This is a genomic window from Cupriavidus sp. BIS7 (assembly GCF_000292345.1).
Taxonomy (GTDB): domain Bacteria; phylum Pseudomonadota; class Gammaproteobacteria; order Burkholderiales; family Burkholderiaceae; genus Cupriavidus.
On record NZ_ALOU01000001.1, the window covers coordinates 1 to 57,483 of the forward strand.

At 64.8% G+C, this 57,483-nt stretch carries 51 protein-coding genes and 1 pseudogene (1 of these 52 only partly in view); 37 read left to right on the forward strand and 15 right to left on the reverse strand.

The features are described from left to right. From B552_RS0100005 to B552_RS0100025, 5 genes are all read left to right on the forward strand, one after another. Positions 1-808, forward strand: an 808-nt coding sequence (locus B552_RS0100005) for a phospholipase D-like domain-containing protein (RefSeq protein WP_019446925.1), incomplete at its 5' end; no start/stop codon positions are given. Positions 809-877: 69 nt separating this feature from the next. Continuing rightward, a complete protein-coding gene (locus tag B552_RS0100010) occupies positions 878-2,074 on the forward strand; it encodes a sel1 repeat family protein (RefSeq protein ID WP_019446926.1) in 1,197 nt (398 codons plus the stop codon). Between the two features lie 70 nt (positions 2,075-2,144). Beyond that, a complete protein-coding gene (locus tag B552_RS0100015; protein WP_035879194.1) occupies positions 2,145-3,350 on the forward strand; it encodes a sel1 repeat family protein in 1,206 nt (401 codons plus the stop codon). 70 nt (positions 3,351-3,420) lie between these two features. Continuing rightward, positions 3,421-4,614, forward strand: coding sequence for a sel1 repeat family protein (locus B552_RS0100020; RefSeq protein WP_019446928.1), 1,194 nt, complete (start codon positions 3,421-3,423; stop codon positions 4,612-4,614). Further along, positions 4,598-5,014 carry a hypothetical protein gene (locus tag B552_RS0100025; protein WP_019446929.1) on the forward strand — a complete coding sequence of 139 codons (417 nt, stop codon included), beginning with the start codon at positions 4,598-4,600 and terminating at the stop codon, positions 5,012-5,014. Before B552_RS0100020 ends, B552_RS0100025 begins: the two co-directional genes overlap by 17 nt. 40 nt (positions 5,015-5,054) lie before the next feature. Here the strand turns inward: B552_RS0100025 and B552_RS0100030 are convergent, their stop codons facing one another. Genes B552_RS0100030 through imuA form a run of 3 tightly spaced genes read right to left on the reverse strand, consistent with a single transcriptional unit; the run spans position 5,055 to position 10,892 of the window. Beyond that, on the reverse strand, positions 5,055-8,492 hold the full coding sequence (locus tag B552_RS0100030) for an error-prone DNA polymerase (RefSeq protein ID WP_019446930.1): 3,438 nt from the start codon (positions 8,490-8,492) through the stop codon (positions 5,055-5,057). An 11-nt stretch (positions 8,493-8,503) separates the two neighbouring features. Then, a complete protein-coding gene (locus B552_RS0100035; RefSeq protein ID WP_019446931.1) occupies positions 8,504-10,105 on the reverse strand; it encodes a DNA polymerase Y family protein in 1,602 nt (533 codons plus the stop codon). Then, positions 10,023-10,892 carry a translesion DNA synthesis-associated protein ImuA gene (gene imuA / locus B552_RS0100040; protein ID WP_019446932.1) on the reverse strand — a complete coding sequence of 290 codons (870 nt, stop codon included), beginning with the start codon at positions 10,890-10,892 and terminating at the stop codon, positions 10,023-10,025. Before imuA ends, B552_RS0100035 begins: the two co-directional genes overlap by 83 nt. Before the next feature lie 224 nt (positions 10,893-11,116). Between imuA and B552_RS0100045 the strand changes: the two genes are divergently transcribed. Next, positions 11,117-11,440 carry a hypothetical protein gene (locus B552_RS0100045; protein WP_019446933.1) on the forward strand — a complete coding sequence of 108 codons (324 nt, stop codon included), beginning with the start codon at positions 11,117-11,119 and terminating at the stop codon, positions 11,438-11,440. A gap of 65 nt (positions 11,441-11,505) precedes the next feature. Here B552_RS0100045 and B552_RS0100050 read toward each other — a convergent pair whose 3' ends face one another. The 6 genes from B552_RS0100050 to B552_RS0100075 form a co-directional block, all read right to left on the reverse strand. Continuing rightward, positions 11,506-11,880, reverse strand: a complete 375-nt coding sequence (locus B552_RS0100050; protein WP_026035138.1) for a DUF2880 domain-containing protein — start codon at positions 11,878-11,880, stop codon at positions 11,506-11,508. Between the two features lie 85 nt (positions 11,881-11,965). Beyond that, positions 11,966-15,082, reverse strand: coding sequence for an efflux RND transporter permease subunit (locus tag B552_RS0100055; RefSeq protein ID WP_019446935.1), 3,117 nt, complete (start codon positions 15,080-15,082; stop codon positions 11,966-11,968). A 6-nt stretch (positions 15,083-15,088) separates the two neighbouring features. Beyond that, positions 15,089-16,243, reverse strand: coding sequence for an efflux RND transporter periplasmic adaptor subunit (locus B552_RS0100060; protein WP_019446936.1), 1,155 nt, complete (start codon positions 16,241-16,243; stop codon positions 15,089-15,091). A gap of 2 nt (positions 16,244-16,245) precedes the next feature. Next, positions 16,246-17,667: a TolC family protein gene (locus tag B552_RS0100065; protein ID WP_035879202.1), complete on the reverse strand. Its 1,422-nt coding sequence runs from the start codon at positions 17,665-17,667 to the stop codon at positions 16,246-16,248. A 230-nt stretch (positions 17,668-17,897) separates the two neighbouring features. Next, complete coding sequence (locus B552_RS0100070; protein ID WP_237718134.1) at positions 17,898-18,371, reverse strand: auxiliary protein of the heavy metal cation-transporting efflux system HmyCBA; 474 nt, start codon at positions 18,369-18,371, stop codon at positions 17,898-17,900. A 169-nt stretch (positions 18,372-18,540) separates the two neighbouring features. Further along, a complete protein-coding gene (locus tag B552_RS0100075; protein ID WP_019446939.1) occupies positions 18,541-19,482 on the reverse strand; it encodes a hypothetical protein in 942 nt (313 codons plus the stop codon). A gap of 432 nt (positions 19,483-19,914) precedes the next feature. On the opposite strand from B552_RS0100075, the gene B552_RS0100085 reads away from it, so the two are divergent. From B552_RS0100085 to B552_RS0100095, 3 genes are read left to right on the forward strand one after another with little or no spacing between them, the layout of a single operon-like run. After that, complete coding sequence (locus B552_RS0100085) at positions 19,915-21,186, forward strand: paraquat-inducible protein A (RefSeq protein ID WP_019446941.1); 1,272 nt, start codon at positions 19,915-19,917, stop codon at positions 21,184-21,186. Then, positions 21,183-22,805, forward strand: coding sequence for an MlaD family protein (locus tag B552_RS0100090; protein WP_019446942.1), 1,623 nt, complete (start codon positions 21,183-21,185; stop codon positions 22,803-22,805). Before B552_RS0100085 ends, B552_RS0100090 begins: the two co-directional genes overlap by 4 nt. After that, a complete protein-coding gene (locus B552_RS0100095; protein ID WP_019446943.1) occupies positions 22,802-23,395 on the forward strand; it encodes a PqiC family protein in 594 nt (197 codons plus the stop codon). The genes B552_RS0100090 and B552_RS0100095 overlap by 4 nt, the downstream gene beginning before the upstream one ends. A gap of 43 nt (positions 23,396-23,438) precedes the next feature. Here B552_RS0100095 and B552_RS0100100 read toward each other — a convergent pair whose 3' ends face one another. The 3 genes from B552_RS0100100 to B552_RS0100110 all read right to left on the reverse strand — a co-directional run bounded on the left by B552_RS0100100 (position 23,439) and on the right by B552_RS0100110 (position 27,135). Then, the gene (locus B552_RS0100100; RefSeq protein ID WP_026035139.1) at positions 23,439-24,164 is read right to left on the reverse strand and encodes a hypothetical protein; all 726 of its coding nucleotides are present in this window, start codon (positions 24,162-24,164) and stop codon (positions 23,439-23,441) included. A gap of 80 nt (positions 24,165-24,244) precedes the next feature. Then, positions 24,245-25,621: an alkaline phosphatase gene (locus B552_RS0100105; protein WP_085958750.1), complete on the reverse strand. Its 1,377-nt coding sequence runs from the start codon at positions 25,619-25,621 to the stop codon at positions 24,245-24,247. A 59-nt stretch (positions 25,622-25,680) separates the two neighbouring features. Continuing rightward, positions 25,681-27,135, reverse strand: a complete 1,455-nt coding sequence (locus B552_RS0100110) for an alkaline phosphatase (protein WP_026035140.1) — start codon at positions 27,133-27,135, stop codon at positions 25,681-25,683. Between the two features lie 468 nt (positions 27,136-27,603). On the opposite strand from B552_RS0100110, the gene B552_RS0100115 reads away from it, so the two are divergent. The 28 genes and pseudogenes from B552_RS0100115 (at position 27,604) to B552_RS0100250 (ending at position 54,822) form a co-directional block, all read left to right on the forward strand. Beyond that, positions 27,604-27,897 (forward strand): GYD domain-containing protein, encoded by a 294-nt coding sequence (locus B552_RS0100115; protein ID WP_019446948.1) that lies wholly within the window; start codon positions 27,604-27,606, stop codon positions 27,895-27,897. Between the two features lie 203 nt (positions 27,898-28,100). Further along, positions 28,101-28,541 carry a hypothetical protein gene (locus tag B552_RS0100120; protein ID WP_019446949.1) on the forward strand — a complete coding sequence of 147 codons (441 nt, stop codon included), beginning with the start codon at positions 28,101-28,103 and terminating at the stop codon, positions 28,539-28,541. Positions 28,542-28,543: 2 nt separating this feature from the next. Further along, complete coding sequence (locus B552_RS28680) at positions 28,544-28,687, forward strand: hypothetical protein (protein ID WP_019446950.1); 144 nt, start codon at positions 28,544-28,546, stop codon at positions 28,685-28,687. A 277-nt stretch (positions 28,688-28,964) separates the two neighbouring features. Beyond that, positions 28,965-29,162 (forward strand): hypothetical protein, encoded by a 198-nt coding sequence (locus B552_RS0100130; protein ID WP_019446951.1) that lies wholly within the window; start codon positions 28,965-28,967, stop codon positions 29,160-29,162. Between the two features lie 171 nt (positions 29,163-29,333). Continuing rightward, positions 29,334-30,389, forward strand: coding sequence for a hypothetical protein (locus B552_RS0100135; protein WP_019446952.1), 1,056 nt, complete (start codon positions 29,334-29,336; stop codon positions 30,387-30,389). Between the two features lie 2 nt (positions 30,390-30,391). Continuing rightward, the gene (locus B552_RS0100140; protein ID WP_019446953.1) at positions 30,392-31,549 is read left to right on the forward strand and encodes a BamA/TamA family outer membrane protein; all 1,158 of its coding nucleotides are present in this window, start codon (positions 30,392-30,394) and stop codon (positions 31,547-31,549) included. Positions 31,550-32,273: 724 nt separating this feature from the next. After that, positions 32,274-33,698: an OFA family MFS transporter gene (locus B552_RS0100145; RefSeq protein ID WP_019446954.1), complete on the forward strand. Its 1,425-nt coding sequence runs from the start codon at positions 32,274-32,276 to the stop codon at positions 33,696-33,698. 21 nt (positions 33,699-33,719) lie between these two features. Continuing rightward, entirely contained in the window at positions 33,720-33,851 is a 132-nt protein-coding gene (locus B552_RS0100150; RefSeq protein WP_026035142.1) for a hypothetical protein, read from the forward strand. Between the two features lie 187 nt (positions 33,852-34,038). Beyond that, positions 34,039-34,833: an SDR family oxidoreductase gene (locus B552_RS0100155; protein ID WP_019446956.1), complete on the forward strand. Its 795-nt coding sequence runs from the start codon at positions 34,039-34,041 to the stop codon at positions 34,831-34,833. A 251-nt stretch (positions 34,834-35,084) separates the two neighbouring features. After that, the gene (locus tag B552_RS0100160; protein ID WP_019446957.1) at positions 35,085-38,387 is read left to right on the forward strand and encodes a carboxyl transferase domain-containing protein; all 3,303 of its coding nucleotides are present in this window, start codon (positions 35,085-35,087) and stop codon (positions 38,385-38,387) included. A 23-nt stretch (positions 38,388-38,410) separates the two neighbouring features. After that, positions 38,411-40,153 carry an AMP-binding protein gene (locus tag B552_RS0100165; RefSeq protein WP_019446958.1) on the forward strand — a complete coding sequence of 581 codons (1,743 nt, stop codon included), beginning with the start codon at positions 38,411-38,413 and terminating at the stop codon, positions 40,151-40,153. A 279-nt stretch (positions 40,154-40,432) separates the two neighbouring features. Continuing rightward, entirely contained in the window at positions 40,433-40,597 is a 165-nt protein-coding gene (gene napE / locus B552_RS0100170) for a periplasmic nitrate reductase, NapE protein (RefSeq protein WP_019446959.1), read from the forward strand. A 123-nt stretch (positions 40,598-40,720) separates the two neighbouring features. Next, entirely contained in the window at positions 40,721-41,050 is a 330-nt protein-coding gene (locus tag B552_RS0100175; protein WP_019446960.1) for a chaperone NapD, read from the forward strand. Next, entirely contained in the window at positions 41,031-43,526 is a 2,496-nt protein-coding gene (gene napA / locus B552_RS0100180) for a periplasmic nitrate reductase subunit alpha (protein WP_019446961.1), read from the forward strand. Before B552_RS0100175 ends, napA begins: the two co-directional genes overlap by 20 nt. Before the next feature lie 17 nt (positions 43,527-43,543). Beyond that, entirely contained in the window at positions 43,544-44,035 is a 492-nt protein-coding gene (locus B552_RS0100185) for a nitrate reductase cytochrome c-type subunit (RefSeq protein WP_019446962.1), read from the forward strand. A 20-nt stretch (positions 44,036-44,055) separates the two neighbouring features. Then, positions 44,056-44,643, forward strand: a complete 588-nt coding sequence (locus B552_RS0100190) for a cytochrome c3 family protein (RefSeq protein ID WP_019446963.1) — start codon at positions 44,056-44,058, stop codon at positions 44,641-44,643. Positions 44,644-44,646: 3 nt separating this feature from the next. Further along, entirely contained in the window at positions 44,647-45,270 is a 624-nt protein-coding gene (gene ccmA / locus B552_RS0100195; RefSeq protein WP_019446964.1) for a cytochrome c biogenesis heme-transporting ATPase CcmA, read from the forward strand. Between the two features lie 7 nt (positions 45,271-45,277). Beyond that, on the forward strand, positions 45,278-45,946 hold the full coding sequence (gene ccmB, locus B552_RS0100200; RefSeq protein WP_019446965.1) for a heme exporter protein CcmB: 669 nt from the start codon (positions 45,278-45,280) through the stop codon (positions 45,944-45,946). Between the two features lie 4 nt (positions 45,947-45,950). After that, positions 45,951-46,730: a heme ABC transporter permease CcmC gene (gene ccmC / locus B552_RS0100205; protein WP_019446966.1), complete on the forward strand. Its 780-nt coding sequence runs from the start codon at positions 45,951-45,953 to the stop codon at positions 46,728-46,730. Then, on the forward strand, positions 46,727-46,879 hold the full coding sequence (gene ccmD / locus B552_RS28155; protein ID WP_019446967.1) for a heme exporter protein CcmD: 153 nt from the start codon (positions 46,727-46,729) through the stop codon (positions 46,877-46,879). The genes ccmC and ccmD overlap by 4 nt, the downstream gene beginning before the upstream one ends. Beyond that, on the forward strand, positions 46,876-47,325 hold the full coding sequence (gene ccmE, locus B552_RS0100215; protein WP_026035144.1) for a cytochrome c maturation protein CcmE: 450 nt from the start codon (positions 46,876-46,878) through the stop codon (positions 47,323-47,325). The genes ccmD and ccmE overlap by 4 nt, the downstream gene beginning before the upstream one ends. Next, positions 47,322-49,385, forward strand: coding sequence for a heme lyase CcmF/NrfE family subunit (locus B552_RS0100220; RefSeq protein WP_019446969.1), 2,064 nt, complete (start codon positions 47,322-47,324; stop codon positions 49,383-49,385). Before ccmE ends, B552_RS0100220 begins: the two co-directional genes overlap by 4 nt. Beyond that, entirely contained in the window at positions 49,382-49,942 is a 561-nt protein-coding gene (locus B552_RS0100225) for a DsbE family thiol:disulfide interchange protein (protein WP_019446970.1), read from the forward strand. The genes B552_RS0100220 and B552_RS0100225 overlap by 4 nt, the downstream gene beginning before the upstream one ends. Beyond that, on the forward strand, positions 49,935-51,080 hold the full coding sequence (locus B552_RS0100230) for a cytochrome c-type biogenesis protein CcmH (RefSeq protein ID WP_019446971.1): 1,146 nt from the start codon (positions 49,935-49,937) through the stop codon (positions 51,078-51,080). Before B552_RS0100225 ends, B552_RS0100230 begins: the two co-directional genes overlap by 8 nt. A gap of 89 nt (positions 51,081-51,169) precedes the next feature. Next, positions 51,170-52,234 carry an AI-2E family transporter gene (locus tag B552_RS0100235; RefSeq protein WP_019446972.1) on the forward strand — a complete coding sequence of 355 codons (1,065 nt, stop codon included), beginning with the start codon at positions 51,170-51,172 and terminating at the stop codon, positions 52,232-52,234. A 14-nt stretch (positions 52,235-52,248) separates the two neighbouring features. Then, positions 52,249-53,033 (forward strand): annotated as a pseudogene (locus B552_RS26970) (LysR substrate-binding domain-containing protein). A gap of 135 nt (positions 53,034-53,168) precedes the next feature. Then, positions 53,169-53,780 (forward strand): glutathione S-transferase, encoded by a 612-nt coding sequence (locus B552_RS0100245; protein ID WP_019446973.1) that lies wholly within the window; start codon positions 53,169-53,171, stop codon positions 53,778-53,780. Between the two features lie 46 nt (positions 53,781-53,826). Next, positions 53,827-54,822, forward strand: coding sequence for a pyridoxamine 5'-phosphate oxidase family protein (locus tag B552_RS0100250; protein ID WP_019446974.1), 996 nt, complete (start codon positions 53,827-53,829; stop codon positions 54,820-54,822). Between the two features lie 164 nt (positions 54,823-54,986). Here B552_RS0100250 and B552_RS0100255 read toward each other — a convergent pair whose 3' ends face one another. The 3 genes in view from B552_RS0100255 to B552_RS0100265 are tightly spaced (at most 51 nt apart) and all read right to left on the reverse strand, a layout consistent with a single transcriptional unit that may run on beyond the window. Next, complete coding sequence (locus B552_RS0100255) at positions 54,987-55,475, reverse strand: GAF domain-containing protein (RefSeq protein ID WP_157160142.1); 489 nt, start codon at positions 55,473-55,475, stop codon at positions 54,987-54,989. Further along, positions 55,472-56,449 (reverse strand): tripartite tricarboxylate transporter substrate binding protein, encoded by a 978-nt coding sequence (locus B552_RS0100260; protein WP_026035145.1) that lies wholly within the window; start codon positions 56,447-56,449, stop codon positions 55,472-55,474. The genes B552_RS0100255 and B552_RS0100260 overlap by 4 nt, the downstream gene beginning before the upstream one ends. Before the next feature lie 51 nt (positions 56,450-56,500). Continuing rightward, positions 56,501-57,483: the 3' portion of a gamma-glutamyltransferase family protein gene (locus B552_RS0100265; protein ID WP_019446977.1), read on the reverse strand. 847 nt of this gene lie beyond the right edge of the window; only the last 983 of its 1,830 coding nucleotides appear in the window; its start codon lies off the right edge, out of view; the stop codon is at positions 56,501-56,503.

Consider the following 57,483-nt stretch of genomic DNA (forward strand, 5'->3'; position numbering starts at 1 on the left):
GAAGATCAAGGAGGCTGCGGAAGTGCAGTTCAAAAATGGGCGTGATGCAGGCAAGCACGGCTGCATCTACCTCTTCGTGGTGACCAACTCCAGCGATGAAGGCATGGGCGATGGCACCGTCAACACCTACCGGATGCTCGATTCTCTGGGACGCGCCGAAACCATCATCGGGGTGGCGAAACTGGAACGCGCGGATCTCCGTCAGGCTGAGCTGAAGGCACAGCACAAGGAAGCGGTTGCGCAGCAGCGGCAGGCGAACGAAGCGATCCGCGGTGCGCACGAGCTCCAGCAGCATGTCGACAATGAAGCGGTCCGGACCATGCTTGCCAAGGCGCAAGACAAGCTTGAGCAGTCAAAACGACGACAGGCCGAACTTCAGGCGCAGATGAAGGAGCCACCAGAGGTCGTGGCGGTGGAGATCCCGGGGCTGAAGGTCCATATCTGCACGCTGGTGGCGCCAGACTCGCCGCCGGGCAAATGGCAGGACGTCTATATCCACTCGAAGCTGATGATCGTCGACGACGTGTTCACGACGTTGGGGTCGGCCAATATCAACACGCGCAGCATGGCAGCCGACAGCGAACTGAACATCTGCCACGAGCATGCCGCATCGACGCAGCCGCTGCGCAGGCGGTTGTGGGGGATCCATACGAATGGGAGGGGGGCGCAGGATGATCCGGCGAGGGCGTTTGAGGCTTGGGGGAAGATCATCTCGCGGAATGCGCGGAACCGAGCCAATGGACTGGCTCCGGAGTCCTCGCTGATTGAATTCCGCCGCGATGATCCAAAGCGAACAATCCGGGATTGACCCATGCGCACTTCACTAGCTCTATTACTGGCGGCCACATCGTTGGTCGCCTGTACCGAGGAAAAACCGATGCGAACCGTTCCTGATCTGGCTGCCGTCCGCGCCAATCTTGCCTTTACCTGCGTCTACGAAGCTGACCATTTGCCGCCGCTGGACCCCGTAGCCGACGAGTTGTTCAAATATGCCCGTCATCTGCAGAGGCTTCAGGGGCCGAAGGACTACGACGAAGTGGCTCGCTATTACCGGATAGCGGCCGCGCATGGTCACTACAAGGCCAATCACAATTTGCAACTACTAGTGTCGCAGGGCCAGGCATCATCGCCGCTGCCGCAGAAGGAGAGCATCGAGCTGGCAAGCCAGTTGATTGATGCGGGCATACCGTCTGGCTACTACGATATCGGCTTCTACCTGAACATTGGCTATGGACTGAAGCAGGACAAGGAGATGGCACTTCGCTACTTCCGCAAGGCGGCGGACTTGGGGAGCGCGGAGGCGCAGTTCTACGTTGGCAACCTGCTCGCTCCGCTGGACAAGGCTCCCGACATTGCCGAGCAGATGCGGCAATGCGCGACTGAACAGGGTCATGGAGAAGCCGCTTCGACATTGGCAATCAATCACTCGGTACTGGAGCACTTCCCCGAAGCGCTGGAGGCATTCCAGAAAGGCGTTACGTCGGGTAACTCGATGTCGGCGTACGCATTGAATGACGGCTTCAACGGCCCGCTTCCATCGAACAAACTCGACTACCTCGCACTCCCCTACGACCCCGAGCGCTCACAACGCTATGACGCAATCTGGAAATTCCTGGTCCGCAACGAAGGCCGCAATCCCAAGGTCCCGGACATCGATCAGATCGTACCGCTTCCCCCCGCCAAACTCCCACCGTGGGACGGCACGTTTCAATGGGAGAAGGAGCAGGCAGAGGCGGCGCCGCCAGAGAAACCGTCCGACGAACTGATCAATCGATTGTGCCGGGACAAGGGCCTCGACCCTGCGACCGGCCTGGCGCTGCCGCCACCGCCCAGGGCGGCGCTGGGCACATGCGTGAACACCGGCGAGCGTTGTCCGGAGTCGGGCCTCTGGCGGGTTCTAGGAGAAAGTGGCGCCCCATACCCCGACGCCACCTTCTATTTCACCAAGGGCAAGACGATGCCCATGTATATCTTCGCGCGGCCGCGCCTGTTCGCGCTGCTTGACCGCTGGCTGGGCCCGGATTGGGTGAGTTTTTCCGTGCAGTGGCAACTGGTTGGGTATGGCGATGCGTAGCGTGCGTAGAGGTGTTGCGCTATGCCTTCTGGTCGGATCTTCCTTGACCGGCTGTACCGAGGAAAAGCCGATGCGAACCGTTCGAACCGTTCCTGATTTGGCTACCGTCCGGGCCAATCTGGCTTTCACCTGTGTCCACGAGGCCGACCATCTGCCACCACTTGACCCCGAAGCCGACGGGCTGTTCCTGTACGCCCGCCACCTGCAGAAGCGTCAGAGCCAAAACGACTACGACGAGGCGGCCCGCTATTACCGGATCGCGGCTGCACACGGCCACTACAAGGCCAACCGCAATCTGCAACTCCTGGTGTCGCAAGGCCAAGCGTCATCGCCGCTTCCACAGAAGGAGAGCATCGAGCTAGCGAGCCAGTTAATCGATGCCGGGGTACCGTCCGGCTACTACGATATCGGCTTCTACCTGAACATTGGCTATGGACTGAAGCAGGACAAGGAGATGGCGCTGCGCTATTTCCGCAAGGCGGCAGATCTGGGAAGCGCGGAAGCGCAGTTCTACGTTGGCAACCTGCTCGCTCCGCTGGACAAGGCTCCCGATATTGCCAAGCAGATGCGCGAGTGTGCGACTGCGCAAGGCCATGGGGAAGCCGCTTCGACATTGGGAGTCAATCATTCGGTGCTGGAGCACTTCCCCGAAGCCGTAAAGGCATTTCAGAAGGGTACGATGGCGGGTAACTCGATGTCTGCCTCATTACTTGGGAAGGGTTTCAATGGACCTCCAGAGTCCAACAGAATCCACTATCTCGCACTACCCTACGACCCCGAACGCTCACAGCGCTACAAGGCAATCTGGGAATTCCTGATCCGCAACGAAGGCGGCAACCCCAAGGTCCCGGACATCGACCAGATCGTCCCGCTGCCCCCCGCCAAGCTCCCCACGTGGGACGGCACGTTCCAATGGGAGAAGGAGCAGGCAGAGGCGGTGCCGCCAGAGAAGCCGTCCGACGAACTGATCCGCCGATTGAGCCGGGACAAGGGCCTTGACCCCGCTTCGGGTCTGCCCCTGCCGCCACCGCCCAAGGCGGCGCTTGGCACATGCGTGAGCACCGGCGAGCGTTGTCCGGAGTCGGGCCTTTGGCGGGTTTTAGGAGAAAGTGGCGCCCCATACCCCGACGCCCCCATATATTTCAGCAAGGGCAACACGATGCCCGTGTATGTCTTCGCGCGGCCGCGCCTGTTCGCGCTGCTTGACCGCTGGCTGGGCCCGGATTGGGTGAGTAATCCCGTGCAGTGGCAACTGGTGGGATATGACGATGCGTAGCGTGCGTAGAGTTGTTGCGATAGGCCTTCTGGCCGGATTTTCCTTGACCGGCTGTTCCAAGGAGAATCCGTTGCCCAAGTTGCCAGACCTTGCCGAGGTACGCGCCAACCTCGCGTTCACATGTGTCCGCGAAGCTGATCACCTGCCACCGCTCGATCCGGAGGCCGATCAACTGTTCCAATACGGCCGCTACCTGCAGAAACGCAAGGGGCCGAAAGACTTTGATGAAATCGTGCGGTACTACCGCATTGCCGCCGCGCATGGCCACTACCAAGCTAACCACAACGCGCAGCTGCTGGTGTCGCGGGGAAAGACCAAATCGCCCTATGCGATGCGTGAGTCGATCGACTGGGCCACGCAACTGGTGGAGCAGGACGTGCCAATGGGGTACTACGACGTCGGCCATTATCTGAAACTCGGTTACGGCTTCAAGCAGAACGAGGACATGGCGCTTCGCTATATCCGTAAGGCGGCGGACATGGGAAACCCCGATGCGCAGTACTACGTTGGCGAGATGCTGGCACCGGCGTCCATGGCACCGGACATTGCACGCCAGATGCGGCGCTGTGCGGCAGAGCAAGGGCATGGGAAAGCGGCCAATACGCTTGGCGTGGACCTTCAAAATGACAAGCATTATCAAGAAGCGGTACAGGCTTTTCAGTTAGGGGCGGCTGCGGGCCACAGTACGTCAGCGTACTACTTGAAGCATGCATTCAAGGCGCCTCCCCCCTCCGACGAACTCAACTACCTCGCTCTTCCAAACGATCCTGAGCGCGCAGAACGCTACGAGCAGATCTGGCGTTTTCTCGTCAAAAACGAGTCTTACAACCCCAAGCTCCCCGACATCGACCAGATCGTTCCGCTGCCGCCGGCCGAACTCCCTCCCTGGGACGGCACGTTCCAATGGCAGAAGGAGCAGGAGCAGATTCCCGAGCAGCCCTCGGAAGCGTTGATGGAAAAGCTGGCCAAGGGCAGGAATCTCGATCCTGCCCTTGGCCTGGCCCTGCCGCCACCGCCCAGGGCGGCGCTGGGCACATGCGTGAACACCGGCGAGCGTTGTCCGGAGTCGGGCCTATGGCGGGCGTTAAGGGAGAGTGGCGCCCCATACCTCGACGCCACCTTCTATTTCAGCAAGGGCAAGACGATGCCCGTGTATATCTTCGCGCGGCCGCGCCTGTTCGCGCTGCTTGACCGCTGGCTGGGCCCGGATTGGGTGAGTAATCCCGTGCAGTGGCAACTGGTGGGCTATGACGATCAAGTTTGAGCGCCACATGAGAATCATCCTGGCACAGATGAAGCGAGCGAGGTTTGCCGCGTTGCTTTGCCTGCTACCGCAGACAAGCAAAGCGGCCGTGGGCGACCTCGGCGCGGTTGCTATCGCAGCATTAACGATATACGCGGCACTCTGGGTTTCTGTAACCCTCGCGGTGTTCTTGTTGTTGCGGCGAAAGCTGTCGTTGGCCAAGTGTTCTGGTTGGTCAATGCTGTTCCTGATTTTGCTAGTGCCGGCGCTAGATGTATTCATGGGATGTGCAGCGGCATTGGATCAGCGCAGTACCTACAGGACGGAGTACACGCGCGAGCCGTTGACAGTGTATGGCGTCGATTCGGTAGGCGTGATTGGCACGTCAGGCGCCGGTCCTCTCCCCCGCCCCTCTCCATAAATGGGAGAGGGGCGGAAACCAATGGCATCGCCCAACCCCCTCAATGAAAATCCCGACTCCCCACCAACAACCTGCCCAGTAACGAACTCAAGTCCACCAGTTCATCCGCCACCAGGTGCTTGACCTCGCCCTGTCGTTGCCACGTGCCGATCACGCCGAGCAGCGTGGCGCCTAGTACTTCCTTGCGCTGACGCTCCACCAGGTCCGGCCAGATGATCACGTTGACGGCGCCGGTTTCATCTTCGATCGACGTGAAGATCGTGCCGCTGGCCGTCGATGGCCGTTGGCGCACGGTCACGATGCCGCAGGCGCGCACGCGGCGGCCATTGGCGCAGCGTGCAAGCTGCTGCGCCGTGACGAACCGGAGCGCGCTGAGCCTGCGGCGCAGCAGCGTCAGCGGATGGCATTTCAGCGATAGACCCAGGCTGGCGTAGTCGGCGGCCACGTCCTCGCCGATCCTTGGTTCGGGCAACTCCAATGCCTGCTCCTGCGGCGGGGCATCGTGCAGCAGGTCGCGATGCGCGGTCTGCACCGCGGCGCCGCGCGCGTGCCAGCGTGCCTGGCGGCGATGCCCTGCGAGCGATACCAGCGCATCGGCCGCGGCCAGCACGTCGATATCGTGCCGGTCCAGCGCCGCGCGGCGCGCAAGGTCCTCCACGCTGTCGAACGGACGGGCCATGCGTGCCGCTTCAATCCGCAGCGCGGCGTCCTCGCGCATGCCTTTCACGCGATTCATACCCAGTCGCACGTCGCGGAAACGCTGGCCAGGCCGCTGCGGTTCCAGCGTGCTCTCCCAGTTGCTGATCGTCACGTCCACCGGCTGCGCCATCACGCCGTGGCGACGCGCATCCTGCACCAGTTGCGATGGCGAATAGAAGCCCATTGGCTGGCTGTTGAGCAGCGCGCACAGGAACGCATCGGGGTAGTGGCACTTGATCCAGGCACTGACGTAAACGAGCTTGGCGAAGCTGGCCGCGTGGCTTTCCGGAAAGCCATACTCGCCAAACCCCTCGATCTGCTTGCAGATGGCCAGCGCGAACGATTCGGGATAGCCGCGCGTGGTCAGCGCGCGCACCAGCGCGTCCTGGTGCTTCTTGAGATCGCCACGACGACGCCATGCCGCCATCGAACGCCGCAATTGATCGGCCTGCCCCGGCGTGAAGCCGGCTGCGTCGATCGCCAACTGCATCACCTGCTCCTGGAAGATCGGCACGCCCAGCGTGCGGCCCAGCACGCGGCGGATCACGTCGTTGAAGTAGGTTGGCAGCTTGCCGGTGAGACGCAACGCTTCGCGCCGCTTCAGGTATGGATGCACCATGCCGCCCTGGATCGGCCCCGGCCGCACGATGGCCACTTCGACCACGAGGTCGTAGTACTGGCGCGGTTGCAGCCGCGGCAGCATCGACTGCTGCGCGCGCGATTCGATCTGGAAGACGCCGACCGTGTCGGCCTTGCAGATCATCTCGTAGGTGTGGTCGTCGGTTTCGGGCAGGTCCTCCATGCGCGTAGGCAGCCCGGCCCGCTCGGGCTCGGGATTCGGGACCATTGTCAGCGCGCGGCGGATCGCAGTCAGCATGCCCAGCGCGAGCACATCCACCTTCAACAGGCCCAGCGATTCGAGATCGTCCTTGTCCCACTGGATCACGCTGCGGTTTTCCATCGCCGCGTTCTCGATCGGCACGAGCCGCGACAGCTTGTGCCGCGCAATCACGAAGCCGCCCACGTGTTGGGACAGATGCCGGGGAAAGCCGCGTAGCTGCTCGGTCAGGCTGGCCCATTGCTGCACGGTGACCGAATCGGGGTCCAGCCCGTAACGCGAGATGCGCTCGATGAAGGCCGCCCCGCCATCCCACCACGCCTGCCCCTTGACCACCTGCTCCACCACGCTGGCGTCGATGCCGAGCGCACGCCCCACGTCGCGCAATGCGCTGCGCGAGCGGTATGTAATCAGCGACGCGGCCAGCGCGGCGCGATGGCGCCCGTACTTGCCATAGATGTACTGGATGACCTCCTCGCGCCGCTGGTGCTCGAAATCAACATCGATATCGGGCGGTTCGTCACGCTCGCGCGACAGGAACCGGCCAAACAACAGGTTGGCCTGTTCCGGGCTGACCTCGGTGATATGAAGGCAGTAGCAGACCAGTGAGTTGGCTGCCGATCCGCGCCCCTGGCACAGGATGCCGCGCTCACGCGCAAAGCGGACGATATCGTGCACGGTCAGGAAGAACGGCTCGTAGTGCTTCTCCTCGATCAGTTCGAGTTCGCCCTTGAGCTGCGCTTCCCATTCGGGTTCCATGCCATGCGGAAACCGTTCGGTGATGCCGCGCTCTACCTCGCGGCGCAGATAGCTGATTGGCGTTTCGCCGTCGGGCACGAGTTCCTCGGGATACTCGTAGCGCAGCGTGTCGAGCGAAAAGCGGCACTGGTCCGCGATCTTCAGCGTCTGCGCCAGCGCCTCGCGCGGATAGAGCCGCGACAGCACCTGCCGCATACGCAGATGTGCCTCGGCATTCGGGGCAAGGGCCATGCCGCAAGCGGGCAACGGCTGGCCAATGCGGATCGCGGTCAGCACATCGGCCAGCGGCTTGCGCGAGCGCACATGCATATTGACCGCGCCGGCCGCCACCAGCGGCACGCCGGTCTCGGCCGAAACCGCCTGCAGGCGCGATCGATGCAATGCTTCGGCATGGCCTTGCAGCAGTTCCAGCGCCATCCACGCACGATCGCCGAACGTTGCGCGGCACCAGTGCGCCTGCGCGCGCAGGGTATCGATGTCCGCGCAGTAATCGGGCAGCAGGATCGCCAGGCAATCGGGCATGCCGTACAGATGGGCCTGCGCAGGCTGCGGATCGGCGATGTCGGACGGATACAGCAGATAGCTGCCCTTCTCGGCGCGCGTGCGGCCCAGCGTGATGAACTCGCTCAGATTGCCGAAGCCTTCGCGATTCTTCGCCAGCAGCACCAGCCGCAGCGGCGGCGTTGTATCCGCCGGCGCCGTCGTCAGCACGAAGCGGCTGCCGATAACCAGGTTGAACGCATCGGCAGCGGCGGCGCGCGCTTCGAGCATGCGGTGGCGGCGCGCGGCGGCATCCGGGTCCCTGTCCGCTTCCGGGTCCGGGTCGTCGTCGAAATCATCGGGCGACAGCGCATCCTCGTCGTCCTCCTCGAGATCAAACGCCGGCAGCTCCTCAATCTCGTCGATGTCGCCAGCCGCCTGTCCCGCAGCCAGGTGCCGGGCGCTGCGCGCCACCGCTTCCCACATGTCCTCACGCAGCACCTTGATTGCATGATGCGCGCGCGCGGTGCCGGCCACCGAGCATTCGTCGGTCAGCGCCAGCCCGCTGTAGCCAAGCTGGAAAGCACGCGCGATCAGTTCCTGCGGATGCGAGGCGCCGTTCAGGAACGTGAAATTGGAAATGCAGTGCAGCTCGACATAGTCGGGCAGCGACGGCAACAGCGAAGACAGGCCGGGCAACACGGGCAAATCCTTCAGGCAAACAGACCATGCAGGAACCAGCGGTATTCGCCGCCGTCCTCCTGCCCGTCACGCGTGGGGCGCCCCGGGCGCTCGCGATAGACCCAGCAGCGCAACCCGTCGCCACGCTCCGCGATGAAGTAATCGCGCGTGGCCAGACCGCCGTCCCACCAGCCGGCCTCGATGCGCTCGGGGCGCGTCAGCATCACCAGCGGGCCGTCATGAACGGGGCGATGCTTCTGCACGCGCAGCGGCAGCGGTGCTTCCAGCAGCCACAGCGGCCGCTCGGGAGGCACCGTGCCGGTTGCGGTGCCACGTGGCGGCTTCTCGTCGATGGGCATCCACCGATTGGCACACTCGGGCCGATGATCGGCCAGCGGATGCGGCTGCAGCACGTTGTCGCGCCCGAGCCGCGCCACCAGCGTATCGAGCAGCCGGCCCAGTTCGGCGGGTTCGGCACCGGGCTCCGGAAACAGCGAATCGCTTTGCGGCACGCAGGTTTCCATCGCCTCCACACGCAGCGCGAGGCCGCCGACAGGCGCATGGAAGCGGATCTTGTCGAGCTTTTCGCGCAGCAGCTTCGACAGGTGCACGGGATCGCGGCTCGGTTGCGCCAGCCCAAGCGGCACCGGCGTGCTGTCGGTGTCTTCGCCCAGCCGATAGCGTTCATGTTCGAGCACCAGCACGCAGCGCGTCACGCCGGCCTGCTGCACGGCCAGCCAGCCCGACAGCGCCAGCAGCAGCCGCTGCGCACCGGCCAGCACGCCGTCGGCGGACTCCACGCGGCCCGGCAACTCCATGCGCTGCGCAAACATCGGCGGGGCTTCGAACCATGAGAAACCGGCCGGCGCCTGGCCATAGGCCTGGTCTAGCCGCGCCAGCAGTTCCGTGCCGATACGGCGCGACAGCCCTGCGCGCGGCAGACGGCGCACCTGTCCCAGCGTGCGGCAGCCGATGCCTTCCAGCCATTCCGGATCGGCCAGCACATGCAGGCAATCAACGGGCAGCCGGTCCAGCAGGCGCATCATGCGTGCAGCCTGTACCGCCCGGCGCGCGGGCCTGACGATGCCGTGCGATGTCTTGCGCAACGGCTGGCGTGCAAGCCACGCGGCACCCTGCGCCGTGGTGCCACAGCCGATCTGTGCGAACGTGCCCAGTTGCCGCACGCGTGCGCGAATCGCCCGGCACAACGCGCGATGACCACCGAACAGGCGCAGGCTGGCGGTCACGTCGAGCATCACCGTGGCCGATTCGGGTTCCGGATCGATCGTCACGGCCGGCGTGAAATGCAGCAGCGTCAGTGCGGCCGATGTCATCAACGCGGCCTCTGCCGCAAGATCGCGGTCAAGCTGCACCACGTCCGCTGACAACGCCTGCACGCCACCGCGCCGCATGCCATGGCACACACCCAGCGCCATGGCTGGCGCATTGGCCAGCACCACGCGCTCATGCTCCACTACCGCCACCGGCAGCGCCCGTTGCAACGTGGCGGTGGCGGTAGCGGTGGCGTTGACGGGCTGCGCACCGGCAGGCTCAGGCCAGTTCGGCTGCAGCGCGTCCAGCGGCAGGCGCGGCAGGTGCACCGCGATCCAGCAAGTCGGAAGCATCGGGAACATGATGATCGGCGCCTGCCGGGACGGCAGGTGTGGGCACCGCAGGCGCACCCGCGCTCCGCGGCACATGGGCCATGCCTTCCAGCGGCAGCAGCAACGGCGTGTCGCGTGCGGGGCCGCGCCGCTTGTGAAAGACGATCGACAGCAGATTGCCGGGCAACGGCGACAACGCCAGCCGCAGCGTGGCAGGCGACGATTCGTGCAGCACACGGATCGGGCGCAACACCCACACCACGGTATCGCCGGCCTGCGCCAGCACCTGCAGACGCCGCAGCGCCTCCGGACGCGCGCCAGCCAGCCAGACCAGCACCGCGCCGAACGCCTGACTGCGCAGCATCTGCTCCGCAGCCCATAGCATGTCCGCACGGCGCGACGCAATCGTCGCGCCGGCCGGCGGGCGCACCCAATAGAGCTGGCGCGCGGGCAGGCGGCCATCGGCCAGTCCTGCCGCATTGGGCAGATACGGCGGATTGACGAAACCGATGCGACGCCCCGCGGCAGCCAGCGTACGCAGCGCCGGCATCAGCAGGCGCAACTCGCCCGCGCCGTCCTGGGCCAGCAGCAGTTCGGTCACGGCGCCGGCGGGCCAGCCGCCGCCTGGCAGTTCCGCCGTCAGCGCGTCATAGCCGGTGGGACACACGGGCAGGCGGCCGGCACGGCCAAGCTGCCCCGCGCGCCACAGCCCGGGGTAGCGGTGCTCGAGTTCGCTCACCGACGCGCGGTGTACGGGGATGGGGGGCGCATGGTCCGCCGCCGCTGCCGGCGGCATCGCATGCGATGACACTGTCATGGTGTTGATCCGGGACGCGCAACGATTGGCGCATCCCTCATATTTTCTCGAATACTGTATGTTTATACAGTATCGAGGCGGATGCAAGGGGCCGGTGAAAATGTGCGCCGTTCAGCGCCTGAAACACGTGACTGTCAGCTAACTGCCACGGATTCGCGTGCAGGATTGCAAACAAATGTCATGCCCGATTGTGCAGTCCGGGGCAGGTACGGAAAATGCCCGCTATGAAACGGAATACGCGCGAATGCGTGCATATGCTGATCGAGGGCCTGCAGCGCCACGGCCCGCTGCGCCGTGATGCGCTTGCCGACGCGTGTGGTCTCTCCCCCGAGGAAACCACGCGCGCGCTGAAGGCAGCGCGCCAGATGAGCGTGGTCGATCACGTGCCCTACGGTCCCGGCACGTTGCCCGCGGCCGTCTTTTACCAGCTCACCGGCCGTCAACTCCCGGCGGCGCGCAAGAGCACGCGCGTACCGCCCGCGCCCGACGACCGCTTTCAGCCGCTGCTGGAAGCGTGGTGGAACAGCAGCGAACTGGATCGCGCGTAGGCAGCCCTGAGCGGACGCAGGCGGCCAGCAAGAGCCCGCCGCCGAAGCGGGCGCCGATGAACAGGCTACTGGGGCAGTCGCACCTTCGGCACGATGAACTGGTTGCCCGGGGCGCGCATCACGTCGCACTGGGCATCGCCCTTGCGGGCCTGCCCGGACTTGTCGACATATTCAATGTTGCCAACCACGCTGTAGACGTCCTCGGCCACGCGGCGGGTGGTGCCGCGCATCCAGTGGAACTGGTCGGGATTCGGCATCGCGGCCTTGACCGCGTTCATGCAGGCGACGGGCGCCTCAGGCGCTTCGGGCTTGCCGCCGCGCTGGCCCAGTTCGATATTGACGGGCGCCTCGGCCGGGGATGCGGGCGGCGCGGCCATCGCCGCCATCGGTAGCGTGGTCACTGCAAGCGCCGCCAGCATGCGGCGCACTTGGGTCATCATGGTGTGAACTCCAAACAAAACGGCCGGCACGCGCGTTGCATACCGGCCGGTCGCCATTGTACTGGCTTGGAAATTCAAGGTTGCCTTACACCGACATGTCGCGCGGCTCCGGTTTGCGGTCATCGAACCAGCGATACAGCGTGGGCACCATGACCAGCGTCAGCAGCGTCGACGTGATCAGGCCACCGATCACCACCACCGCCAGCGGGCGCTGCACCTCCGAGCCCGGCCCCGTCGAGAACAGGAACGGCACCAGGCCCAGCATCGCAATCGTCGCGGTCATCATCACCGGGCGGAACCGCTGCGTGGCGCCACGCACCACCGCGTTGCGCAGTGACATGCCGGATTCGCGCAACGTGCGGATGTACGACACCAGCACCACGCCGTTCAGCACCGCCATGCCCCACAGCGCGATAAAGCCCACCGACGCCGGCACGGACAGGTACTCGCCCGTGACGAACAGCCCGATGATGCCGCCGATCGATGCAAACGGCAGCACCGTGATGATCAGCGTGGCATAGCGCAGCGAGTTGAACAGCAGGAACAGCAGGAAAAAGATCGCGGCGATCGTGATCGGCACGATGATCTTCAGGTGGCCCATTGCGCGCTCCATGTTCTGGAACTGGCCGCCCCACTCGAAGTAATAGCCTTCGGGCAGCTTGACCTTGCTCTCGGTGGCTGCCTGCAGTTCGGCCACGAAGCCGCCAAGGTCCCGATCCTTCACGTTGATCATCACCACCACGCGGCGCTTGGCCATTTCGCGGCTGATCTGCGCGGGGCCGTCGGTGACCTCGATCTTTGCCACGCTCTGCAGCGGCACCTGAACGCCGTCTGGCGCCGACACCAGCAACTGGCGAATCTCCTGCACGTTGCTGCGGAATTCCTCTGGCAGGCGCACGGCCGCCGCAAAGCGGCGCTCGCCCTCGAAGATATCCGTGGCGCGCTTGCCGCCGATGGCGATCTCGATGATGTCGTGGATGTCGGAAACGTTCAGCCCGTAGCGCGCAATCGCCTGACGGTCGATCTCGATCGACAGGTACTGCTGGCCCGATATCCGTTCGATACGGATGTCCTGCGACCCCTGGATGCCGCCCGCCACGCGCGCGATCTGGCCAGCCAGGTCGCGCAACTTGTCCAGATCGTCGCCGAAGATTTTCACAGCCACGTCAGAACGCACGCCGCTGACCATTTCGTCCACGCGATCCGAGATCGGCTGCGCCATCACGATCTGCACGCCCGGAATGGCCTTGAGCTTGTCGCGGATGGCGTTGGCGATATCGTCCTGGGTCCATCCGTCCGGCCACTCGTCGCGATCCTTGAGGCTGGCGATCGGCGTCGATTCGTTCTGGCCCTGCGGGTCGGCCGGGCTTTCGCCACGGCCCACGCCAGACACCACGGACTTCACGCCCGGCACCTGCAGCACCAGCTTGTTGGCCTCCTTCTCGAGCTTGATCGATTCCTCCAGCGAGATGTTCGGCACGCGGTCGATGGCCGGCACGATCGATCCTTCCTTCATTTCCGGAATGAACGAGGTACCAAGCAACGGCACGATCATCAGCGTGGCAACGAACACCCCCACCGCCGACAGCACGGTCTTCCTGCTGTTGGCCAGCGCCCAGTGCAGCATGCGCAGGTAGTAGCGCTTCATGAACGCAATGATGCGCGTGTCATGTTCGGCGCCACCCTTGAGCAGGTACGACGACAGCACCGGCGACAGCGTCAGCGACAGGAACAGCGAGATCGCCAGCGCAATCGAGATCGTGAATGCCAGCGGCGCGAACATCTTGCCTTCCATGCCGGAGAGCGTCATCAGCGGCAGGAACACCAGGATGATGATGCCCACACCCACGATCACCGGCGTGGCCACTTCCTGCACGGCCTTGACCAGCACCTGCGTGCGCGTCATGCCGGTCTTGTCCGCGTGGCCAAGCCGTTCGAACGCGTTTTCGACCACCACCACCGATCCATCCACCATCAGCCCGATGGCGATGGCCAGCCCGCCCAGCGACATCAGGTTGGCCGATAGCCCCACCTGGTTCATCACCATGAACGTCAGCAATGGCGTCAGCACCAGCGTGGCCAGCACGATCACCGATGAACGCACGTCGCCCAGGAACAGGAACAGCACGATCACTACCAGCACCACGCCTTCCAGCAGCACCTTGGTGACGGTCCACAGTGCGGAATCCACCAGTTCGCTACGGTCGTAGTACGGCACGATCTGCAGCTTGCCCGGCAGCATGCCGCGCTCGTTGATCTCCGCCACACGCGCCTTGACGCGGCTCACCACTTCCTTGGCATTGCCGCCGCGCATCATCATCACGATGCCGCCCACGGCCTCGGTCTCACCGTTCTTGACCAGCGCACCCTGCCGGACCTCATGGCCGATGGTCACCTGCGCCACATCGCGCAGGTAGACCGGCGTACCGCCGATCTCCTTGAGCACGATGCTGCCAATGTCGTCGACGCCCTTGGCCAGGCCCACGCCGCGGATCAGGTACTGTTCCGCGTAGTGCGGCAGCACGCCGCCACCGGAGTTGGCGTTGTTGCGCGCCAGCGCCTGATAGACCTGCTGGATGTTGATGTCGTAATGGCGCATCCGCTCCGGGTTGACCAGCGCCTGGTACTGCCGCACAAAGCCGCCCTGCGAGTTGATTTCCGCCACACCGGGGATCGACCGCAGCATCGGCCGCACCACCCAGTCCTGCACGATGCGGCGCTCGGACAGTTCCTCCTGCGTCAGTTCCCGGTTGCCATCGTCGGCGCGGTCCAGCGTGTACTGGTAGACCTCGCCCAGGCCCGTGGACACGGGCCCAAGCACCGGCGTCACGCCCTCTGGCATGCGGCCGGACACCTCGATCAGCCGCTCCATGACGAGCTGCCGCGCGAAATAGACGTCGGTCTTGTCCGTGAACACAAGCGTGATCAGCGACAGGCCCGCCTTGTTCAGCGAGCGCATCTCCTCGAGTCCGGGCAGGCCCGTCATCGACATCTCGATCGGCACCGTGACAAAGCGCTCCACTTCCTCGGGCGAACGGCCGGTTGCCTCCGTGGCGATCTGCACCTGGACGTTGGTCACGTCCGGGAACGCGTCGACAGACAGCTTTCCCGCCGCGCGCAGACCGAAGAAGAACAGCACCACCGCAATCACGCACACCACCAGCCGCTGCTTGATCGCGGCTTCCACAAGCGATGTCATCATGGCCGCTTACCCCTGTTCCAGGCGCTTGCGCTCATTGTCGAGGTGGAATGCGCCTTCCACCACCACGCGGTCACCGGCCTTGATGCCGCCCTGCACCACGCGCATGCCGTCGCTCTCGGCACCCAGCTTCACCTTGGTCAGGCGGAATTGGCCATCTCCGGTTTCCACGTAGACCTGCTCATCGTTGCCATCGCGCACCACGGCCGAGCCGGGCACCACCAGTTGCTCAACGGGCTTGGCCGCAATCAGCATGGTGGCCAGCATGGCGGGCTTGAGGCGGCCTTCCTTGTTCTCCAGTTCGGTACGGACCAGCACCGTGCGAGACTGCGGGTTCACGGTGCGGCCCACGTAGATCAGCTTGCCCGTGATGCGGCCATTGCTGTTGGCCAGCGACGGCACCTCGATATCGACACTCTGCCCTTCAGCCACCTGCGCGGCCTGCTGCTCAGGCACTTCTGCCACAACCCAGACGCGCGACAGATCGGCCACCGTGTACAGCGCATCGGCAGGCTGCACCACCTGGCCCTGCGCCACGCTGCGCTCCACCACCGTGCCGCTGATGCTGGAGAACACCGGCGAATACGAATCGATGCTGCCGTTCTTCGCCAGCGCCGAAATCGCCGCGGCAGACATACCCAGCACGCGCAGTTGATCGCGATACGCGCGCATCTCGGCGGCGGCAATCGCGTACTCGCTTTCGCGGCGCTGCAGTTCCGCACGGCCGATCACATCGGCGGCGAACAGTTGCCGCGCGCGCTCCGCGTTGCGGGCCTGCAGCGTGTTCTGCGCTTCGGCCTTCAGGAAGGCCATCTGCGCGGCGCCCAGTTCGCTGCTGTGCAGGCGCGCCAGCACCTGGCCGGCCTTGACCTCCTGGCCGAGCACGGCATAAAGGTCTGTCACGCGCCCGGTCACGCTGGCGCCGATGCGCGAAACGCGCTGTTCGTCGAAGTCGATACGGCCCGCCACGCGCAGCATCTCGCTGAACGGGGACGCGGTAACCGGCACCACCTTGAGCGTGCGCTTCAGGTTGCCTTCGGGCTTGACGATGCCCGGCGGAAGCTTAGGGGTTTCGGCCGCCGGGGCGGGGTCATCGGAACAGCCGGCCAGCGACAGCATCATCACTGCGGCGGCGGCAAGGGAAAGTAGAAATTGGGGGCGCATGTTCAGTTCAGATTCGGGGCAACGGGCATGGACGGCATGGTGGACGCGGGGGCATTGACGCCCGGCGTGGCCGACATGAGCTTTTCAATCTGGATGGCGGCGACCTGCAGTTCGTACTGCGCGGCAATCAGCTCGCTGCGCGCGCTGCGCAGCACGCGTTGCGCATCGAGGTAGTCGAGAATGCCGCGCTCGCCGAACCGATAGGCGGATTCGGCCACGCCAAGCGCGGACTCGGCCTCGCGCACGATGCCGGATTCGAGCGCCGTCACCTGTGCCTGGCTGATTTCGTACTGGCGGTACGCGGTATCTAGCTCCTGCATCAGTTCGAACTCGCGTGCCTCCAGCGCGGTACGGGCCTGCGTGGCCTGCGCCGTGGCTTCGCCCACCGGGCCGCTGCGGCGGTCCCAGAGCGGAATCGTCATGACCAGGCCGATCTGCGAGACATTGTTGTCGGGCTGCCGGTCGGTGCTGGCGCGCACGGCCACTTCGGGCCAGCGCAGCGCGCGCTGGTAGTCCACGCCCAGCTTTGCGCGCTCCAGTTCGCTGCGGCGCTGGGTCAGTTCGGCATTGCTGGCCTGCAGCGTGTCGTGCAGCGCCGCCAGCGGCGGCACCTCGGGCGCACGGCCCAGTTCGCCGTTCAGCGCAAAGCGCACCGGCATGCCGCCACCCACCTGCTGACGCAGCGCGGCCTTGGCCTGATCGACGCGAAGCTCTGCCGTCTGCAGCGTCTTCTGCGCGGCCAGCAGTTCCGTATCAGCCTTGATCAGCTCATAGCGCGGCGCCTCTCCAACGCCCACGCGCACCTTCGCGCGCTCCTGGATCTGGCGCATCATGTTCAGGTCCTCGCGCGCGGCGGCCAGCTCGGTTTCGCGGCGCAGCACCTGGTAATACGACGTTTTCACGCGCGCGGCCAGGTCGCTGCGGAAGCCCTGGCGCATCGCCTCCGATGCCTCCAGGCCGCGCCCGGCCATCTGCTCGCGCAGGTTGCGCTGGTTCGGATAGTCGAACTTCTGGACGATCGCGTAGGACGGCGCGTTGCCGCTGACCACGCCAGGCTGCTTGCCGGATACGCGGCCATACATCATTTCCACCTGCGGGTTCGGATAGGCACGGGCACTGGTGATGGCGGACGTGGCGGCATCCACATTGGCCTGCGCGGCTTCCACGCCTTTGTTGGTCGATTGCGCCAGTTGCAGCAACTGCGGCAGATCGAACGTATCGGGGGCTGGCGTGGTGGCGCGCGGCATGGCTGTAGCGGCAGGCTTGGCCGCCTGCATAGGGGCCGATGGGGCCGATGGGGCCGATGAGGCCGATGAGGCAGCTCCGGTCGCCGTGGCACTGACCGGCACGGGCTGCGCGGCCCAGGCCTGCGCTGTCATCAGCGACAGCGACGCGGCCCAAGTCAACGATTTCTTGGTCTTCATGTCGGAATCAATCGAGCAATACGACTGCCCGGCGCCCATGCGCGGCTTTCGCCACGCGGCCGGCATCAACCGGCATCAATCGGCATCAACCGGCGGCAGGCATCGTGCCGCGACGTTCAGCGTCGCGGATGCATGGGAGCTCAGGGGCAATGAGGGCGCACCGCCGGTGCAGTCAGCACGGGCGGCAGCCGGGGGCGCGATCAGGCGCTATCAGGCGCGATCAAGCGCGATCAGGCGAGTCGTCTGGGCGGCCGGAACAGGCCGTCGGAGTGAAATTTGCCGCGTGCCGTGGGCATGGGCACCACGGTATCGATGGACTGGGCCAACTGGAATTCGGGAAGGACAAAAAACGCGCTGGTCTCATCGACCGCATCGAACAGATCGGGCGGGTCCAGCAGATCGGCCGACCAGATATTGCAGTAGCCCGGCGGCGGGCCGTCGTCGAACTCGTCATCGGCGCCGAAATCGGCGTCACCGGGCAGAACAAGCTGCGTCAATTCCTCGCCGGTGGCGAGCATCGCGTCATAGTCCGGCGCAGTTTCGGCCACCACAGCGGCCCCGGCAACCTTTGCCGATTCCACCTGCGGCACGGCCGCGCGCACGTTCGCGGCTGCCGAGAACGACAGCGCGGACAGGCACAGGGCAGTCAGCAGGAAGAGGAAAAAACGCATCGGGTTGGGGGCGATATATCGGGTAGCAGCCACATCGGCCTGCCAGGTATCCAGCGTGCGGGATCTCCCGGCCGATTGTCACGGTTGCAGCGCGGCATTGTAACCGACCGCAACAATGGACCCGCCCGGGGGCGGCAAGTTCCTTTGGCGTGGCGGGGTATCCACGTCCGCGTACGCAGGCTGCCGGTGCCACGGTTCACGTTCAGAAGCTGATCGCCAAGCCCAATGAAGCGCCCGACACGTTATTGCCGAACACGTACCGGATGACCGTACGGACGCGTGTGACATAGACCTCATGGGCGCTGGTGTCCAGTTCCAGGCCGACGCCGACCGAGGTCAGGCGGCTGAAACCCAGCGCGCCGGCCTCGCTGCCCAGGTATTGGGAATGGGAGAACTCAAGCACGTAACGCACGGGCCGGTCCAGCGCCATCAGGCTGGTTGGCGCGCGCCAGCGTGCATACAGCGTGGCGACCTGCGCCGACGCCGAGCCTTCCACTGCCTGGGAAGAGCCGCCAAAGCTCTGCAGATGGATATTCGTATATCGCAGGTTCACGTCGGCTTCGTAGGTGTCGCGGCGACGCTCCCAGTCCAGCATCAGGGAACCGCCTATCCCCCACGCGTTCAGCGCACCGTGCTCGAGGAAGTCGATGACCTGCCCGGCAATTCGCCCGACATCGGTTCTCGCACTGTTGACATTGCTGGTTACGGATCCCAGCGAGACATTGAAGATCGGACGCAACACCAGTTCGCCGTCGGCAGTCAGCGGGAAATCCCAGCCGATGCCGCCCGTGCCGGAAACGGTGTTCCAGCTGGTCGGCACCGACAGCGACTCACCGCCATTCGTGGCGAGAAACTTGGGGTCGTAGTGGCTGTAGGCGATAGCGCCTTCCAGGTACAGCGGAAACGACCGGCTGACGGTAAAGCCGCCAGTGAGCTGCGACAGCTGGACCCCGGGATTGCCTGACTGGGCATTGCTGATGGACAGCGAACTCGAGGTCAGGTCCGGCACGACGGAGTACGCCATGATGGCAAGGACGCCGTTGGCGCGTTGTTGCACATTGGCGCCGATAACGTTGAACGACGACACGGCGTTTGACTGCTGCGGCGTCTGGGCCTGGGCCGGGGGCAGTGCGAAGAGGGACATCGCCGCGAGCGCCACGGTCGGAAGGTAAGACTTGCGCCACGCATGCGGCGGACAATCGCGATCCGGTCCTGGAGTACGCCACGACATGCGCCCTCCCGTTGTTGTCGTGGATGATTTCGCGGCGGCGCCTGAAAGCCTGAGTGAGACCAGGGAATGCCGGGCCAAGAATCCATTGAACAACATTTTTGCCGCACAGCCCAGTGCCGCCGTCGAGGCATTGGCGCTGATCTCTGACGTGCCGCGCCAACTGGACCAAGGTCCCATACCCCATCGACACCCTGCTTGATACTCTTAGTCGAGGTGGCTCCCGCGAGCCGCGCGTGGCTTGACGCCTGTGCAAAACGGAATGTGCCCGGACAACCACTCCGGCACCGACGATGGCGATGGGCGAAAAAAGGTCGTCAAGGCTGAATTCGTTACGGAGGTGGCGCCATGACCCACACCGATCTGATCGCCTGCCCTGAATGCGACCTGCTCCAGCGCTGCGCGCATGTCCCGGCCAATGGTGTGCTGCGCTGTTGCCGTTGCGATGCCGAGCTTTCCCGCAACCGGCCCGACGGTATCCCACGGGCGCTGGCTCTTGGGCTGGGCGCCGTCGTGCTGCTTGCCATCTCCAACCTCTACCCCATCGTCGGCCTCTCGGTCAGCGGCACGCTTGTGCAGACGACGCTGGCCGGCGCAGTCCGGGTGCTGTTCCACGGTGGAATGTGGCCGCTTGCAGCGCTGGTCCTTGTCACCACGATCGTTATGCCCATCATGCAGACCGCGTGCATGCTGTGGATCGTGCTGCCGCTGCGCCTGGGCCACAAGCCCTGGCATGCCGCGCTGGTACTGCGTCTTTGTCATCAGGCGCAATCATGGGGAATGACCGAAGTGCTGATCCTTGGCCTGCTGGTGGCACTGGTCAAGCTGTCCCATATCGCAGCCGTCGTACCCGGAGTTGCACTGTGGTCGTTCGGCGCGCTGATGCTGGTGCTTGCGGCGGCCAACTCGGCCTTTGATCCGCACGCATTGTGGGCGCGCTTCGGCACGGTCCGCGCGCCCAGCGGCAGCATCCCTCACATTGACAGGCAAATGGCGGCCGGTGGTGTCACCGCCGCGCGGTGTGGCCTGATGCTATGCAACGAGTGCGGGCTGCTGACCCGTGCGCCCACTCATGGTTACGCGGTTGCCTGCCCGCGATGCGGTGCCACGATGCACAGCAGAAAGCCTTCCGCGATTTCGCGTACGTGGGCGTTGCTGATCTCTGCCATGGTGCTGTACATCCCTGCCAATGCCCTGCCGGTGATGTACACGAGTTCCCTGTTCGGCGCGCAGAATGACACTATCCTGAGTGGCGTCGTGTACCTGTGGACATCAGGATCCTGGTCGCTGTCGATCGTGGTCTTCATTGCAAGCATCGCCGTGCCGATGCTCAAGATCATTGCCCTTTGGTACCTGGTGCTTTCGACGCAATTTCATTCCACAGCGGCACCCAAACGGCGCACTCGCATCTATCGCGCGGTCGAATTCGTCGGGCGCTGGTCCATGCTCGACATCTACGTGATTACCGTCCTCGTGGCGCTGGTGCAGTTCAAGGCGCTGGCCACCATCCAGGCGGGCCCCGCTGCCATCGCCTTCGGGGCAGTGGTGGTGTTGACCATGTTCGCTGCGATGTCCTTCGACCCGCGGCTGATCTGGGATGAACTGGAGCGCCAATCATGACCGGCCCCGAACAAGACCCCGAGACCCCGGACTTTCCGGAGGCCGTTGCCACGCCTGCGCACCGCTCGCGATTGCGCATGCAGTTGGTATGGCTGGTACCGATCGTCGCCGTACTGATCGGCGGATGGCTGGCGGTAAAGGCCGTGATCGAGCAGGGGCCACAGATCACCATTACCTTCAAGACCGGAGAGGGGCTGGAAGCCGGCAAAACGAAAATCAAGTTCAAGGACGTCGATATTGGCATCGTCAAATCGGTCGCGCTCTCTCAGGACAGCAAGCGCGTCGTCGTCACCGCCGACATCGCCAAGGACGCGGGGCGCCTGCTGGTCGACAACACGCGCTTCTGGGTGGTGCGCCCACGGATCTCCGGCGGGTCCGTCTCTGGTCTGGGCACATTGCTGTCCGGCTCGTACATCGCCTCCGACACGGGCAACGCAACGAAGACGCGCCACGATTTCGTCGGGCTGGAAACACCGCCGGCATTCACGAGCGATGTGCCGGGCCGCGAGTTCCTGCTGAAAAGCGAGGACGTGGGATCGCTCGATGTCGGCTCCCCTGTCTTCTTTCGCCGCCTGCAGGTTGGAGAGATCACGGCGTACAACCTCGATTCTGACGGCCGGGGCGTGACGCTACACGTCTTCATTAATGCGCCGTACGACCAGTTCGTTCAGACGGGCAGCCGTTTCTGGCATGCCAGCGGCGTCGACGTGTCGCTCGACACAGGTGGCCTGCGCATCAGCACGCAATCGCTGGTCTCCATCCTGGTTGGCGGTATCGCGTTCGAGACCCCGGAAGATTCGCTGGCTCAGCCTGCTGCTGCCACCAACACGACGTTTGCGCTGTTTCATGACCGCACCAATGCGATGAAGCGCCAGGACCGGATCGTTCACAAATATACCGTGGCCTTCGGGGAATCGGTGCGCGGCCTGGCCATCGGCGCGCCGGTCGAATTCCGGGGGATCGTGATTGGCGAGGTCACGGCCATCCATACACGCTACAACCCCGCCACGCGCAAGTTCAGCATCCCCGTGGACATCAACTTCTATCCCGAGCGGTTCACATCGCGTTACCGTGCGGGCGGCGATGGCGGTGTTTCGGAAAACCCGCACGAACTCGGCGATTTGCTTGTCGAGCAAGGGCTGCGCATGCAGCTGAGAACCGGCAACCTGCTCACCGGGCAGCTCTATATCGCGCTGGACTTTTTTCCCAACGCGCCCAAGTCCAAGATCGACTGGAGCCACAATCCGCCGGAATTTCCGTCCATGCAGGGCGATCTGCAGTCTCTGCAGCAATCGTTGACGCGTGTGGTGGCGCAACTGAACAGCATCCCGTTCGGACCGATCGGCCAGAACACGAAGGACATGCTGCGCAATGCCACCTCGCTGCTGACGCGGCTTGACAGCGAGATCGTGCCCCAGGCGCGCGACACGCTGGTCTCCGCCCACACCGCGCTCGACTCCGCCAACACCACGCTGGGCCCGGACTCCACGCTGCAGCAGAACACCTCGGACGCCATGAAGGAACTCGCGCGTACCGCCGCCGCGCTGCGGTCACTTGCCGACTATCTTGAGCGGCATCCCGAAGCGGTGGTTCGCGGAAAGAAGGAGGAACAGCCATGAAGCGACCCGCGCGGCTGACGGCTGCCGCTTTCCTTGTTGCCCTGCTGGCAGCCTGCAGCTCGCCATCGTCACGCTTCTACACGCTGAATTCGGACACCACGCCCGATCCGGCGGCTGCGGCTGCGGCTACGCCGGTCAGCATCGTCGTGGGGCCAGTTACGATCCCCGATCTCGTCGACCGGCCACAGATCGTGACGCGGGTTTCGACCAACGAAGTCAAGGTCAATGAATTCGCACGTTGGGCCGACTCGCTCAAGACGAATATTGCCCGGGTGATCGCCGCGGACCTGAGGACGCAATTGGCCACCGACCAGGTGACCGTGCTCGGCGTCGGCGCCAATTCTGCGCCAGCCTGGCGCGTCCGCGTGGATGTGACGCGCTTCGAATCCGAGCCAGCGGTTGCGGTGTCGATCGATGCCATGTGGACCGTGCAGCCGCCTGGCAAGCAGGCACCGATCACGGGGCGATCGGCCGTGCGCGAGCCCGTGACCGGCGACGGCATCGATGCGCTCGTCTCGGCGCACAGTCGTGCGCTTGCCTCCGTCAGCCGCGATATCGCCGCAACCATTCGCGCGCGCGCGACGCAGTGATGCGATCGGCCAGCCATCGCGGCCGATCCGTTCGCTCTACATTTCAATCGAGAAGGTCGGCGTAGTCGCCCTGTGCATAGCCACGCGTACGCGACCACGGCGCGTTCGCCGACGGTGTCACCGCCGTGACGCGCGTGATCTTCTTCTGCGTGCCGCTGGCATTGAGCGACTGCACCAGCCGCGGATACTGGCCGGCGATATCCCATTGCACCGTCACGCGGTCGTCACCACGGCGGGCCGTGTATTCCTGTACGCCGTCGCGAGCCGGGCCGTTCGCCTTCATGGTCTTCAGCAGCGCGGGATCGAGCAGGTGGCTGGCTGCCGCCCAAGATCCGTCGAAGCCGATGTTGCCGTAATCGCCCGGGCGCACCTCGAAAGTCTTGCGCATCTCGTCGCTGACCAGCCGCACCGTCAGGTTGCCATCCGGCTTGCGTTCGATCCAGCGCGCAGCCGTAGACATGTCCAGGTGCTTGTGGCCCTTGTTGTCGCCCTTTTCGCCCTTCTCGCCCTTGGCGTGCTCCGCCTCGTCGTGTGCGTGGCGCGTGCCTTGCGGCAGTTCGCGCTCGATCCAGACCGTATCGCCGCTGCGGTAGACGCGCTCGCCAAATGACACGTCACGCTTCACGCCGTCCTTGCCCAGCGCGGACAGTTCGTGCTGCACACGCAGCGCAAGCGGTTTGGCCGCATCCGCGGCGAATGCCGCTGTCGAGGCACAGGCCGCCAGGGCCACCAGGGCCACCGCGACGAGGGTACGGATCGCATGCTTCATGTTCATCAAAACCGTTCAGAAAGTAAAAAGCGCACGCCGGAGAACCGGCGTGCGTAAGAGCGGAAATACCTGACGCGCGATTACAGACCCGCCGCCGACTTCACCACGCCGAACACCTTGGTGTTGTCCAGCGTGCCCTTCAGCGGCGCGCTGCCCGGGCCCGTGGAGAACAGCATCACGTCGCCCCCGCCGTGCGTTTCCGCACCCGGGGTGCCCAGGTTCACGCCGACTTCCTGCAGGTAGTCGACGGCCTGGGTATCGACCAGCGAAGGATCGTCACGCGTGGCCTTGCGCGGCGTGCCGCCATTGCCGAACACCAGCGTGGTGTACGGCTTGCCATCCGCCGCAAGCGCAGTCTTTTTCGTCTTGTAGTCGGTTGCCGTGGCCAGGATCGGGTTACCGCGGTGCGAGTAGCCGTTGATCGTCATCGTGTGATCGTGGTCGGCAGTCACAACGATGAGCGTGTTCGACAGGTCTACCAGCGACAGTGCGCGCTTGATGGCGTCGTCGAAGGCGATGGTGTCTTCCAGGGCCTTCTTTGCATTGGTGCCGTGGAGCGCGTGGTCGATCCGGCCGCCTTCGACCATCAGGAAGTAGCCATTGCCGTTCTTCGACAGCAACTCTATCGCCTTGGCGGTCATCTCGGCCAGGCTCGGCTGGGTGGCGCCCTCGCCCTTGCCCGCCGCACGGTCGATCTCGTACTCCATGTGGCTGGACGAGCTGAACAGGCCGATCAGCTTGGTGCCATTGGCCTGCAGCATCTGGGCACGCGTCGACGCCACGGTATAACCCAGGCCGCCAAGCTCAGCCGTCAGGTCGCGGCCGTCGGCGCGGCCCTTCTTGTTGGTCGTGGCGTCGTACGGCGTCCAGTGGTTGCGGCCGCCGCCCATCAGTACGTCCACGCCGTTGCCAAGTGCCGTGTTGAAGCCCAGGCCACCCGGCACCGCTTGCGCAGCGATGTCGTATTGCGCGTCGCGGTGGCAAATGTGGGAGTACGTTGCGGCAGGCGTGGCGTGCGTCAGCTCGGTCGTGGTGATGGCGCCCACGGCCTTGCCGCGTGCCTTGGCCAGTTCCAGTAGCGTCGGCACAGAGTGGCCATTGGTCGGCACGCAGTTGTTGATGGTCTTGTTGCCGTTGCCGTCCACGCTCGGCGGCTTCGCGGCCGTGTCCGAAGACATCGAGATGACCTCGTTGTTCATCTTGACGCCGGTCATGTAGGCCGCCATCGACGGCGCGCTGTCGGTGGTCTGCGCGTCGTTCGAGAAAGTCTTGATACGTGCGGTGCGCTTGAGCGACTCCATCGTCAGCGAGCCAGATTCGCCGTACTTGTAGATGCGCGAGGCAGTGACGGTGGCCGGGCCCATGCCGTCGCCCAGGAAGAAGATGACGTTCTTGGCCTCGCCGGCGGCTTGCGCCGGCAGGGTCAGGCAGGCGCTGGCAGCCGCGGCCGCCAGCATTCCGATACGGGTGGTGAGTTTCATGTCGATATTCCGTTATGCGGTGATGGCGGGTTGGCTTAGAGTCCGATCGACTTCTTGATCAGGCCGAACACGTCGGTGTTGTCCATCACACCGAAGAAGTTGGCCGCGCCGTTGCCCATGGCACCAATGAATACGTCGGTGCCGCCGTGGGTTTCGCCACCCGCGGACATCGGAATCACGGCTTCCTGGTGATAGGCCTTGTCGAAGACCTGCACGTCGGTCAGTGCCGTGCGGTTGGCCGGACGGTTCTCGCCATTGCCGAAGCCGATGATCGAGAACGGGTTGCCCGTGGAGTCGAGCTTCTGCGAACCGCTCACGTAGTCGTAGACCAGGCCCAGCACGCCGGGGCTGGCGTCACTGGTCTTGCCAGTGCGCTTGGCGTAGCCGTTCAGCACCAGCGTGTGGTCATGGTCAGCCGTGACAACGATGAGCGTGTTCTTCAGGCCCGGATCTATCGCATTGAGCTTGTCGATGGCGGCCTTGATCGCGTCGTCGAACGCGGCCGTGTCCTGCAGGGCCTTGCGCGCGGTGGTTTCATGCAGCGCGTGGTCGATACGCCCACCTTCCACCATCAGGAAGAAGCCCTTCTTCTTGGCGGCCAGCACGTCGATGGCCTTGCCGGTCATCTCGGCCAGGCTCGGCTCCTTCGCGGGATCGCGGTCGAGGTCGTAGTCCATGTGGCTGGCGTTGAACAAACCAACCACCTTGGCGGAACCGGCCGTGATCTTGTCGAAGTCCGACTTGTTCGCGGCGTAGGTGTAGCCGGCGGTCTTGAACTCGCCAACCAGGTCGCGGCCGTCCGTACGCTTGCCGCCTGCCGTAGTGGCCAGGAAGTGCTGGCGGCCACCGCCGAAGATCACGTCGACACCGTCGCTAAGCGCACCGTTGAAGCCTGCGCCCTTCGGCACCAGTTGCGCGGCGATGGCGTTCTCGCCGTCACGGTGGCAAATGTGCGCGTAGGTAGCGGCCGGCGTGGCGTGCGTGATGCGCGTGGTGGTCACCACGCCGGTGCCATAGCCGGCTGCCTTCATCTGTTCAAGCAGCGTCGGCACGCTCTTGCCGTTGCCCGAGGACGGGCAGGTGCTGTCCGCACCCGAAACGTAGGCCTTGCCGCTGGCGTCCGTGGCCTTCGTGTCCGGCGACATCGAGATGACTTCGTTGTTCATCTTCACGCCGGTCATGTAGGCCGCCATCGAAGGGGCACTGTCGGTGACCTGGGCGTCGTTCGAATACGTCCGGATAAAGCCGCTTTCCGGCAGCGTATCCATGGTCAGATCGCCATCCTCGCCCACCTTGTAGATGCGCGCGGCGGTCATCGTGGTCATGCCCATGCCGTCGCCGAGGAAAAAGACGACGTTCTTGGTCGGCGCGGTGCTGCCCTGTGGCTGTTCGACCGGTGAATTCGACGTCCCGGCGTTGTTGTTGTCGCCGCCGCAGGACGCAAGGGCAACCGACATGACGGCCGCCGCAAATACGGAAATCCTTCTCATTATGGTGTCCTCCCTGTTTGAGACCGACGGGAGGATGCATGAGAAATATGGCAGGAAGATTACTGCTTGAATTATCGAAAAGACATTCGGATGCCAATCCAATTGGCAGCCATCCTGGCATGCAATGGTTACATCGCCATGGCAGGCATGCCGCACATCTGCACATCCCGGGGCGGCTGGATGACACCAAAGAGACGCTTCAAACCTGCAACACCCGGGGCCAGTGCGCGGTGTCACTCACGCGCTCACGACCCACAAGTCCGCGTGCCATCGGCAGTGGCGCGCAATATGCGTGGCTACGGGCTTGCCCAGACTCCCGGGTTGCGTCCCCGTGGCACGCGCGAAGCCCGTGCCCAGCCGGAATCCGCTCCCAGGCCTTGAGCCACCGTCCGCGCGCCCGCTTGGGGCATCGTCCGCAACCCGGCACGGCGCCGACGGCGCCCGATCCATTCATGCCGGAGACTCAAAATGACCCGATATATCGTGCTGGCAAACTTCACCGACCAGGGCATCCGCACCGTCAAGGACACGACCAAGCGTGCCACCGCAGTACGCGAACTGGGCGTGCAATTTGGCGTGCAGGTCAAGGATATTTTCTGGACGCTCGGCGCGTATGACGTCGTCCTGACCCTGGAAGCGCAGGACGACACCGCCATGACCGCCTTTGGCCTGAGCGTCGGCGCGCTGGGCAATATCCACACGCAGACCTTGCGCGCATTCAACGCCGATGAAATGCAGGCCATCATCGGCAAGATGCGCTGAGCTCTGCAGCAATCAAGGCGGTATTTGCCGGGGCCACGGCTCGCAGATGCCGCCTTTTTCAAGATGTCTACCGCCAGCCCGAATCGTCATGCGCGGACAAATGTAATAGGCCTGGCGAAATTGGAAACACAAGTTTACTCGCCGTACGGCCCGTGCCTTCTTAGACTTCCCCGAATCCAATCGGAAAGACAAGGAGGTTCAAGGTGGGATGGTTTCTCGTCACCGTCGCCCTGCCAGTGCTGGCGCCGATGATCTCGCTGATCTGCATGAAGGCCTTCCCACTCGCCATTCCCTCTGCTCAATTGGGGTTAGTGAATCTGATCAAGGATGGACAACTGTGCTGGGCCGCGATCGGCTTCTGCACGTCCGCCCTTTACGAGATCGCAGCACCGTGTCCGCCCGGCGCGGGTGTAGCAGCAAACGCCCAGGGCTATCTGCACGGGATCCTGACCTTCATATTGGTACTGGCAAGCCTGTTCGCGGCATGCGGTGCGGTCCTTCCCCACACGGTCGGTTATGCGTTGGGGGTGCGTCGGCACGGCCGCTACAAGGTCCTGATGATGTCGATCGGGATCACCCTGCTGTCCGCGGGCTTGTATTCGTTGATTCATCTCGGCGCGTTTGCGCCTGACATCTGGAGATAGGCATGAGCAGTTGGCTGAAAGAACGATTTTCGGACCCGAACCGCGCGATGGACACGATCTGCGCATTTACTGGAGCATCCTGCGTCATCGTGTTCGTGCTGACGATGATTCTCCTGGTCATGGTCCGATTCGGCGGCAAGGTCTAAGAGACACTATCAAAATGATTCTGGCGTCGTTGCGCGGCCTTGGCCAGACTACTTGTACTGTCTGCGGCCGCGCGCCTAGCCAGAACCGCTTCGCTTCATTTTCATAGCGTCTCTAAGTACACGACGGGCTGGGAGCTGGGCCGTAGGCCGCACGACTCCCCTGCGCGCTCAACTATTAGTCCCGCCTATCGACTGAATAACAATCGGGTCTTGGACGCTATAGGCAAGGAAGCGGATCATTCAGGGCATGGTTTTCCCCACCCGCCGGAGTTTTCTGATGAAGTCCGCCCTGCTCGCCCTGTGTGGCGCAGCCTCCCTCCTTGGTTCGCTGTCGGCAGTTGCCGGCCCCGACTTTGCCGTGATCGAACGCGCACGGGCCGAGGCCCACAAACAGCAGCAGGCCACCCGCGCGGGCTGTGACACGGCTGCCGCAAGCGCGCCGAAGGCTGCGACCACCCCGTCCCAGGCGGGCTGACCTTACTCCGATCTACCTGCCGGCCGCGCGGCCAACGGCAGCCTCCCCCAAGGGGGCTGCATAGTCGGAATCGGATTTCCTCATGTCGCCTCACGAAAACATTCACTTCGGCAGGCGACGACGTTCGGTGAAGATCGAGCATCTTGACCGCACTTGGGGAACGCGCGCGCCATGGGAGTCTGCGGCGGAAAATTCGGCTGCACTCTTGCAAGCTGGCTGGCCGGCGCCATCCTTGGCTACCTGCCGCTATCCGTCCATGCGTGGACCGCAGGCGGCAGCGGCGGCGCGGCCGCCGCGACGGCATCGCCTGACACGCAGTCTGGCCCGTACCGGGGCATCGTCGGGCCAGTTGGCAGCACCGAAACCCCACCGGCCGAACCTGCCCAATGGGATCGGGCGCTGCCATTCTTTGCGCAGCGTGTTGTGGACAAGGGCTACAACCTGCCCAACCCCTATGACATCGGCTACTCCTACTACAACGGCTACCAGCGCTACCAGCTAAGCGACCTGGCGGTATCTGCCAGCAACAACCCGCTACGCCCCGCGAACTTCGTCCAGTTCCAGCAATCCCGTATTCGCAACGTATCGAACCAGGTGCAAGTGGGCGCCTGGCTGTTCCCGTTCATGAACGTGTACGGCATCGTTGGCAATGTGGAAGGCAGCGGCTCGATCGATATCAGCTTCTCGTCGCTGGCTGACCTGGAACGATTCTTCGGCATAAACGTAGGTTGCGCCGGACGCCGGCCCGGCCCGAACTGCAGCAAGCCAATCAAGCTGCCGACCCAGCAGGCCAACTACAGCGGCCACACCTACGGCGGCGGTTTCACGCTGGTCGGCACCTACAAGCAGCTCTTCTTCTCGCTGCCCGTCACGTACACGGTGGCCGATATCACGATGTCCGAGACGCCGGTCAAGTCGATCAACATCGGCCCGCGCGTTGGCTGGAACATCCGGCTCGGACATGGCCTGGGTCTGCTGACACCTTATGTCGGCGCCACGTACTTCCACACGCACGCAACGATCACGGGGCATTTCGACGTGCCGCTACCCGACAGCGGCGGCCAGACCAGCCGCCTCAACTATCAGATCGGCGAGCAGGTTGCGGGTTACTGGAGCGGGTCCTTTGGGGCGAGCTGGACGATAAATCGCAGCTTCGGCGTACTGCTTGAGGTCGGTTACGGCTATAACCGGAACAATGTGATTGCCACCGGGTTCCTTCGGTTCTGACGATGATGCGCACGTCGCTTCTCATCACGTTCGGCTTTGCCCTTGCCGCCACACACGTCGCTGCGATCGCGGCTGCGCAATCGAGCGAACCGGAGCACACAAGCTGGATCGACAACGTGCTCAACAAACTCGGTGCGTCGAAGGAAGTGGACCTGAGCCACGGCATCGACTGGGGCGTGCTGCCGGGTCCGTTCTACAACCCCGAGATGGGCTTTGGCATCGGCGCCGCGGCCATTGGCCTGTACAAACCCAAGAATGCCGAAGACGCAACGCAGCTTTCCACGATCAACTTGCACGGGTTCCTCACCACCACCGGCGCAGTGGGAGTTGGCGTGGACAACAACACGTTCTTTGCCGACGACAGCTACCGCTTCGTGTTCTCCGGCGCACTGATCAACATGCCGACGTCATATTGGGGAATCGGCTACAACAACGCGATCAACGACGCCAACAAGGAGGGCTACACCCATCGCGGCGTGGTGGTGCAGCCCAGGGTCATGCTGCGCGTCCGGCCCAACACCTATATTGGCGGCGGCATCGATTTCGAGTATGACGACGCGGCACAACTGGAGCGCGGTGCAAGCAGCGCGCTGGCCACCGACCCGCACGGCACGCGCGTTCTCAGCAGCGGCCTGACCGCGCATTTCTCGTACGACACGCGCGACTTTCTGCCCAACCCATATTCCGGACAGGCCCTGCTGCTCAACGGCACGCTCTACCGGCGCGCGTTTGGCAGCGACACCGACTTCGAATCGCTGGAGCTTACCTATGACCGGTACTTCCGCATGCGCGAGCGCGATGTGCTGGCATTCGACATCTATGGAAAGTTCAGCTGGGGCGATGTGCCCTGGAGCATGATGTCGAATCTCGGCGACAACAAGCACATGCGCGGCTACTTCATGGGCCAGTATCGCGACAAGGCCATGCTGACCGCGCAGGTTGAATACCGCTGGCATATCGCAGGCCGGCAAGGCATGGTCTTCTGGCTCGCCACCGGCGCCATCGCCGGCAACCCCGGCGCGTTGACGTCAGCCCACTGGCTGCCGAACGGAGGCGTGGGCTACCGCTTCGAGTTCAAGCCGCGCGTCAATGTACGTTTCGATGTCGGCGTTGGCCGCCAGACGAGGGGCGCCTACTTCCAGATCAACGAAGCGTTCTGATCACGGCAAGAAAAAAAGCCACGGCCCTTGCAGGCCGCGGCGTGTCAATCAGCCGGTCCACGCGACACCCACAATGTCGCCCGTTGCACCCCATTTCTGGTTTGACCGGCTTGTCCTTTCATGGCAGAGGAAAACGCCACGCAGCGAATCGTATTGAGGATTCATGACTTCCCGGTGACAGGTTGTCCTGACAATTGGCCATGAGTCGGCCTGCCCTGCCGGACCTGCTGTGGCAAAAATCACACGACTGCAGCCGCCTGCCGCGAATACGTACCGCATTAACGCGAGAAACGCGAGAAACCCGGGCCAGTCGCGAATATGTATTCTTTAGCCTATTGAAGTGGCCCATCAAGACGGCTAAGGTTCAGCGCATAATAATTTCCACGGCAATATATGTTGACCAGAACATATATTGCTCGCCCCGATCGGAAAAAGAATGAGCCATTCCATTATGGGACGCCCTGCGTCTCCAGCCGTCCTGATTGCCGGACCCGTGTGGTCCTGCCCTTGCGTGCCGCCGTGCGCGCTCGTTCCCGCTTTCGTTTTGTAGCAATCGTCGACAAGTCCGGGCACAAAATCCTGATGAAAGCCCGGTGCGTCGACACTTCTGGGGGCAACCCGACCACGGCGTGACGGGGTCAACCGGCTGGGCCACCCAGACCCGCCGGGCGCGCCATGCTTCACGTGGAAGGATTGCCCAGGACCCTCGTCTGGAGACCACTCAATGAGCAGTGTGATAAATGATGGCGGCAACCCGGCTTACGGGCAGGCGCCGTTCTTTTCCAAGGAAGCAACTTACGCCAAACCGGGATTTTCCCGCTGGATGGTTCCGCCTGCAGCACTGGCGGTTCATCTCTGCATCGGCCAGGCCTATGCCTTCTCGGTTTTCAATGCCCCGCTTTCCAAGATCATCGGCATCACCGAATCCGCGCCCGATGACTGGAAACTGACGACCCTGGGCTGGATTTTTTCGCTGGCGATATTCTTCCTCGGCATTTCCGCCGCATTTGCCGGCAAATGGCTGGAACGCGTGGGACCGCGCAAGACGATGTTCACGGCCGCCTGCTGCTTCGGTGGTGGCTTCCTGATCTCCGCACTGGGCGTCTACACGCATCAGATCGTCCTGCTCTACCTTGGCTACGGCGTGCTCGGCGGCATCGGCCTGGGGCTGGGGTATGTGTCGCCCGTGTCCACGCTGATCCGCTGGTTCCCGGACCGCCGCGGCATGGCCACCGGCATGGCCATCATGGGCTTCGGCGGCGGCGCAATGATTGCCGCGCCGCTGTCCGTGGCATTGATGAACTACTTCAAGACCGCAACGTCCGTGGGCGTGACCCAGACTTTCGTGGTCATGGGCATTGGATACTTCATCTCGATGACGATCGGCTCGCTGGCCATCCGCATCCCCGCACCTGGCTGGAAGCCGGCCGGCTGGACGCCGCCAGTCACCGCCAGCAAGATGATCACGCGTAACCATGTGCATATCGACCAGGCCCTGAAGACGCCCCAGTTCTACCTGCTGTGGCTGGTGCTGTTCCTGAACGTCACGGCCGGTATCGGCGTGCTTGGACAGGCTTCGCTGATGATTCAGGAAAGCTTCAAGGGCAGCGTAAGCGCGGCGGCAGCAGCCGGCTTCGTGGGCCTGCTGTCGCTGTTCAACATGGGCGGCCGCTTTTTCTGGGCTTCGTCGTCCGACTGGATCGGCCGCAAGAACACCTATTTCGTGTTCTTCGCGCTGGGCGCCGTGCTGTACTGGGTCGTGCCGCAGCTGGGCGCCAGCGGCAACATTGCGCTGTTCGTGCTGGCCTACTGCGTCATCATGTCGATGTACGGCGGCGGCTTTGCCACGATTCCGGCCTATCTGGCCGACATGTTCGGCACCGCCTTCGTGGGCGGCATCCACGGCCGGCTGCTGACGGCCTGGGCTGCTGCCGGTATTGCCGGCCCGGTACTGGTGAACTACATCCGCGAATACCAGGTGGCGCATGGCGTGACCGGCGCGGCCGCCTACAGCATGACGCTGCACATCATGGCCGCACTGCTCGTGATCGGCTTCATCTGCAACCTTCTGGTGGCACGCGTCAGCGAAAAGCACCATATGAACGAAGCCGACGCGTCTGCACTTGCCGGCGCCGGCGCTGCCCACTAACACCCCACGAAAGCCATGCACATGGACAACCAACAAGTGACGGCCCAATCGACCAACAAGGGCTTGCTGGCCATCTTCTGGCTGTACGTACTTGTACCGCTGGTCTGGGGCGTCTCCAACACGATCACCCAGGCGCTGAAGCTGTTCCACTGATCGCTCCACCGAGCGCCACCGCCACATCAGCAAGGCCACCTTCGGGTGGCCTTGTTCTTTCAATGGCCAATGGCGGAACGCCGCATTCCACGCACGCGGCTTGCGTATCGGCGGCGGCTTCATACACTTGTCGGGTTGCCCTGTCTGTCACCGGACAGGTTCCTCGTCCACTGGAAATGGAGTTGCCATGAACATCGATCTGTCGGGCAAGACCGCCCTGGTTACCGGCTCCACCGCCGGCATCGGCTTTGCCGCGCTGCGCGGCCTGGCCGGTTCGGGCGCGCATGTGATCGTCAGCGGCCGCAGCCAGGCGTCTGTCGACAAGGCAATCGCTTCGCTGAAGACATCCGTACCGGGCGCACAAGTCACCGGCTTTGCGGGTGATCTGACCGACGCCACCGTCTGCGAGACGCTCGTCAACACCCATCCCGCCGTCGATATCCTCGTCAACAATCTCGGCATCTTCGAACCAAAGGACTTCTTCGATATCCCGGACAGCGATTGGACGCGCTTCTTCGAAGTCAACGTGCTGACCGGCGTGCGGCTCTCGCGCGCCTACGCCAGGGGCATGGCCGACCGCAAATGGGGCCGCATCGTTTTCATTGCCTCTGAGTCCGGCATCAACATTCCGGTGGAGATGATCCACTACGGATTCACCAAGACCGCGCAACTGGCCGTATCGCGCGGATTGGCCAAGCGGCTGGCTGGCACCGGTGTGACGGTGAACGCCGTACTGCCCGGGCCAACGCTTTCGGAAGGCGTGACGGCCATGCTCAAGGATGAGATCGCGAAGACCGGCAAGAGCGCCGAGGAAGTGGCGGCGGAATTCGTCAAGGCACATCGCGCAACGTCGATCATCCAGCGCGCGGCCACCGTCGATGAAGTGGCCAACATGATCGTCTACGTCTGCTCGACACAGGCTTCGGCCACGACCGGCGCGGCATTGCGTGTCGATGGCGGCGTGGTGGATACGATCATGTGAAACGCCCCGGCTGCGCAGACGCCAGCCGCATGCCGATGAACAAGCAGCCGCACGGACCACCGGCACGTACGGCGTTTCATCGCTGCGGCGCAGCAGATGGGATACCGCAGCACGACCTGAGCCTCAGCTATAGAGGCGATGCATGGCCGCCATGAAACTTGCGCCATGGGCTCATGCGGCGTGCCGCCTGCGCCGTACATTCTGGCTTGCATCCCGTCGATGCCGCTTCAACATTCCACGGAATCGAGCCAGTGAAAAAGCTTCTGATAGCCAACCGCGGCGAAATCGCGCTGCGGGTTCAACGCGCCGCACAGGATCTGGGCATTGCCACGGTGGCGGTCTACGCCACCGACGACGCGCAGTGCCGCCACCGGCAACTCGCTGACCAGGCCGTCGCGCTGCCCGGCAGCGGCCCTGCCGCCTATCTCGACATTGACGCCATCCTCGGCGCCGCCCGTGCCACCGGCTGCGATGCCATTCATCCCGGCTACGGCTTCCTGAGCGAGCGCGCCGACTTTGCTCACGCGTGCACAGCCGCCGGTATCGCCTTCGTCGGCCCGACGCCGGAACAGCTCGCGCTGTTCGGCGACAAGGGCCGAGCGCTGGACCTGGCGGCACAGTGCGACGTTCCGGTCATGCCCGCCACGCCGGGCGGCGCTTCGCTCGATGACGTCAGCGCATTCCTCGACGCACAACATGGCAACGGCGTTGTGCTGAAGGCCGTGGGCGGTGGCGGCGGGCGCGGCATGCGCATCGTGCGTGATGCCAATGCGCTGCCCGAGGCCTACGCCAGATGCCAGTCCGAAGCGCGCAGCGCGTTCGGGATCGATGCCGTCTACGCCGAAAGGCTCGTCGAGCGTGCGCGCCATATCGAAGTGCAGATCGTTGGCGATGGCATCGACGTCATCGCACTCGGCGAGCGCGACTGCACGTTGCAGCGGCGCTTCCAGAAGCTGGTGGAGATCGCGCCGTCCCCGGTCCTGACGCCAGCGCTGCGCGACCGCATCGTCCAGGCGGCCTGCAAGATCGCCCGCCACGCGCGCTATCGCAGCCTGGGAACGTTCGAGTTCCTGGTGGAAACGGACGACGCAGGCGCACCGCGCGGCTTTGTCTTTATTGAAGCCAATCCACGCCTGCAGGTGGAGCACACGATCACCGAGCAGACAACCGGGCTGGACCTTGTGGCGCTACAGCTCGGCATCGCAGACGGGCGGCGGCTGCGCGATCTCGGCCTCGACCCGGCATCGCCGCCCGTGCCGCGCGGTTACGCCGTGCAGCTGCGCATCAATGCCGAAGCAACCGACGCGCAGGGGCAGGCGCGCCCCGCGCAAGGCCGGCTGGAACGATTCGATCCGCCCACCGGGCCCGACGTTCGCGTGGACACGCATGGCTATACCGGGTACGCGCCCCCGGCGGGCTATGACTCGCTGCTGGCAAAGCTGATCGTCAGCACGGCATCGCCGCGCTTCGAGGATGTGGTGCGCCGTGTGCGGCGCGCGCTCGGCGAATTCCATATCGACGGCGTGCCGAGCAACCTGGAACTGCTGCGCGCGCTGGTTGGCCGTGAAGACTTCACGACGCAGCACGTGCATACGCGCCATTTCGAGACCATCCTGCCGGACCTGCTTGCCGCCGCGCAACGCGTGGCTGCCGATGATGCGGCGCGGCACGCCTCGATCGGCATCACCCAGACCGCACCCGCGCCGGTACCAACTGCCGCCAGCGAAACGCTGGACGAGGGCCTGATTGCCGTGCGCGCGTCGATGAACGGCCGCGTGGTCGAAATGCGCGTCGTCGAGGACGACATCGTGCAGGCCGGCCAGACCGTGGCCATTCTCGATGCCATGAAGATGGAGCACACGATCGTGGCCGACTGCGCGGGGCGTGTGATCGATGTGCGCGTGGGGCCGGGCGGCCAGACCGCTGAAGCGCAGATCCTGCTCGTACTGGAGCCGGTGGCGGACGCAGGCGTGCAGCATCAACGCAACGAGGCGGCCGATCCTCGTGCGATCCGCGCGGACCTGCAGCGCGTGCTGGACCGCGACGCGTTTCTGTACGATGCGGCGCGTCCCGATGCCGTGGCGAAGCGTCACGCACGCGGCCAGCGCACCGCCCGGGAGAACGTCGCCGATCTTTGCGACCCCGGCAGCTTTATCGAGTACGGCGCCTATGCAGTGGCCGCACAGGCGAGCCGCCGCAGCGCCGAGGACCTGATCGCCAACACCCCCGCCGACGGCCTGATCACTGGCACCGGCCGCATCAACGGCGCGCAGTTTGCACCGGAGCAGTCCCGCTGCGCCGTGCTGGCCTACGACGCCACGGTGCTGGCCGGCACGCAAGGCAAGCGCAACCACACCAAGACCGATCGCATCCTGAAGGTGGCCGCCGAGCAGAAGCTGCCCACGGTGATATTTGCCGAAGGCGGCGGCGGGCGCCCTGGCGACGTCGACTTTCCCACCGTCGCCGGTCTCTACCAGCCGTCTTTCGCCGCGTTCGCCGGGCTCAGCGGCGAAGTACCCGTGGTCGGAATTGCGGCAGGCCGCTGCTTCGCGGGCAACGCGGCACTGCTTGGCTGCAGCGATGTGATCATCGCCACGCGCGACGCGAACATTGGCATGGCCGGCCCGGCGATGATCGAAGGCGGCGGCCTGGGGGTGTTTCGCCCGGAAGATATCGGCCCTGCGGCCGTGCAATACCAGAACGGAGTGGTCGATCTGCTGGTGGACGACGAAGCCGCCGCCGTGCGCGTGGCCAAACACTACCTGTCGATGTTCCAGGGCCGCACGCGTGACTGGGAGGCGCCAGACCCGCTGCAACTGCGCGGCGTGGTGCCGGAGAATCGCCTGCGCGTCTATGACACGCGTACCGCGATCCACGGCATCGCCGATAGCGGCAGCGTGCTGGAACTGCGCGCGGGCTACGGCACGGGCGTGCATACCGCACTGGCCCGCATCGAGGGCCGGCCGGTGGGAATCGTCGCCAACAATCCGCGCCACCTCGGCGGCGCCATCGATGTCGACGCGGCGGACAAGGCCGCGCGTTTCATGCAGCTTTGCGACACGCACGGACTGCCGATCATTTCACTGATCGACACGCCGGGCTTCATGGTGGGCCCGGAGATCGAGGCACGTGCGCAGGTTCGCCATGTCTCGCGTCTGTTCGTACTTGGCGCCAAGGTACGCGTGCCGTTCATGGCCGTGGTGCTGCGCAAGGGTTATGGATTGGGTGCGATGGCCATGGCGGCAGGCGGCTTCCGCGCGCCGGCATTTACGATCTCGTGGCCGACCGGGGAGTTCGGCGGCATGGGGCTGGAAGGCGCGGTACGGCTTGGATTCCGCAAGGAACTGGAAGCGCTGCCAGCCGGCCCCGAACGTGATGCGCTCTACCAGCAACTGGTGGCCCAGATGTATGAGCGCGGACATGCCATCAACGCGGCGGCCGGGCTGGAGATCGACGCGGTGATCGACCCGGCCGAGACGCGGCGCTGGCTGCTGGCCGGGCTCGATGCCGCGCCGCGTGGCGATGCGCCGCGACGGTATGTGGATGCGTGGTAATCAACCCCTTGCAAGGAGACACGATGGAAGACGCAGCTTTCTTCGCAGACCTTGAAGCGCGGCATCGCCGCATCTGGCCCGCCGGCGTTCCCACGGCGCCGCAGTATCCGCACGGCGAAGTCAGCCTGGGCGATACGCTGCGCGCCTGGGCACGTATCCAGCCGGAGCGCCCCGCACTGATCTACTACGGCACCGAAGTCAGCTATGCCGAACTCGACGACCTCAGCGAACGCTGCGCCGAACTGCTGCGCGGCCACGGCATCGGCCCGGGGGACCGCGTGGCGGTGCTGCTTGGCAACTGCCCGCAGTTTCATATCGTCTTCTACGCGATCCTCAAACTGGGCGCGGTCTATGTGCCGGTGAATCCGCTGTTCAAGGAACACGAACTGGCCTATGAACTGAACGATGCAGGCGCCAGCACCGTGATCGCGCTCGATACCCTTGTGCCGATGCTGATGGCTGTGAAGCCCCAGACCCGCGTGAGCAAGGTGTTCCGCACGTCGGCAGGCGAGTTTCTTCCCGCACATCCCACGTTGCCGATTCCTGCAGGGCTGGACGCCGCGCCAGTCGCCCATGCCGGAACGATCGACCTGATGCCCGCAATCCACACGTGCACGGGGAACGTGCGCGACGTGCAGGTGGACCTCGATGCATTGGCCGCGTTGAACTACACCGGCGGCACCACCGGCATGCCGAAAGGCTGCATGCACACGCAGCGCGACATGGTCTATACGGCGGCTGCATCGCTTGCCGTCAATGGCGCCCCTGAGGACCAGTCCCATGCCAACGACAGCGCGCAGCCGTCTTCCGACGTGATGCTGAATTTCCTGCCGATGTTCTGGATTGCCGGCGAGAACCTGGGCCTGATCTTCCCGGTCTTCAGCGGCGCCACGCTGGTGCTGCTGGCGCGCTGGGACCCTGTTGCCGTGATGGCCGCAGTGGGCCGCTATCGCGTGAATCGTACGTTCATGGTGGTCGACAACGTAGTCGAACTGCTGCAGCACCCGGACATCGAACGTCATGACATGCGTCCGCTGCAGCACACCCGCGTGGCGTCGTTCATCCGCAAGCTCACCGTCGATCTGCGGCGCCAGTGGCACGCGCTGACCGGCAGCATCATTGCCGAGGGCGCGTGGGGCATGACCGAGACGCATACCAGCGACACGTTCACCACCGGCATGCAGGCCAACGACATGGACCTGCACGGTCGGCCGGTCTTTGTGGGGCTGCCGGTGCCGGGTACGCGCATCAAGATCTGCGACTTCGAAACCGGCGAACTACTGCAGATTGGCGCGGAAGGCGAAATCGTCGTCAGCACGCCCTCGCTGCTCAAGGGCTACTGGGGCCGCCCCGACGCCAACGCCGAGGTCTTCCGCGACGGCTGGTTCCGCACCGGCGATATCGGCACCTATGACGAGGCAGGCTACCTGCACTTCCTGGGCCGTCGCAAGGAGATGATCAAGGTGCGCGGCATGAGCGTGTTTCCGTCCGAACTGGAAGTCCTTCTGGGAAGGCACCCGGCGGTGCTGGGCTCGGCCGTGGTGGCCCGCCCCGATCGCGACAAGGGACAGGTTCCCGTGGCCTTTATCCGGCTGCGCCCCGGCGAGGTCGAAACCACCGCCGACGATCTGCTGTGCTGGTGCCGTGAACACATGGCCAGCTACAAGGTGCCGGAAATCCGGGTTGTGCCCGAACTGCCGATGACGGCCACCGGCAAGGTAAGGAAAGTGGAACTGCAGCAGCAGTTCGAGCAGGACGCTGGCTGACGCAGCCCCCGCTTCATCCCCGCCCGGCGCCAGCTTTTCGGAATGCAGACTCACGCACATCAGAAGCTGGTGGCCACTGGCGCCAATCCCCCGCTTCCATAGCGCGCCCCGCATTTGAGGGATACCGCGTTCTGACGCGCAGCGCGTCATGTCTTGACATATTTCCGCCTGCCCCCGGTACGCGTGTGCCCGCCTTGACACTTGGCGCTGTGCTTTCTTTAATGAGTTACGCATAACCGGCGCACAGTCCGGCAAGCCTGTTCATAAACAGAGGCCACTATGCAATCAGGCAGCGTCGAAGACCCGCAGCGCAAGCAAGAAGAACTGCGCAGCTTCCTGTTTCTGACCGCCGTGATGGTGCCGGTACTTTCGGTCATCTTCGTGGCCGGCTACGGATTCATCGTCTGGATGATCCAGTTGATCGGCGGACCGCCCACCCATTGAGGATTGGCCTTCGATTTCCTTCGGTTGGCCCTTGGTTTCCCTTTGGTTTCCCTTTGGTCCAATTGCCCGCGCAACAAGAAGACTGCAATGCTGAATCAGGCAGCTTCTAGCTGGAGTCCACGCATGCCAGCTTTTGGAAACACCATCCCAATCCAGCCCGAGCCGGCCGGCGACGAATGGCATATTGCCGGCATCGTGGTGTACGCGCATCCGCAGCACCTGGACACGGTTCGCGCAGCCATCGACGCCATGACGGGCGCGGAAATCCATGCCGCCAGCGACGCCGGCAAGCTGGTAGTCACCGTTGAAGCACCCACCTCGCGCGCCATCGCCGCGCATCTCACCTGTCTGCATCAGCTCGAAGGCGTGTTGTCCGCCACGCTGGTCTACCAGCACAACGAGGATGCTGCAGCCATGAACGAGGAGATCTCCGATGTCACTCACGCGTCGTGAATTCATCAAGCAGACAGCCATCACGGCCACCGCATCGGTGGCCGGCATCTCGCTGCCGGCGGACGCGGCCAATTTCGTGACGGACAGCGAAGTCGCGAAACTGAAATGGTCGAAGGCGCCCTGCCGGTTCTGCGGCACCGGCTGCGGCGTGACGGTGGCGGTCAAGGACAACAAGGTGGTGGCCACCCAGGGCGACCCGCAGTGCGAGGTCAACAAGGGGCTGAACTGCGTCAAGGGCTATTTCCTGTCGAAGATCATGTACGGGCAGGACAGGCTGACCAAGCCGATGTTGCGCATGAAGGATGGCAAGTACGACAAGAACGGTGAATTCACGCCAGTCAGCTGGGATCGCGCTTTCGACGAGATGGAGCGCCAGTTCAAGCGCGTGCTCAAGGAAAAGGGCCCAACCGCCGTGGGCATGTTTGGCTCCGGCCAGTGGACCGTATGGGAGGGCTACGCGGCTTCCAAGCTGTACAAGGCGGGATTCCGCTCGAACAATATCGACCCCAATGCACGCCACTGCATGGCATCGGCCGTGACCGGCTTCATGCGCACGTTCGGCATGGACGAGCCAATGGGCTGCTATGACGACTTCGAGGCAGCCGACGCGTTCGTGCTGTGGGGCTCGAACATGGCGGAGATGCACCCGATCCTGTGGACGCGGATTACCGACCGCCGCCTGAGCCATCCGAAGACACGCGTGGCCGTGCTGTCCACGTTCACGCACCGGTCGTTCGACCTGGCCGACCTGCCGATCATCTTCACGCCGCAGACCGACCTGGCGATGCTGAACTACATCGCCAACTACATCATCCGCAATAACAAGGTCAACAAGGACTTCGTCAACAAGTACACGGTATTCAAGGAGGGCGTGACCGATATCGGCTATGGGCTGCGTCCGGACAATCCGCTCCAGAAGGCGGCCAAGAACGCCGCCAACGCGAACGACTCGAAGCCGATCACGTTCGACGACTTCGCCAAATTCGTATCGAAGTACGACGCCGACTACGTCAGCAAGCTGTCCGGCGTGCCCAAGGCACAGCTTGAAAAGCTGGCGGAACTGTATGCGGACCCGAACATCAAGGTGATGTCGCTGTGGACCATGGGGTTCAACCAGCACACGCGCGGGACGTGGGTCAACAACATGGTCTACAACGTGCACCTGCTGACCGGCAAGATCTCCACGCCCGGCAACAGTCCGTTCTCGCTGACGGGGCAGCCGTCGGCCTGCGGCACCGCGCGCGAAGTCGGCACGTTCTCGCACCGCCTGCCGGCGGACATGGTCGTCACCAACCCCAAGCACCGCGAGGAAGCCGAGCGCATCTGGAAGCTTCCGCCCGGCACGATCCCGGACAAGCCCGGCTTTCACGCCGTGCTGCAGAACCGCATGCTCAAGGACGGCAAGCTCAATGCGTACTGGGTACAGGTCAACAACAACATCCAGGCCGCGGCCAACCTGATGCAGGAAGGCCTGCCCGGCTACCGGAACCCGGCCAACTTCATTGTGGTGTCCGATGTCTATCCCACTGTCACGGCGCTGTCGGCAGACCTGATCCTGCCCAGCGCGATGTGGGTGGAGAAGGAAGGCGCCTACGGCAACGCGGAGCGGCGCACGCAGTTCTGGCACCAGCTCGTTGACGCGCCGGGAGAGTCCCGCTCGGACCTCTGGCAGCTGATGGAATTCTCGAAGCGCTTCAAGGTCGAGGAAGTCTGGCCGGCCGACCTGATCGCCAAGAAGCCCGAGTATCGCGGCAAGACGCTGTACGACGTGCTCTATCGCAATGGGCAGGTGGACAAGTTCCCGCTCAAGGACATGGATGCGGACTACCACAACGACGAAGCCAAGGCGTTCGGCTTCTACGTGCAGAAGGGCCTGTTCGAGGAGTACGCGACGTTTGGCCGTGGCCACGGCCATGACCTGGCGCCGTTCGACACCTATCACGAGGTGCGCGGGCTGCGCTGGCCCGTGGTAAACGGCAAGGAAACACGCTGGCGCTATCGCGAGGGCAGCGACCCGTACGTGAAAGCCGGCACGGGCTTCCAGTTCTACGGCAACCCGGACGGCAAGGCCGTGATCTTTGCCCTGCCCTACGAGCCGCCGGCCGAGTCGCCCGACAAGGAGTACCCGTTCTGGCTGGCCACGGGCCGCGTGCTCGAACACTGGCACTCGGGCTCCATGACGCGGCGCGTGCCCGAACTCTATCGGGCCTTCCCGAATGCCGTGTGCTTCATGCATCCGGAAGATGCCAAGGCACTGGGGCTGCGGCGCGGCGTGGAAGTCGAAGTGGTCTCGCGGCGCGGCCGCATGCGCACGCGCATAGAAACACGCGGACGCGACACACCGCCGCGCGGGCTGGTGTTCGTGCCATGGTTCGATGCCAGCCAGCTCATCAACAAGGTGACGCTGGATGCAACCTGCCCGATCTCGCTGCAGACCGACTTCAAGAAATGCGCGGTCAAGATCGTCAAGGTCTGAGTACAGGAGGACATGCCATGATGCCGAGCCGATCCTGGGTCACCGCGCTGGTGATCGCCACGATGCTCTGGGCGACACTGCTGTGCGCCCCGCTGGCACGCGCGCAGGGCCTGGTAGACGCGTTGCGCGGCCCTACGCCGGTGGCCAACGAGACCAAGCCGCCGCTGCTGTATCAGACCGAGAACAAGGATATCCGCCGCACCCGCAACTACACGATGCAGCCGCCGACGATCCCGCACAAGATCGACGGATACCAGCTGGACAAGGACTTCAACCGCTGCATGTTCTGCCACGCGCGCACCCGTACGGAGGAGACGCAGGCAATTCCGATCAGCATCACGCACTACATGGACCGTGACAACAACGTGCTGGCGGACGTCTCCCCGCGGCGCTACTTCTGCACGCAGTGCCACGTTCCGCAGGCGGATACCAAGCCACTCGTCAACAATACGTTCGTCGATGTGGAAACCATCCTCAAGCGAAGTGGTGGCGCCAAGGGTGCCAAGTGACCAGGCCACGGTGACCGACCATGTGGGATCTGATCAAGCGCTACTGGCGCACCATCAACCGACCCAGCGCGTATTTCAGCCTGGGATTCCTGACGCTGGGCGGCTTCATAGCCGGCGTGATGTTCTGGGGCGCGTTCAATACGGCGCTGGAGCTCACCAACACCGAGCAGTTCTGTACGGGCTGCCACGAGATGCGGGACAACGTCTACCAGGAATTGCAGGGCACGATCCACTTCACGAACCGTAGCGGCGTGCGCGCCAAATGCTCGGACTGCCACGTGCCGCACAACTGGACCAACAAGATGGCCCGCAAGATGCAGGCGTCGAAGGAAGTCTGGGCCAAGATCTTCGGCACCGTGGACACGCGCGAGAAGTTCCAGGCGCATCGGCTGGAACTGGCGCAGCACGAATGGGCCCGCTTCAAGGCCAACGATTCGCTGGAATGCCGCAACTGCCACGACTACCAGTCGATGGACTTCACGCGCCAGAGCCCGCGCGCGCAGGCCATGCATTCGACCTATCTGGCCGACAAGGAGAAGACCTGCATCGACTGCCACAAGGGCATTGCCCACCATCTGCCTGACATGTCGAAGGCCGAGGGGCAATAGACCATGGCCGACGCGGAACTGGAGGGCCGCGATCTTGGCGTCCGGCGCGGGTACCGCGTCATCTTCAGCGGCATCGGCCTATCCTTGCGACGCGGGGAACTGCTGCAGGTCATGGGGCCGAACGGCGCCGGCAAGAGCAGCCTGCTGCGGGTGCTGTCGAGCCTGATGCCGCCTGCCGAAGGCAACCTGTGCTGGCGCGGCAGGCCCGTGCGCGCGGGAGACCCCGTCTATCTCGGCCGGCTTGCCTATCTCGGCCACACCAATGGCATCTACCCGGATCTCTCGTCGATCGAGAACCTGCAGTTCGCCGCGCGCATGGCAGGACAGCGCCCGACTGCCGAAGCCGCACGCCATGCGCTGTCGCAACTCGGTCTCGGTGGTGTGGCGGACACCCCCGTACGCACGCTTTCGCAAGGCCAGCGCCGGCGCGTGGCGCTGGCACGGCTGGCGCTGGCACCGTGCGAGCTTTGGCTGCTGGACGAGCCACTGACTTCGCTGGACGAGGCGTCCTCCGCCAGCTTCGATGCGCTGCTGGCCAACCATCTGCGAGATGGCGGCATGGCCGTGATCGCCACGCATCGACTGCTGCGCGCCGACGCCGGCGTGCTGGACATTGCGCGAACGTGAGGCTGCCATGATCCGCACGCTCGCCGCCGTCATCGCGCACGACCTGTCGATTGCCTGGCGGCGACGCACTGGCCTGCTGGCCAGCGTGGTGTTCTTCGTGATTGCCACGAGTCTCTTCCCGCTGGCAATCGGACCAGATCCGCAGCAGTTGCGCGCGCTGGCACCGGGCATCCTGTGGGTATCGGCATTGCTCGCGTCGATGCTGTCGCTGTCGCGACTGTTTGCACAGGAGTATGCGGACGGCAGCCTGGACCAGCTTCTGCTGTCGCCCCACCCGCTGGCATTGCTGGTACTGGCGAAAATCTGCGCGCACTGGCTGACCAGCGGCCTGCCGCTGCTTGTGCTGACGCCGTTGCTGGCCCAGCAGTACAGCTTGCCCGCAGGGTCGGCGCTGCTGCTGTCGGCGTCGCTGCTGGTGGGAACGCCTGCGCTGAGCCTGATCGGCGCGGTCGGCGCGGCGTTGACGCTTGGCGTGCGCAGCGGCGCGGTGCTGCTCTGCGTACTGGTGCTGCCGCTGTCGATTCCCGTGCTGGTGTTCGGCGCCAGCGCCGGCGCGGCCGCCGATGCGGGTCTGGACGTGATCCCGCAGTTCTCGTTGCTTGGCGCGTGCCTGGCGCTGTCGCTGTTCGTGTGCCCGCTGGCCACGGCCGCCGGATTGCGTATCGCCATGGAGTAACACGATGCAGCGCGATATCTCCATCGACCCCGCCACCCGCTCCGCGCAAACCGCACGCGTGCGCTGGATGGCCTTTGCGGCGCCCGTGCGCTGCTACCCGCTGGCCGGACGGCTGGCGCCGTGGTGCTTCGCGGCAGCCGCGCTGTGTCTCATCGTCGGCCTGTATCTGGGATTCGTGGTGGCGCCCACCGATGCCCAGCAGGGCGAGGTCTACCGCATCATCTTCATCCACGTGCCGGCGGCGTGGATGTCGATGTTCATCTACATCGTCATGGCGGGCTGGTGCGCGCTGGCACTGGTGCTGCGCACGCGGCTGTCGTCGATGATGGCTTCGGCGCTGGCCCCCACCGGCGCGCTGTTCACGGTCATCGCGCTGTGGTCCGGCGCGCTGTGGGGCAAGCCAACATGGGGCACGTACTGGGTCTGGGACGCGCGCCTGACGTCGGAACTGATCCTGCTCTTTCTCTATCTCGGCTTCATCGCGCTGGAGGCAGCCATCGACGAACCGCGCCGCGCGGAACGCGCGTGCGCGGTGCTGGCGCTGGTGGGCGTGGTCAACGTTCCGGTGATCTACTTCTCCGTGCAGTGGTGGAACACGCTTCACCAGGGGGCGTCTGTCAGCCTGACCGCCGCACCCACCATGGCCGCCACGATGCTGGCCGGCATGCTGACGATGACGCTGGCCTGCTGGATGTACACGATCGGCGTGGCGCTGGTGCGCCTGCGGTGCATTCTGCGCGAGCGCGGCGAGATTGCAATCGGAACCGGGGAGGACACCCTGTGAGTGGCTTCAGCTTCAACCTTGATCTGCTGGCCGGCCACGCGGGCTATATCGCGGGCGCCTTCGGCATGACCGCCGTGCTGATCGCCATGGAACTGCTTCTGCTGCGCCAGCGCCGCCGCAGGAGTCTTTCCGGACAGCCGCGCGCATGACGCCCAGACAGCGCCGACTCGGATTGCTGCTGGCCGCGCTGATCTGCTGCGGCACGGCCGTGGCGTTCGTGCTCAACGCGTTCCGCGCCAATCTCGTCTTCTTCTTCAGCCCTACGCAGGTGGCCGCGCACGAGGCCCCCGCGGCGCGCAGCTTCCGCCTTGGCGGACTGGTGGTGCCCGGCTCGCTGCACAAGGACCCCGAGAACCTGACGATCCGCTTTGTCGTGACCGATACGCGCCATGACATTCCCGTGGTCTACCGCGGGCTGCTGCCGGACCTGTTCCGCGAAGGCAAGGGTGTGGTGGCGCGCGGCGCGCTCGATCGCAACGGCACGTTCGTCGCCAGCGAGATCCTGGCCAAACACGACGAGAACTACATGCCGCCGGAAGCCGCGGACGCGCTCAAGCGTGCCGCATCGGACAACCCAACGGGACAAGCGCGATGAATCCGGAACTGGGACACTTTGCGCTGATCCTGGCGATGCTCGTGGCGCTGGTGCTTGCCACGTTGCCGATCGCGGGCGCGGCACGCGGCAACGTGGCCTGGATGTGCCTGGCACGGCCGCTGGCGCTGTTGCATGGTGCGCTGCTGGTTGGCGCCTATGTCTCGCTGACGCTGGCCTTTGTCGATAACGACTTCAGCGTGCTGTACGTGGCCGCCAACTCGAACAGCGCGCTGCCGCTGGTCTACCGCATGGCGGCGGTCTGGGGCGGGCATGAGGGCTCGATGCTGTTGTGGGCGCTGATGCTGGCGCTCTGGGCCGTTGCCGTCGCCACGTTCAGCCGCCGCCTGCCGCTTCCGTTCGTGGCCCGCGTGCTTGGCGTGATGGGGGCCGTCAGCGGCGGGTTGCTGCTGTTCGTGCTGTTTGCGTCGAATCCGTTCCTGCGTCTGCTGCCGCGTGCGATGGAGGGGCGCGATCTGAATCCGCTGCTGCAGGACCCAGGCATGGTGTTCCATCCGCCGTTCCTGTACATGGGCTACGTGGGTTTTGCGGTGGCGTTCTCGTTTGCGGTGGCGGCGCTGATTGAAGGCCGGCTTGACGCCGCGTGGGCGCGCTGGTCCCGGCCGTGGACGATCCTGGCGTGGATGTTCCTGACAATCGGCATCGCCATGGGCAGCGCGTGGGCCTACTACGAGCTGGGCTGGGGCGGCTGGTGGTTCTGGGACCCTGTCGAGAATGCGTCGTTCATGCCCTGGCTGGCCGGTACCGCGCTGATTCACTCGCTGGCCGTCACGGAAAAGCGCGGCGCGTTCCGCGCATGGACGGCGCTGCTGGCAATCTTTACGTTCTCGCTGAGCCTGCTGGGCACGTTCCTGGTGCGGTCCGGCGTGCTGACGTCAGTGCATGCGTTCGCGGTGGACCCCAGGCGCGGCATCTTCATCCTGACGCTGCTGGGGCTGGTAACCGGACTGGCGCTCGCGCTGTTCGCGTGGCGCGCGCCCCGGCTGACGCAGCGCACGCCATTCAGCCTGACATCGCGCGAAGCATTCCTGCTGGCCAACAACGTGCTGTTGGCGGTTGCCGCATCGGCCGTGCTGCTCGGCACGCTTTATCCGTTGCTGCTGGATGTCCTTGAATTGGGCAAGGTATCCGTGGGCCCCGAGTACTTCGAAGAAGTGTTCGTGCCATTGATGGCCCCCGCCGTGCTGCTGATGGGCGCCGCGCCGCTGGCGCGCTGGCGGCGCAGCGAATTGCCCGACATGGCCAAACGCCTGCGCTGGGCGGCGGTGGCAAGCGTTGTCATCGCGCTTGGGCTGCTGGCCGTGTTGCGCAATGCGTCGGCGCTGACCGGGCTTGGCCTGGTGCTGGCCGCCTGGTGCGCCATGAGCGGCGTGGCCAATGTGGCGGCGCAGGTCCGGCATGCGCGCAACTGGCGCGCCGCGCTGCGGCAGTTGCCGGCGGCCTACTACGGCATGCTGCTGGCGCACATTGGCGTGGGCGTGTTCATCGCCGGCGTAACGCTGGTCAAGAGCCAGGAAAGCGTGCGCGAACTGGCGATGCGCACCGGCGATTCGGTTTCGGTCGGCGGCTACGATTTCCGCTTCGACGGCGTGCAGCCGGCCAAGGGCCCCAACTACGACGCGCTGCGCGGTACCGTCACGGTCACACGGCACGGGCGGCCGGTGACCACGCTGGCCACCGAACGCCGCGTTTATCACAGCCAGGACATGCCGACCACCGAAGCCGCCATCGACACGGGGCTGACACGCGATCTGTACGTGGCGCTGGGCGATGCTTCGAACACGGCCTCCGCCGATACGCGCTGGCCGTTGCGGATCTATGTGAAGCCATTCGTCGCGTGGATCTGGGGCGGCTGCGGGCTGATGGCGCTGGGTGGGCTGCTTGCCGCCAGCGACCGCCGCTACCGTCTGCGCAGTCCGGCAACCAGCACGAACGAGGCGGGCGACCTTGCCGCCGCAGCACCCACCGCACCCACAGCACCCACGGCCCCCGCCGCCGCCGCCACGCTGGCGATGCCCGCCAGCAAGGAGTCCGAGGCATGATGCGCTTCCTGCTGCCGCTCGGCGTGTTCCTGGCCATGGTGGTGGCACTCGCAGCCGGACTGCGCCACGATCCGCGCGAGCTGCCGTCGTCGCTGGTGGGCAGGCCGGCACCTGCGTTCGTGCTGCCCGTGCTGGCGCAATCGGGCCCCACTGCCAACCAGAAGGGCCAGACGTTCGACCCGGCCAGCATGCGCGGCAAGGTCTGGATGCTGAACGTATGGGCGTCATGGTGTACCGCCTGCCGCGCCGAGCATCCGGTGCTACTCGATATGGCCGCGCAAACCCGCGTTCCGCTGTACGGCCTGAACTACAAGGACTCACGCGGTGCCGCGCTTGACTGGCTGCAACGGATGGGCGATCCGTACGCGGCATCGCTCGTGGATGCCGATGGCCGGGTCGGGATCGATCTTGGCGTGTATGGCGTGCCGGAGACGTTCGTGATCGATGCCGCAGGCGTGGTGCGTTATCGGCAGGTTGGCCCGGTCACGCAGCAGGTGCTCGAGCAAAAATTGCTGCCGCTGCTCAAGGCGCTGGAAGCAGGAGGCAATCATGCATAGCCGCTGGCTTTCCGCGCTGTTGTCTGGCGCGCTGCTGCTGATCGCGCTGCATGCCGGCGCCGCGCCCGCACAGACCGATGCGGAGCTTGATGCGCGCGTACAGGCGCTCTCGTCGCAGCTTCGCTGCCTGGTCTGCCAGAACCAGACGCTGGCCGATTCGAACGCCGATCTGGCCGTCGACCTGCGGCGCGAGATCCGCGCGCAGATGGCGCAAGGCGCCAGCGACGATGCCATCAAGACCTACCTCGTGCAGCGCTATGGCGACTTCGTGCTCTACAAGCCACCATTCAAGCCGCTGACGTGGCTGCTATGGCTCGGCCCGTTCATCGTGCTTGCTGCGGTGCTGTTCTGGCTCTGGCGCACCAGACAGCGCACGAGGCAACACATAGGGCGGGGCACGATGGCGACAGCCGATGCAATGCCGGAGCCCGAGCGCGAGGCGGCGCCCACCGTGCGTGGCCGCTCGATGCTGACCAATGCAATGCTGCTGACGCTGCTGCCGCCGGTTGCCGTGGCGCTGTATCTGCATCTGGGATCGCCGGTGGCATTGTTCGGCACGGCTGGGGCGCATGACGGCCCCGACGGCGAAACCAACCTGACGGCGGCCCGCGTCGAGGACATGGTGGACCGGCTTGCCGAACGGCTGCGCAAGAACCCGGACGATGCCAACGGCTGGGTCATGCTCGCGCGATCCTATGTGGTGCTTGAGCGTTATGACGATGCGGCGGCCGCATTCGATCGCGCGATTGCGCTGGCGCCCGACGTTGCCTCGCTGCGATCGGACTATGCCGATGTGCTGGCCAGCATCGGCGGCGGATCGCTCGAAGGGCCGGCCATGGCCCAGATCCAGGCCGCGCTGCGACTTGACCCCGACGATCCGAAGGGCCTTGCGCTGGCGGCAAGCGCCGCCGCGGAGCGCGGCGACAAGGCCCAGGCGATTGCCTACTGGGAACACCTCTACCGGCTGCTGCCGCCCGATTCGCAGATCGCCGGCCGGATTGCCGCCAATCTGGCCGCCGCCCGGGCTGCGACCGGGGCTGCGACCGGGGCTACGACCGGGGCTGCTACCGGGGCTGCTACCGGGGCTGCTACCGGGGCTGCTACCGGGGCTGCCATCGCTGCCGCCCCGCACCAGTGACCGCACACGCGCCGTCCCCGGCACAAGGCATGTGACGACCTCGCGGCATCGTAGAATGGCTGCCCGGCCCGTGCTTGAGGAATTCCACCATGACCGAACCATCCGGTCTGCATCAAAAGACGTTCCTGCTGCTGCTTGCGGCAGTCTCCATCGCCTTCTTCTGGATCTTGCTGCCGTTCTACGGCGCCGTATTCTGGGGCGCCGTCCTGGCCATCATCTTTGCGCCGCTGCAACGGCGCCTGACGTTGGCACTGCGCGGCCGCAACAATGTGGCGGCGCTGCTGACGCTGCTGCTGGTGCTGCTGCTGGTGATCCTGCCGCTGACGGTCATCAGCGCGTCACTGATCAACCAGGGGGTTGGCCTGTATGACAACATCCGCTCCGGGCAACTGAACTTCGGCCTTTACTTCCAGCGCGCGGTGGATGCGCTGCCGCCCTACGTGCGCGTGATGCTGGCGCGCGTGGACTTGACCAGCATTGCCGACGTACAGGCCAAGCTCAGTGCCAGCGCGTTGCAGGCCAGCCAGTTCCTGGCCACGCAGGCGCTCAGTATCGGACAGAACACGGCCCAGTTCATGATCAGTTTCGGCATCATGCTGTACCTGCTGTTCTTCCTGCTGCGCGACGGGCCGCAACTGTCACGCCAGATTCGCACCGCCGTGCCGCTGAGCCAGACCTACAAGCAGCACCTGATCCAGAAGTTCACCACCGTCGTGCGTGCCACGGTCAAGGGCAACGTGGCCGTGGCGGCAGTCCAGGGAATGCTGGGCGGCGGCATCTTTGCCGTGCTCGGCATCCAGGGGGCGTTGCTCTGGGGCGTGGTGATGGGATTCCTCTCGCTGCTGCCGGCCGTGGGCGCCGGCCTGATCTGGGCGCCGGTGGCGGCGTACTTCCTGCTGACCGGGTCGACGGCCAAGGGCGTGGTGCTGATTGCGTTTGGCGTGCTTGTGATCGGCATGGTCGATAACGTGCTGCGCCCGATCCTGGTGGGCAAGGACACGCAGATGCCCGACTACGTGGTGCTGATTTCCACGCTCGGCGGCATGGCGCTGTTCGGGCTCAACGGCTTCGTCATCGGGCCGCTGGTGGCCGCACTGTTCATCGCCTGCTGGGATCTGCACAGCCAAGGCGACGACGCGGCCCCGTCCGCCTGAAGGGGGCCCGCGCCGTGGACCGTCTGCAGGCCATGAAAACATTCGTGACCGTCGTGGAGAGCGGCGGTTTTACGCCGGCGGCGCGCAAGCTTGACGTGTCGCTGTCCGTGGTCAGCCGCATCGTCACCGAGCTTGAGGCGCACCTGGGCGTGCGCCTGCTGACGCGCACCACGCGGCTGGTTCGCCCCACTGCCACGGGGGCCGCCTATTACGAGAACTGCCGGCGCATCCTGGCCGAGATCGATGAAGCCGAGCTTGCGACCACCGGCGCCCACACCGCGCCGCGCGGCAAGCTTTCCATCACTGCATCGGTGCTGTTCGGGCGCAGGTTCGTCACGCCGATCGTCGTCGAGTATCTGCGGCGTTACCCCGAAGTCGATGTGGACTGCCTGCTGATCGACCGCAACGTCAGCTTCGTCGACGAAGGCATCGACGTGGGCATTCGCATCGGCCAGTTGCCCAGTTCGTCGCTACCGGCATCTCCACGCTGCCGGAATGGCGCTTCATGCGCGACGGCGAGATCGCGCCCGTCCGACTGACGCCCCGCATGGCCACGTCTACGAACGATTCGGCCATTGCTGCGGCAGTGTCGGGCTTCGGGCTGGCCGCCGTGCTGTCCTACCAAATTGCGGACGAGGTGCGCGATGGCAAGCTGCGCATCGTGCTGGACGCGTTCGAGCAGCCGCCGCTGCCGATTCATGTGATCCATCGCGAAGGCCGGCATGCGATGTACAAGGTGCGCGCGTTCATCGATCTGGCCGTGGACACGCTGCGCGGCACCGCATCACTGAATCCGTAGCGGCAATTCTTCTGGTTACTGCAAGAGTCACTTCTTGCCGCGGCGGTTTTTCGTGGCGCGGGATGCACCTATATTCGATTCGAGCCCTGCATCGTGCCGGGGCCCCGAACAATCGAAGCCAAGGACATCCCGACCATGAAACTCTATGTGCACCCGCTTTCCGGCCACGCCCACCGCGCACGGCTGTTCCTGTCGTTGCTTGGCCAGCCTGTTGAACTGGTCGAGGTGGACCTGCTGGCCGGTGCGCACAAGTCTCCCGAGTTTCTGGAACTGAATCCGTTCGGCCAGATTCCGGTGCTGGTGGACGGCGAGGCCGTGGTGCCCGATTCCAACGCGATACTGGTCTACCTGAGCAAGAAGCTCGGCCGCACCGACTGGTTGCCCGAAGCCCCTGCCGCTGCTGCGGCTGTGCAGCGCTGGCTGTCGGTGGCCGCTGGCGATATCGCGTTCGGCCCGGCCCGTGCACGGCTGGCCACGTTGTTCAATGCGCCGGTTGATGGCGACGATGCCATCGCACGCGCGCACGTGGTGCTCAAGCGTATCGACGATGCGCTGGTCAATCGCACGTGGATCGCCGCCGATCATCCGACGATTGCCGATGTGGCGCTGTATAGCTACACGGCCCGCGCGCCGGAAGGATTTGTCGATCTCAATGCATACGCCAACGTGCGCCAATGGCTTGCGCGAGTGGAGGCGCTGCCGGGCTTTGTCGCGCTTCAGAAAAGCCCGGTCGGGCTTGAAGCCTGAAGCCCTGCCTGAAACCACCTGAAACCTTGCTCAGCAGGAGCACGCGATGAACCGTCAACCAGCCCCCCATGCGGATGTTCTGCCAGGCACGCCGTGGCATACGGGCGAGCGCGAATTGCAGGCTCGCGCCGGCGTTGAAGAGCGTCTGGCGGAAGTTGGCGCACGCGTGGTGCGCGACTACATGCCGGACCAGCACCGCGATTTCTTCGCGATGCTGCCGTCGATCGTGATTGGCGCGGTGGCGCCCGACGGCCGCGTCTGGGCCACGATGCGCGCGGGGCATCCCGGGTTCCTGCATTCGCCCGACCCGCACCGGCTCGAAGTGAGCACCGTGCGCGATGCCGACGACCCGGCCGATAGCGGCATGGAGGACGGCAACGCCATCGCGCTGCTCGGCATCGAGCCGATGAGCCGCCGCCGCAATCGCCTGAACGGCACCGTGCATCGCACTGGCCCACAAGGTTTCGAGGTTTCTGTCGGGCAGAGCTTCGGCAACTGCCCGCAGTACATCCAGAAGCGGGAGTTCGTCATCACACGCGACCCGGCGCAGCCCGCCGATGTCGCGCCGCAAATCATGACCGAACTGGACGAACGCGCGCGCGTGCTGATTGGCCGCGCGGATTCGTTCTTCGTGGCAACGTATGTCGATCTGCCCGGAGGCATACGCCAGGTGGATGTGTCGCACCGCGGCGGCCGGCCCGGGTTCGTGCGTCTAGATGCTGACGGCGGCCTGACCATCCCGGACTTCCCCGGCAACACGTACTTCAATACGCTCGGCAACATGATGGTGAATCCGGTGGCGGGGCTGGTGTTTGTCAGCTATGCCACCGGTGAGTTGCTGCAACTGGCGGGACGCACCGAGGTCATCACCGACTCGCCCGAGATCGCCACGCTCGAAGGCGCGGACCGCCTGTGGCGCTTCATCCCCGAGCAAATCGTGCGCCGCGATCGCGCACTACCGCTGCGCTGGGACTTTGTGCCGGGCGGGGAGTCGCCGCAGGCGCTGAGGACGGGCGTCTGGGCGGCGTCGCGCGGGTCGTGACAGCACGTGTGTGGATGGGGCTGGTGGAACTGGATGCGCTGGCCCTCTCCCCCGGCCCCTCTCCCGCGTGCGGGAGAGGGGAGCGAACCAACAGCTTTTGATATGTCCTCGGTGGTCTCCCCTCTCCCGCCTGCGGGAGAGGGGCGGGGGAGAGGGCAAGCGTTTCAACCGCCAACCAGTTCAGCCACAGCCGGCATCGCAATCTGCCCCAACACACGCAGCGCGGCAATCTCCTCAGCCGTCCACGTCTGCACGTTGGCCAGGTAGTTGAACGTGCCGATCACGGCGCCGCGGTGGCACAGCGGCACGTTCACCACGCCGTTCAGGCCAAGCGCCCGAATCACGGCGATGTCGTCGAAGACCGCTGCCAGCGCTTCGTCGCCCTCCCCCACGAATACCTCGCCGCGCACCAGCAACTGGCGCGTCCATGCTGTATCGCCCTTGGTCTTGCTGCCGCCGACCGGATAGGCGGCAGGGTCCGAAGACCACAACCGTTCGATCTGCGCGGTCTGCGCGTGCCATGCGTTGATCGTCAGCAGGCCGGGGCCGACCATGTCGAGCGTGGCGCGCCCGACAGCATCCATGACGGCCTGTGGTGTGGCGGCATCGCGCAGGCGGTCAAGCAACGCGTGCATATCGGCGTTGGCCATCATTCGCCCTGAATGCCAAGTTCCCGGATCAGCTTGCCGTAGCGATCTGCGTCACGACGCAGGATCTTGCCGAACTCCTGCGGCGTCGACGTGGCCGTCTCCACGCCCATCGCTTCCATCTTGGCCTTGACCTCGGGCAGCGACATCGCTCGGTTGATCTCGTTGTTCAGACGCGTCACCAGCTCTGGCGGCATGTTCTTCGGACCGAACGCGCCGTACCACACGGACAACTCGTAGCCGGGCACGGTCTCGCCCACGGTGGGCACGTTGGGCAGCAGCGCGGAGCGCTTTGCCTCCGTCACGGCCAGCAGGCGCAGCTTGCCCGATTTCACGTGCGTCAGCGTCTGGGTGCCTGCGGAGAACAGCAGTTGCGTCTGCCCTGCCACCGTATCGACCACAGCCGGCGCACCGCCCTTGTACGGCACATGCAGCAGTTGCACGCCCGCCATTTTCTCGAACAGCACGGCGCTCAGGTGGTTGGTCGAACCGGGCCCCGCGCTGGCGTAGGCGACCTTGCCGGGATGGGCCTTGGCGTAGGCGATAAATTCCTTGACGTTGTGCACCGGCACCGATGCGTTCACAACCATGGTGTTGGTCACATAGGCCAGCAGCCCCAGCGGCGTGAAGTCATCGACGCCCTTGAACGGCATGTTCGACATCAGCGCCGGGTTCATCGCGTGCGTGCTCATCGAGCCGATCAGCAGCGTGTAGCCGTCCGGCTTGGCCCGCGCAACCATCGCCGAACCAATATTGCCGGAGGCACCCGGGCGATTGTCGACGATGACCGGCTGGCCGAGCGACTTGGTCAATTGCTCGGACAGCGTGCGCGCGAGGATGTCCGTGGAGCCACCCGCTGCCCAGGGCACGATCAGCGTGATCGGCTTGGTCGGCCAGGCATCGGCCGCGCCGGCCAGGTTTGCAAACGACATGGCCAGTGCGGCGGCGCCACACAGCAGGCTTTTCATTACGGACTTCATCTCCAACCCCTTCATCTCCAACCCCTTTTCTGTCTTCGGTTATCCAATGCGTCAGCGGCCAACCGCGTAGCCCTGCATGCCGCGCGCATTGGCGCCGGCGCGCAGTACCAGCCGCCCCTTTTCGTCGCGCTCGCGCGTGCAGGCCGACATGCGGCCTTCGGACCAGTCGTCGCCCACGCGCACTTCATGTCCGCGCGCGCGCAGCGCTTCCACCGTGGCAGCGGGGAAGCGCGATTCGACGGTAATACGGTTCAGCGTGGTCTGGCGCGGCCAGAACGATTGTGGGAAATGGTCGATGTGCCACGCCGGGGCATCGATCGCTTCCTGCAGGTTCATGCCATGCACGGCGTGGCGCATGAAGAACGCCAGCGACCACTGGTCCTGCTGGTCGCCGCCCGGTGTGCCGAACACCATGTACGGCTCGCCATCGCGCATCGCCAGCGATGGCGACAGCGTCGTGCACGGCCGCTTGCCCGGCGCCAGCGTGTTGGGCAGGCCCGGTTCGAGCCAGGTCATCTGCAGGCGCGTGTTCAGCGCAAACCCGAGTGACGGAATCGTCGGGCTCGACGACAGCCAGCCGCCTGACGGCGTGGCCGCCACCATGTTGCCGTGCCGGTCGATCACGTCGATATGGCAGGTATCGCCGACGAACAGTTCTCGCTCGGCCCATTCCGTCACAGGCGGCAGCGCGGCGAACGTCGGCTCGCCCACGCCAAAACGCGTGTCGGCACTGGCCAGCGTGCGCTCGGCCACACCGGGGTCCGGCATGCGCGGTGCGCGGCCGCCCAGCGCGCCGGGCAGCATCGTCAGCGCCGCCAGTTCGCCGATCAGCGCCGCGCGGTTGGCCAGATAGTGCGGATTGAGCAGCGCAGCGAGCGGGCTGTCGACAAAGCGCGGATCGCCATACCATGCGGTGCGATCGGCCATCGCCAGCTTTGCGGCCTCGGCGATCTTGTGTACGAAATCGGGCGATGTCGGGGCATGGGCTTCGATTCCCGCGTGGCGCAGCATGCCAAGTTGCTGCAGGAACACCG

What these genes read in the sequence shown, in the direction of transcription:
- napE (WP_019446959.1), top strand. Translation starts at nt 40,433, where the DNA reads ATGCAATCAGGCAGCGTCGAAGACCCGCAGCGCAAGCAAGAAGAACTG.
- B552_RS28680 (WP_019446950.1), top strand. Translation starts at nt 28,544, where the DNA reads ATGAGCAGTTGGCTGAAAGAACGATTTTCGGACCCGAACCGCGCGATG.
- B552_RS0100090 (WP_019446942.1), top strand. Translation starts at nt 21,183, where the DNA reads ATGACCGGCCCCGAACAAGACCCCGAGACCCCGGACTTTCCGGAGGCC.
- B552_RS0100185 (WP_019446962.1), top strand. Translation starts at nt 43,544, where the DNA reads ATGATGCCGAGCCGATCCTGGGTCACCGCGCTGGTGATCGCCACGATG.
- B552_RS0100145 (WP_019446954.1), top strand. Translation starts at nt 32,274, where the DNA reads ATGAGCAGTGTGATAAATGATGGCGGCAACCCGGCTTACGGGCAGGCG.
- B552_RS0100045 (WP_019446933.1), top strand. Translation starts at nt 11,117, where the DNA reads ATGAAACGGAATACGCGCGAATGCGTGCATATGCTGATCGAGGGCCTG.
- ccmE (WP_026035144.1), top strand. Translation starts at nt 46,876, where the DNA reads ATGACGCCCAGACAGCGCCGACTCGGATTGCTGCTGGCCGCGCTGATC.
- B552_RS0100155 (WP_019446956.1), top strand. Translation starts at nt 34,039, where the DNA reads ATGAACATCGATCTGTCGGGCAAGACCGCCCTGGTTACCGGCTCCACC.
- imuA (WP_019446932.1), bottom strand. Translation starts at nt 10,892, where the DNA reads ATGACAGTGTCATCGCATGCGATGCCGCCGGCAGCGGCGGCGGACCAT.
- B552_RS0100250 (WP_019446974.1), top strand. Translation starts at nt 53,827, where the DNA reads ATGAACCGTCAACCAGCCCCCCATGCGGATGTTCTGCCAGGCACGCCG.
- B552_RS0100140 (WP_019446953.1), top strand. Translation starts at nt 30,392, where the DNA reads ATGATGCGCACGTCGCTTCTCATCACGTTCGGCTTTGCCCTTGCCGCC.
- B552_RS0100010 (WP_019446926.1), top strand. Translation starts at nt 878, where the DNA reads ATGCGAACCGTTCCTGATCTGGCTGCCGTCCGCGCCAATCTTGCCTTT.
- B552_RS0100245 (WP_019446973.1), top strand. Translation starts at nt 53,169, where the DNA reads ATGAAACTCTATGTGCACCCGCTTTCCGGCCACGCCCACCGCGCACGG.
- ccmB (WP_019446965.1), top strand. Translation starts at nt 45,278, where the DNA reads ATGATCCGCACGCTCGCCGCCGTCATCGCGCACGACCTGTCGATTGCC.
- ccmA (WP_019446964.1), top strand. Translation starts at nt 44,647, where the DNA reads ATGGCCGACGCGGAACTGGAGGGCCGCGATCTTGGCGTCCGGCGCGGG.
- B552_RS0100025 (WP_019446929.1), top strand. Translation starts at nt 4,598, where the DNA reads ATGACGATCAAGTTTGAGCGCCACATGAGAATCATCCTGGCACAGATG.
- B552_RS0100060 (WP_019446936.1), bottom strand. Translation starts at nt 16,243, where the DNA reads ATGCGCCCCCAATTTCTACTTTCCCTTGCCGCCGCCGCAGTGATGATG.
- B552_RS0100135 (WP_019446952.1), top strand. Translation starts at nt 29,334, where the DNA reads ATGGGAGTCTGCGGCGGAAAATTCGGCTGCACTCTTGCAAGCTGGCTG.
- B552_RS0100190 (WP_019446963.1), top strand. Translation starts at nt 44,056, where the DNA reads ATGTGGGATCTGATCAAGCGCTACTGGCGCACCATCAACCGACCCAGC.
- B552_RS0100165 (WP_019446958.1), top strand. Translation starts at nt 38,411, where the DNA reads ATGGAAGACGCAGCTTTCTTCGCAGACCTTGAAGCGCGGCATCGCCGC.
- B552_RS0100100 (WP_026035139.1), bottom strand. Translation starts at nt 24,164, where the DNA reads ATGAAGCATGCGATCCGTACCCTCGTCGCGGTGGCCCTGGTGGCCCTG.
- B552_RS0100105 (WP_085958750.1), bottom strand. Translation starts at nt 25,621, where the DNA reads ATGCTGGCGGCCGCGGCTGCCAGCGCCTGCCTGACCCTGCCGGCGCAA.
- B552_RS0100015 (WP_035879194.1), top strand. Translation starts at nt 2,145, where the DNA reads ATGCGAACCGTTCGAACCGTTCCTGATTTGGCTACCGTCCGGGCCAAT.
- napA (WP_019446961.1), top strand. Translation starts at nt 41,031, where the DNA reads ATGTCACTCACGCGTCGTGAATTCATCAAGCAGACAGCCATCACGGCC.
- B552_RS0100230 (WP_019446971.1), top strand. Translation starts at nt 49,935, where the DNA reads ATGCATAGCCGCTGGCTTTCCGCGCTGTTGTCTGGCGCGCTGCTGCTG.
- B552_RS0100110 (WP_026035140.1), bottom strand. Translation starts at nt 27,135, where the DNA reads ATGAGAAGGATTTCCGTATTTGCGGCGGCCGTCATGTCGGTTGCCCTT.
- B552_RS0100085 (WP_019446941.1), top strand. Translation starts at nt 19,915, where the DNA reads ATGACCCACACCGATCTGATCGCCTGCCCTGAATGCGACCTGCTCCAG.
- B552_RS0100130 (WP_019446951.1), top strand. Translation starts at nt 28,965, where the DNA reads ATGAAGTCCGCCCTGCTCGCCCTGTGTGGCGCAGCCTCCCTCCTTGGT.
- ccmC (WP_019446966.1), top strand. Translation starts at nt 45,951, where the DNA reads ATGCAGCGCGATATCTCCATCGACCCCGCCACCCGCTCCGCGCAAACC.
- B552_RS0100115 (WP_019446948.1), top strand. Translation starts at nt 27,604, where the DNA reads ATGACCCGATATATCGTGCTGGCAAACTTCACCGACCAGGGCATCCGC.
- B552_RS0100225 (WP_019446970.1), top strand. Translation starts at nt 49,382, where the DNA reads ATGATGCGCTTCCTGCTGCCGCTCGGCGTGTTCCTGGCCATGGTGGTG.
- B552_RS0100235 (WP_019446972.1), top strand. Translation starts at nt 51,170, where the DNA reads ATGACCGAACCATCCGGTCTGCATCAAAAGACGTTCCTGCTGCTGCTT.
- B552_RS0100055 (WP_019446935.1), bottom strand. Translation starts at nt 15,082, where the DNA reads ATGATGACATCGCTTGTGGAAGCCGCGATCAAGCAGCGGCTGGTGGTG.
- B552_RS0100150 (WP_026035142.1), top strand. Translation starts at nt 33,720, where the DNA reads ATGGACAACCAACAAGTGACGGCCCAATCGACCAACAAGGGCTTGCTG.
- B552_RS0100175 (WP_019446960.1), top strand. Translation starts at nt 40,721, where the DNA reads ATGCCAGCTTTTGGAAACACCATCCCAATCCAGCCCGAGCCGGCCGGC.
- B552_RS0100065 (WP_035879202.1), bottom strand. Translation starts at nt 17,667, where the DNA reads ATGAAGACCAAGAAATCGTTGACTTGGGCCGCGTCGCTGTCGCTGATG.
- B552_RS0100050 (WP_026035138.1), bottom strand. Translation starts at nt 11,880, where the DNA reads ATGATGACCCAAGTGCGCCGCATGCTGGCGGCGCTTGCAGTGACCACG.
- B552_RS0100255 (WP_157160142.1), bottom strand. Translation starts at nt 55,475, where the DNA reads ATGATGGCCAACGCCGATATGCACGCGTTGCTTGACCGCCTGCGCGAT.
- B552_RS0100075 (WP_019446939.1), bottom strand. Translation starts at nt 19,482, where the DNA reads ATGTCCCTCTTCGCACTGCCCCCGGCCCAGGCCCAGACGCCGCAGCAG.
- B552_RS0100035 (WP_019446931.1), bottom strand. Translation starts at nt 10,105, where the DNA reads ATGTTCCCGATGCTTCCGACTTGCTGGATCGCGGTGCACCTGCCGCGC.
- B552_RS0100260 (WP_026035145.1), bottom strand. Translation starts at nt 56,449, where the DNA reads ATGAAGTCCGTAATGAAAAGCCTGCTGTGTGGCGCCGCCGCACTGGCC.
- B552_RS0100095 (WP_019446943.1), top strand. Translation starts at nt 22,802, where the DNA reads ATGAAGCGACCCGCGCGGCTGACGGCTGCCGCTTTCCTTGTTGCCCTG.
- B552_RS0100220 (WP_019446969.1), top strand. Translation starts at nt 47,322, where the DNA reads ATGAATCCGGAACTGGGACACTTTGCGCTGATCCTGGCGATGCTCGTG.